Genomic DNA, 56,555 nt, shown 5'->3' with positions numbered 1-56,555 from the left:
CGGGCGCCGCGTGGCGCATGAGCCGCGACACGGCCCGGGTCTGACCGGGGGACAATGAGGCCGTGAGCATCGAGAGAGTCGCGCCGGACCGCTCCGCCTGGGGGCGGGTCCTGGGCGCCGGCATCTGGCTCGTCTTCCTCGGCAACCCTTTGGGCGCGCTGCTGGACCGTTCGGGCGACTGGCAGGAGTGGCTCGGGCTCGCGAGTCTCGGCGCGTTCGTGGTGGTCTACCTCGTGGGCCTCTCGCTCACCCGCTGGGTCCACGTGAACGGCCGTCACGGCACCGCGGTGCTCCTGACGGTCGTCATGCTCGTCCTGTTCACCGGCGTGATCCCGGGCGCCGGCGACCAGGCGCTCACGTGCATCGTCTTCGTCGCCGCCATCGCGGTCTCCACGTTCCGGGCCTGGTCCGGCCTCGTGGTGGCCGCGCTCCTGTTCGCGGGCGTGTTCGTCGCCGGCCGCGTGGTCGACGGCTGGGCCGCCCACGGCAACGACTTCGCCGTGCTGCTGGCCACCGGTGCGGTGTGGTCGTTCCGGATCGGCTTCCAGCGCCAGGCCCAGCTGGCCCGGGCCGAGAAGGAGCTGTCCGACCTGGCCATCGAGGAGGAGCGTTCACGGATCGCTCGCGACCTGCACGACATCCTGGGGCACTCGCTCACGGTCATCGCGGTCAAGTCCGAGCTGGGCGGCAAGCTGGTCGACGCCGATCCGGTGCGAGCACGGTCGGAGCTCGAGGACATCCAACGGCTGGCCCGCGACGCCCTGGCCGACGTCCGCTCCACCACCTCGGGTCTTCGGTCTCTCTCCCTGCCACGCGAGATCGCGGCGGCCCGCTCGGCCCTGGAGTCCGCCGGCATCGAGCCCCATCTGCCCACCGTGGCCGACGCCGTGCCCAGCGCCGTGCGCGAGCTCTACGCCTGGACCCTGCGTGAGGCGGTCACCAACGTCATCCGGCACAGCTCCGCCACCCGGTGCGACGTCAGCATGAGTGAGTCGGTGCTGAGCATCCTGGACGACGGCGTGGGGCCCGGCCGCACCGCGGGCGACGGCAACGGCCTCGAGGGGCTGCGCCAGCGGGTCCGCGCCGCCGGTGGCACCGTGACGAGTGGTCCCGGTCCCGATGGTCGGGGCTTCGAGCTCCGCCTGGCGGTGAGGTCATGACCATCCGTCTGCTCCTGGCGGACGACCAGGCCCTCGTGCGCGGCGCCCTGGCCGCGCTCCTCTCGCTCGAGCCCGACCTCGAGGTGGTGGTCGAGGTCGAGAGTGGTGACCGCGTGGTGGAGGCCGCCCTCGCGCACCGCCCCGATGTCGCCCTGCTCGACGTGGAGATGCCAGGTCTCGACGGTCTCTCGGCCGCCGGCCTCCTGCGCGACGCCATGCCGGACTGCCGCGTCCTCATGGTGACCACGTTCGGCCGTCCGGGGTACCTCAAGCAGGCCATGGCGGCCGGCGCGGCCGGGTTCGTCGTGAAGGACACGCCGGCCGCGCAGCTGGCCGATGCCGTGCGCCGCGTCCATCAGGGGCTCCGGGTCGTGGACCCGTCGCTCGCCGCGGACTCCCTCACCCAGGGCGACTCGCCTCTCACGGAGCGCGAGACCGACGTCCTGCGGGCGGCCGCGCAGGGTGGGACGGTGGCCGACATCGCCAAGGTCCTGTTCCTCTCGGAGGGGACGGTGCGCAACCATCTCTCCTCGGCCATCGGCAAGACCGGCGCCCGGACCCGCGCCGAGGCGGTGCGCGTGGCCGTCGAGAACGGCTGGATCGTCCCGCGCTGATGACGTTCTTGAGACTTTCGCACGAATATGGGTCGACGCCCCTTGGAATCGGGCCGACGATCGGGTTGAGTGGTGGGTGCTCCTCCCCGCGGCACAGCGCAGGAGCTCGACGCCTCTCGCCGGGGCTGCTCCCTCTTCTCCGGCGGGTCTCCCAGCGTCGACCCTGAGACCGACCGGTTACCCGGTGCGGCAGAGCTTCCGCGGGGAGGAGTCTCAGCCCCGGGCCGGGTCTCCTGATCGCGGTCATGCGGGCGTCGTCCGGTACCGGGCGTTCCGTTGCCAGGTGGTGTGGCCTGGTGGTCTCCACTCGACGTGTCCGTCGGCTGCGATGCGGTGTTCCCAGTGGTGGTCGTGGACGTGGTGGTGGTGTCTCGTGCAGAGGAGGGTCCCGTCCTGCAGGTCGGTCTTGCCGCCCAGGGAGTAGGGGGTGAGGTGGTGTGCCTCGGTCCACTCGGGTGGCCTGTCGCAGGTGGGGAACGAACAGCCGCCGTCCCGGTTGGCGAGGGCGATGCGCTGATACTTCGTGAAGTAGCGCTTGGACTGTCCGTACTCCGTGGGCAGGGACGTCCCGTCCAGCACCATCGGGATGATGCCCACCCTGCAGGCGAGCTTGCGGGCTTGTCCGGCTGAGATCCGGGTTCCGTCCGAGAGTGTGGCTGGTGCGATCCCGTCGAGGAGGGTCTGGTGCTCGAGGGTGACGACGACCTGGGCGCCGACGCCGCCGTTGGACGGAAGCTCCTCGACGGGGAGGTGGGAGCACAGGTCCGTGAACGCTCGGCCCATCCGGTGGGCCGGGTCGCCGGCGTCCTCAGGGACGGGTCCCAGGGTCGCGTCAGGATCGCTTAGGTGGGCTCGTGACGGCGCCGCCAACGCTTCGAGTGCGGTGCGGAGCATGACGGCTTCGGCCTCGGGGACCTCGCCGCGGTATCCGCGCATGCCGTTCTTCTTGTCCCACATCACGAACGACGCGTTCCGGCGCGCGGCCTGCTCTCGCGAGACGAGCAGCTCGTTCTCATGGGCGTCGACGTCGGGCTTGGCCGCGTAGACGTCCATCAGCCGGTCGGTGCGCCGCCGTAGGTCTCGGATCGTCAACCGCTCAGCATCCTTGAGCAACGTCCGTTCGGCCAGGTCGCGCTGCGTCTCGGTGACATCACCCGGGAGCTTGTCCAGACCGGTCGCGATGACGGAGGACTGCTCGAACGTCACCTCACCCCGCGCCAGCGCGTCCTGGGTGTGAGTGGTCTTGGCCAGCTTGGCCGCCGTCTTGACCAACCGGTGCCCGGCCGCCTCGTCGCCTCCGAAGTCGCGTGCCAGCAGGTTTCCGGTGGAGGTTGCCCCCGACTGTCGGGCGGTACCGGCAGCCTCCAGGGCACGGGCCGCGGCCATCTTGTGTGCCGCCAACCGGGCCTCGACCCTCGCCATCTCAGCCGACAGCCGCCGCACCTCACCCGGCTCGAGACCCGACCACGCATCCAACGCCATCCGGTCCAATCCCGCGTGCAGCACCGAGACACCAGCCACCAAGGGGTGCGAGTCGATCGGTTGAGCGGTCATGGAACCAATATAGACCAGGTGTTCGAATAGGGTCAAGACCGGCTCGGACGAATGTGGACGAACAGCGGATTCGTCGCTCCGGGCGTCTGTTGGGAGAATGGATCCGTGACCACCTCGACCGTCGCTCCCACGAGCGCCACGCTGCCCGGGCCGCTGCGTCTCGGCGGCCTCGAGGTGCCTGTCCCCGTGGTGCTCGCGCCCATGGCCGGCGTCACCAACGTCGCGTTCCGCCAGCTCTGCGCGGAGCAGGGCCGCGGTCTCTACGTGTGCGAGATGATCACGTCGCGCGGGATCGTCGAGGGCGACGCCACGAGCCTCTCGATGCTCACGTTCGCCGCCGACGAGTCGGTGCGATCCGTACAGCTCTACGGGATCGACCCCGTCTACATCGGTCGGGCGGTCGAGATCCTCTGCGCCGACCACGGCGTCTCGCACGTCGACCTCAACTTCGGCTGCCCGGTCCCCAAGATCACGCGCAAGGGCGGGGGAGCGGCGCTGCCCTGGAAGGCCACCCTCCTCGGCGACATCCTCACCGCCGCGGTCGGCGCTGCCGAGCCGTACGGCGTCCCCGTCACGATGAAGACCCGCAAGGGCATCGACGACGACCACCTCACGTTCCTCGACGCCGGTCGGATCGCGCAGGACACGGGTGCCGCAGCCATCGCGCTGCACGGCCGCACGGCGGCCCAGCACTACTCCGGCCGTGCCGACTGGTCGTCCATCGCCGAGCTCAAGGCGGCCGTCGACATCCCCGTGCTCGGCAACGGCGACATCTGGGAGGCGGCCGACGCCGTCCGGATGGTGGAGGAGACCGGCTGCGACGGCGTGGTCGTGGGCCGCGGCTGCCTCGGCCGACCCTGGCTGTTCCGCGACCTCGACGACGCGTTCCGCGGGGATCCGTCCACTGCCCTCCCCACCCTCGGTGAGGTGGCCGCGATGATGCGCCGCCACGCCCAGCTCCTGGGTGACTGGCTGGGGGAGGAGCGGGGCTGCGTGGAGTTCCGCAAGCACGTCGCCTGGTACCTCAAGGGCTTCAAGGCCGGATCGGCGGTGCGCTCGCAGCTGGGCCTCGTCTCGTCCTATGCGGCCCTCGACTCGCTGCTGGGCGACCTCGACCCCGACGAGACCTATCCCGTCGACCAGCTCGGCACCCCGCGCGGTCGCCAGGGCAGCCCCCGCAAGGTGGCGCTGCCCGACGGCTGGCTGAGGGACCGCGACCTTCACGCGGCGCTCGACGCCGCAGCCGAGGACGACACCAGCGGCGGCTGAGCCCGTCTCCTGCGGCAGGTCTGGACGGCGGTGCGAGCCGGGTCAGGCGCCGCGACGTGCGGTCCGAGCGAGGTCGAGCTCGGCGAGCGCGACCGACCGCGCGGTCTCGGCGTCGAGGTTCTTGCCGTCCGCGTCGACGGGCCCGTCGGGCGTGTGGATCTCCACGGTGGCCAGCCCCAGCCGGCGACCGAGAGGCCCCTGGCGGACCTCCACCGACTGCACCTTGTGGTGCGGCACGACGCTCGTGCGGCGCTCGACCCAGCCCTCGCGGGCGGTGAACCCCTGCTCGTTCGAGCCGACGCGACGGAACCGCCAGGCGACGGGGTCGACGGGCCAGGCGCGCGACGGCGCCTGCACGTCGGGCTCGGCGGAGAACGCGCCGGGCACCAGGGTCTCGAGCACCCGTGCGGTGACCTCGCGGTCGGCGATGGGAAGCAACGTGGAGGACGTGGCGGTGGCGTCGTCGCCGCCGGCCTTCGCGTACCCGGCCACGTCGACGTCGAGACGTGACCAGCCGAGCCGGCGCCACACGAACGGCTCGTGCACGGCGACGCCCTGCACCCGCGCGAAGGGGATGGTCTGCGACGTCCGCGAGAGCAGTCCACGCTCGATGCGGAGACCGTCGGGCGTGCGGTGGAGCGTGAACCCCCACTGGCGGATGACGCGCTGGCCCACGATCTGGATGAGCCACGTGCCCACGGCGACGACGCCGCCGAGGAAGACCACCACCTGTCCCGCCACCAGCGACGCCACGAGAAGACCCACGCCGCCCAGGACCGCGATCACGAAGTCGAGGCTCACGAGCGTGCCCAGCAGCACCTGGGCCGGCGAGGCCTCGGCGACGAGGTCGCCCTGCACGTCGTGCCGGACCGACGCGTCGTGCTCGCGTCCGTGGGCGCGGTCGAGGAGGAGCCGGCGCGTGGCCCGGGCCTCCTCGAGGGTGAGGAAGCGCAGCGTGGTGCCGGCGTCGTCGCCGCCCGCCATGTCGATGCGCAGCTCGGCCAGGCCGAACGCCCGGGCGAGGAGCGGCTCGGCGATGTCGACGGACTGGATCCGTTCGAACGGCATGCGGCGCGACGTCTTGGTGAGGATCCCGCGCTCCACCCGGACCTCGGCGGTGTCGATGACGTAGCGCGTGAAGTACCACTGCAGGAACCCGGCCGCCTCGCCGAGCGCGAGCCCGCCGACGACGGCCACGAGGAGCGCGACCCACGTGGGCACGTTGCCCCAGCCGTCGCCGAGGAGGCTGCCGGTCAGCGAGGCGACGCCGGCGAAGGCCCACAGCACTCCTTGGAGCAGGCCGGTGAGCGGGTGGGTCCGACGCCCGACGGCCGGGGCGGCCGGGCCGGCCGGAGCAGGGGGCGGCGTGTGCTGCGGGGCGGCGTCGGGGTCAGACACCGGAGCCCCTGCTCTCGCCGAGCTCGGTGAGCCGGTTGCGCAGTCGCGTGGCCTCCTCGGCCGGCAGGCCAGGGATCTCGGCCGCCGTCTCCGTGCTCGCGGTGTGGAGCGTGACGGTGGCGATGCCCAGCCAGCGCTCCAGAGGATCGGCGGAGACGTCGACGAACTGCATGCGCCCGTAGGGCACGGCGACCAGGCGACGGAACATGACGCCGCTGCTCACGATGAGGTCGTCCTCCTGCTCGGCGTACCCCACCGCGCGCCGCGAGCGGTCGGCCCACGACCAGGTCCAGGCAGCGCCGAGGACCGTCGCAGCAGCGGCGCCGAGCAGGACCCACGAGACGACGGAGGGCACGGGCAGCAGGACACCGAGCACGGCGAGCACGACCGCGAGCAGCAGCAGCGGCAGCACGCACAGGATGCGGAGGGCCTTGGTCAGGGCGGGGGAGACCCGCTGCCAGGGCGGTCCGACAGGACGGAAGAGATCGTCGCTCACGCCCTCGAACCTAGCCCGGGTCAGTGCACCGGGACACCGCCCGACCCCAGCGGGGACGAGCCCTGGCGAGGTTTGACCTGGCAGGCCCGGCGGTGGGACACTGGCAGACGCAGCCATCGCTGCGATCCGGCCCTATTTTCCTTGCGGAGGACTGCCATGGCCAAGGCTCTCATCGGTTATGTCGGCGGACCCACCCCCGACCAGATCCATGAGACGGCCCGTCTTCGTCGGCGCGTCGCTGATCTCGAGGCCGAGGTGCTGCGCCTCAAGATCGAGAACGACGGACTGCTGAAGACCCTCAGCGAGCGCGTCGACCAGGTCACCGCGAGTGACCTCCTCGAAGCGGCTCACTGAGACCGTCTCGTCCGTCTCACGGACCTGGCCCCCGGTTCCCTGACCGGGGGCTCACTCATGTCCCTGACCCTGCACGGTGATCCGAAGCCCTAGGGTGGGCTGAAGTCGACCGTCCGCTGCCGAGGAGAACCGTGTACCTCAAGAGCCTCACGCTGCGAGGGTTCAAGTCGTTCGCGTCCTCCACCACCCTGCAGCTCGAGCCGGGCATCACGTGCGTCGTCGGACCCAACGGCTCCGGCAAGTCCAACGTCGTCGACGCGCTCGCCTGGGTCATGGGCGAGCAGGGCGCCAAGTCGCTGCGCGGCGGCAAGATGGAGGACGTCATCTTCGCCGGCACGGCGGGACGCCCGCCGCTCGGCCGTGCCGAGGTCGTGCTCACGATCGACAACACCGACGGTGCGCTGCCCATCGAGTACAGCGAGGTCACGATCTCGCGCACGATGTTCCGCAACGGCGGCTCGGAGTACGCCATCAACGGCACGGGCTGCCGGCTCCTCGACGTCCAGGAGCTGCTGAGCGACTCCGGCATCGGCCGCGAGATGCACGTCATCGTCGGCCAGGGTCAGCTGGACTCCGTCCTGCGAGCCACGCCCGAGGAGCGCCGCGGCTTCATCGAGGAGGCGGCCGGCGTCCTCAAGCACCGCAAGCGCAAGGAGAAGGCTCTCCGCAAGCTCGACGCCACGCAGGGCAACCTGACGCGTCTGAACGACGTGCTCACCGAGCTGCGCCGCCAGCTCAAGCCGCTCGGCCGTCAGGCCGAGGTGGCCCGCCGCGCCGCCGTCATCCAGGCCGACGCCCGTGACGCCCGGGCCCGCCTGCTCGCCGACGACATCGTCTCGGCCCGCGAGACCATCGCCACCGACGCAGCCGACGAGGCCGCTCTCAAGCAGCGCAAGGCCACGGTCGACGAGGCCGTCCGGCTCGCCCGCAAGCACGAGATGGAGCTCGAGGACCAGCTGCGGGCCGACTCGCCCGCGCTCTCCACGGCCCAGGAGACCTGGTACGCCCTGTCCGGTCTCCGCGAGCGCCTGCGTGGCACCGTCGGGCTGGCCACCGAACGCATGCGGCTCGCCGCCGTGGAGACCGACGACCGGCCCACCGGCCGCGACCCCGAGGAGCTGGAGGCCGAGGCCGCCCGCGTCCGGGAGCAGCACACGGCGCTGAGCGGTGCCGTGCAGGAGGCGTCCGCCGCGCTGGAGGAGGCTGTCGCCGGCCGAGGGCGGGCCGAGGCCGCCTACACCGAGGAGGAGCGGCGCATCGCCGGCCTCCTGCGGGCCGCCGCCGACCAGCGCGAGGGTCTGGCCCGTCTGCACGGCCAGGTCAACGCCCTCAAGAGCCGCGCCGAGGCCGCCGACGCCGAGCTGGGCCGCCTCACCCGGGCGCGCGACGCCGCCGTCGAGCGCGCCGACGAGGCCGAGAAGGCCTTCCGGACCCGCGAGAACGAGATCGCCGGACTCAACGCCGGCGAGTCCGGCCTGGACGACGCCCTCGAGCAGGCCGAGGCCGAGCTCGCCGAGGCGTCGGGCCGTCTCACCGAGCTCACCGAGCGCGAGCAGGAGGCCGGCAAGCAGCTGGCCGCCATCGCCGCGCGCAAGGAGGCCCTCGAGCTGGGCCTGGCGCGCAAGGACGGCGCGGGTGCCCTGCTGGCCGCCTCCGACGAGCTCAGCGGGCTGCTGGGATCGGTCGCCGCGCTGCTCACCGTGCGCTCCGGCTACGAGGCCGCCATCGCGTCCGCGCTCGGCAACGCCGCCGACGCCGTGGCCGTCGACCACCTCGACACCGCCGTCACGGCCCTCGAGAAGCTCAAGTCCGAGGACCTCGGCCGCGCCGGGCTCCTGCTCGGCGGTGCCACCGGCACCGTCGACGACTCCACGTGGCCCGGGCTGCCCGACTTCGCCACGTACGCGGTCGACGTCGTCGACGCACCCGCCTCCCTCGACGCGGCCCTGCGCCGGCTGCTGTTCAAGATGGCCGTCGTCGACGACCTCGAGGCCGCCCGTCGCCTCCTCGCCCAGGCCCCCGACGTCACCGCCGTCACGCGGGAGGGCGACGTCATCGGCGGTCACTTCGCCGTGGGCGGCTCGTCCTCCGTGCCCAGCCTCATCGAGGTCCAGGCCGCCATCGACCAGGCCGAGACCGACCTCGCCGCCGTCACCAGCACGCTCGAGTCGGTGCGCTTCGAGCGCCAGGCACGCCAGGCGGAGAGCGAGGCGGCCCAGGAGAAGGTCGACGCCGCGCTCGCCGGGCTGCACGAGTCCGACGCCGAGATGGCCGCCGTGGCCGAGGAGCTCGGACACCTCGGCTCCACCGCGCGGGCCTCCCGCGCCGAGGCCGAGCGGCTGTCGGCGTCCATCGTCGAGGCACGCGAGGCCCACGAGCGCGACCAGGAGGGACTGGCCGGTCTCGAGGAGCGGCTCTCCCTGGCCGAGTCCACGCCCGAGGAGGACCCCGACACCACCGTGCTCGAGGAGCTGGCCGAGGCGGCCTCCGCCTCGCGACGCACCGAGACCGAGGCCCGGCTCCTGCTGCGCACCAACGAGGAGCGGGCGCGGGCCCTCGACGGCCAGGCCGTGGCGCTGCTCGAGACCGCGCAGGCCGAGCGCGAGGCGCGCATCAAGGCGCGTGAGCGGCGCGAGCGTCAGCTGCGCGAGGCCGAGGTCGCCCGCGCCGTGTCGGCCGTGAGCGACGTCGTCCTGCTCCACCTCGACGGCTCCATCGCGCGGGCCTCGGCTCAGCGCGCGAGCATCGAGCAGTCCCGCAGCGGCCGCGAGGAGCAGCTGCGCGAGGTGCGCCAGAACCTGCGCGGGCTCGGCGAGGAGCTCGAGGCGCTCACCAGCTCGGTGCACCGCGACGAGATGGCGCGCGCCGAGCAGCGCCTGCGCCTGGAGTCGCTCGAGACGCGTGCGCTCGAGGAGCTCGGCATCGAGGCCGACACGCTCGTCACCGACTACGGTCCCGACCAGCTCGTGCCGCCCTCCCTCACCGCGGAGGGTGACGAGCCGCCGCCCGACGACGCCCCCGCGGCCGAGCCGCGCCCCTTCGACCGCGCGGAGCAGACCAAGCGGCTCCGGACGGCGGAGCGGTCCATGGCCATGCTCGGCAAGGTCAACCCGTTGGCCCTCGAGGAGTTCACGGCACTCGAGGAGCGTCACCAGTTCCTGTCCGAGCAGCTCGACGACCTCCGCAAGACACGTCAGGACCTGCTCGAGATCGTCGAGGAGGTCGACGCCAAGGTCGAGCAGGTCTTCACCGAGGCCTGGTACGACGTCGAGCGCGAGTTCCAGGACGCGTTCACACGGCTGTTCCCCGGAGGTGAGGGCCAGCTGGTCCTCACCGACCCGCAGAACATGCTGACCACGGGCATCGACGTCGAGGCCCGCCCGCCCGGCAAGAAGGTCAAGCGGCTCTCGCTGCTCTCCGGTGGAGAGCGCTCGCTCGTGGCGGTGGCGTTCCTCGTGGCGCTGTTCAAGGCGCGACCCAGCCCGTTCTACATCCTCGACGAGGTCGAGGCGGCGCTCGACGACACCAACCTGGGCCGTCTGCTCGAGCTGTACGAGGAGCTGCGGGCCAACTCCCAGCTCATCGTCATCACGCACCAGAAGCGCACGATGGAGGTCGGCGACGCGCTGTACGGCGTCTCCATGCGGGGCGACGGCGTGTCCACCGTCATCAGCCAGCGACTGCGCGAGGACGAGAGCGTCACCGCATGAGCGACGACGTGCTGGCGCTCGCGGCCTACCCGGCGACCTACTCGATCACCACGCGGTGGGAGGACGAGGACGTCTACGGGCACGTCAACAACGTCGTCTACTACTCGTTCTTCGACACGGCCGTGAACGGCTGGCTCATCGAGGCCACCGGCACCGACATCCGGACCCTTCCCGAGTACGGCGTGGTGGCCGAGACGGGCTGCCGGTTCAAGCGCGAGCTGCGGTTCCCCGGCACCGTCGAGGCGGGCCTGCGAGTCACGCGGCTGGGGACGTCGAGCGTCGTGTACGAGATCGCGCTGTTCCAGGGCGACCTCGAGCAGCCGGCCGCCGTCGGGATGTTCGTCCATGTGTACGTCACCGGCGCCGACCGCTCCGTCACACCCGTCCCCGACGCCATCCGCGCGGTCCTCGAGCCCCTCACCTGACCGCGGGCGGCGCGTGAGGAGCGGGGGTCAGGTCAGCTCGGACCAGGCGTGCAGCATCCACGGGATGGCCAGCAGCACCGTGGGCACCACGAGGACGACGGCGGAGATCAGGTAGCAGGCGAGGGCAGCGAGCCGGTCCCCGCGAGGATCACGACGTCGGATGCGCTCCAGCCGCACGGCGGCCTCGCTCCCCGCACCCAGGGCGCCCGCAGGCGTGCTGCTCCCGGCGAGCGCGACGATCGCGCGGGCCAGCGCCGCGTCGCCCGTGCGACGCCGAGCGGCGTCGTCGGCCAGCAGCTCCACCATCACCTGGCTCTGGCGCAGTGGGGCGTCGGTGCGCAGGACCCGGGGGAAGGCCCGGTGGAGGAAGGTGAACCCCTCGAGCACGAGGTCGTGCCGGGCCCGGACGTGCGCACGTTCGTGCTCCAGGACGGCGTCGAGCGAGGAGTCGCCCAGCGTCTCGATGGTCCCGCGGGAGACGACCAGACGGTTGTCGCCGCGCTTGGGGATGCAGTAGGCGACCGGTGTCTCCTCGGCCAGGATCCGCACGGCCGGGGCGAGGCCGTGGGGCTCGCCCAGGAGGTCGACGAGACGACGGTGCCGGTCGCGCCCGGCCAGGGTGTCGCGCCAGGAGTGCCACGCCGACCACCAGAACCGCGCCCAGACGAGCACGCCGAACCCCAGCACCGCGGCGTGCAGGGCGACCTTCCACTCCGACGGGTGGTCGCCGGACACGAGCCAGAGCGCGGTGGCCAGCCCGGCGCCGCTCATGGCGAGGATGGCGGCGAGCGCGAGCGACTGCCACAGCACGATCGCTGCGCCGGGGGAGCGCAGCGTCCACCGGGCCCGCGCGAGCAGCGCCGGCACGGGGAGTGCGAGCGCCAGCCCGATCAGGCCCAGCAGGAAGGGGGTCATGCGCTGTCGTCAGCCGCCTCGATCTCGGCCAGGACGGCCCGGAGCGCAGCGGCCTCGCTCGGGTCGACCGTCCGGGCGAAGTGCAGGAGGGCCGAGGTCCGGTCGCCCGAGGCGTCGAGCGCGGCGTGCAGCACCTCGCTGGTCGCGGCGTCGCGGGTCATCCGCGCGACGTAGCGGAAGGCCCGCCCGTCCCGCTCACGGTCCACCATGTCCTTGCCGCCGAGGCGGTCGAGCACCGTCATGACGGTGGTGTAGGCGAGGTCGCGGTCGCCCAGTGCGTCCTGGACCTCCCGCACGGACAGCGGATCGGCGGCGTCCCAGAGCACGTTCATGACGGAGCGTTCGAGCTCTCCCAGGTTCGGCATGGGTCCAATCTACTACGTGAGGTAGGACTTGGTTGGCGCCTGACCCCAGATAGTCCTACAGTGCGTAGTAGGACAACTACTACGCGACGTAGGAGAAGGGTCACCATGGAAGCGCTCGACCTCGCACGGTGGCAGTTCGGAGCCACCACGGTCTACCACTACTTCTTCGTCCCGGTCACGATCGGACTGGTCTTCCTCGTCGCGATCCTGCAGACGGCCTGGCACCGGACGGGCGACGAGCGCTACCTCCGGCTCACGCGCTTCTTCGGGAAGCTCTTCCTCATCAACTTCGCGCTCGGCATCGCCACCGGCATCGTGCAGGAGTTCCAGTTCGGCATGAACTGGAGCGACTACTCCCGGTTCGTGGGCGACATCTTCGGCGCACCCCTCGCGATCGAGGGGCTGCTCGCGTTCTTCCTGGAGTCGACCTTCCTGGGGCTCTGGATCTTCGGCTGGGACCGGCTGCGGCCGGCCCTCCACCTGGCCTGCATCTGGATCGCCGCGGTCGGCACGGCCCTGTCGGCCTACTTCATCCTGGCCGCGAACTCCTTCATGCAGAACCCCGTCGGCTACACGTTCGACGCCGAGCGGGGCCGCGCCGAGCTGACCGACTTCATGGCGGTGCTCACGAACAAGGTCGTGCTCGTGACCTTCCCGCACACGATGTTCGGCTGCTTCATGGTGGGCGGTGCCCTCGTCGCCGGTGTCTCCATGTGGCACCTGCTGCGGCTCAGGGACAGCACCGACGACGACGCCCGGCTCGACCGGAGCGCATTCACCACGGCCCTGCGCCTGGGCGCCGTGACCGTCATGCTGTCCGGTCTCGGCACGATCGTCACGGGCGACATGCAGGCCAAGGTGATGACCGAGGTCCAGCCCATGAAGATGGCGGCGGCCGAGGCCCTCTACGAGACCACGGCCCCCGCGCCGTTCTCGCCGTTCACCCTCGGGACGCCCGACGGGTCGGAGCCGACCTTCCAGGTGGAGGTCCCTCACCTGCTGTCCTTCATGGCCACCGGGAGCTGGGACGGCGAGGTGGAGGGGATCAACGACCTCCAGGAGGAGTACCAGCAGACCTACGGTCCCGGTGACTACCGGCCGAACATCCCCGTCACCTACTGGACGTTCCGCTGGATGATCGGCGCAGGTGCCGCAGCGATGGGCGTCGCCCTGATCATGCTGTGGAGCACGCGTCGTTCACGGAGACCCGGCGCGACGCCACGCGGCGCCCGGTGGCTGGGAGCCGGTGCGATCGCCCTCCCTCTCCTGCCGCTCGCCGCCAACTCCTTCGGCTGGATCTTCACCGAGATGGGGCGCCAGCCCTGGGTGGTCTTCGGCCTCATGCCGACGTCGGCCGGCGTCTCGCCCGGCACCACGGTCGCCGAGGTCGCGACGAGCCTCGTGGGCTTCACGCTCCTCTACGGCGTCCTGGCCGTGGTCGAGGTGAAGCTCCTGCTCACCTACATCAGGAAGGGTCTGCCGCCGGCCGACCCGCCCGTCCTCCACGACGGCGAGTCACCGCTCGCCTTCGCCTACTAGGAGATCTGTCATGGAGCTCACGACCGTCTGGTTCCTCCTCATCGCCGGCCTGTGGGTCGGCTACCTCGTCCTCGAGGGCTTCGACTTCGGGGTCGGGATGCTGATGGGCGTCCTCGCCCGTGACGACAAGGAGCGCCGGCTGCTGCTCAACACGATCGGCCCGGTGTGGGACGGCAACGAGGTCTGGCTCGTCGTGGCCGGCGGTGCGACCTTCGCGGCGTTCCCGGAGTGGTACGCGACGTTGTTCAGCGGTTTCTACCTGCCGCTGTTCCTCATCCTGGTGGCACTCATCGTGCGGGCCGTGGGCATCGAGTTCCGGGGCAAGCGGCCCGAGCCGGAGTGGAGGCGTCGCTGGGACGTCGGGATCATCGCGGGCTCCGTCGTCCCGGCGTTCCTGTGGGGCGTCGCCCTCGCCAACATCGTGCGGGGCGTCCCCATCGACGCCGACAAGGAGTTCGTGGGGTCCCTCCTCGACCTGCTGGGTCCGTACGCGGTCCTCGGCGGTCTCACCACGACCTCGGTGTTCCTCGTGCACGGCGCGGTCTTCGTCTCGCTCAAGACCGAGGGCGACGTCCGGGTGCGGGCCCGTGCGCTGGCCATGCGGGCCGGGGTTGTGGCCGCAGCGCTCGCCGTCGCGTTCATCACCTGGACCGCGGCCGACGCGGGCGAGGCCGCGGTGTGGGGGCTCGGCGCGCTGGCTGCGGCAGCGTTCCTCGCAGGGCTGGGCGCCACGTGGCGAGGGCGCGAGGGGTGGGCGTTCGTGGGGACGGCCGTCGCGATCGCCGCCGTCACGGCCATGCTCTTCTGGTCGCTGTTCCCGGCGGTCATGCCGTCCTCGCTCGATCCGGCCTGGGACCTGACGACGACCAACGCCGCCTCCACGCCGTACACGTTGAAGATCATGACGTGGGTCGCGGTCTTCTTCACGCCTCTCGTGGTCGGCTACCAGGCGTGGTCGTACTGGGTGTTCCGCCGACGTCTGGGCGTCCACCACATCCCCGACTCCCCGGCGCCGGCCACCACGGGGCACTGACGTGGGACCCGTCGACCCGAGACTCCTTCAGCGGTCCCCGGCCGCGCGCCGGTTCCTGGCCGTCACGGTGGTGCTCGGGCTGCTGGCCACCGTCGCGACGTTCGGCCAGGCCTGGTTCGTGGCGCACGGGGTGGCGAGCGCCTTCGCCGGTGACGACCTGCGCCCGGCGGCTGCCGGGCTGGCCGCATGCCTCGCGCTGCGGGGCCTGCTCGACTGGTGGCAGTCCGTCGTGAGCGTCCGGGCCGCTGCCGACGTCAAGGCCGGACTCCGCCACGACCTCGTCGCGGCCGTGCTGGACCCTCGCCGCCTGGAGCCGCTGCCGGACAGCGCACGCCTGGCGACGTTGGTCGGCGGCGGTCTCGACCGCCTCGACGGCTACGTCGCCCGATTCCTTCCCCAGCTCGTGCTCGCCGCCCTCACGCCCCCGGCGGTCGTGGCGGCCCTGCTGGTCGTCGACCCGCTGTCGGCCCTCGTCGTGGTCCTGACGGTCCCGCTCGTCCTGGTGTTCCTCGTGCTGGTCGGGCTCGTGACCCGCGACCGGACCGATCGGCGCTGGCACGAGCTGGCGCGGCTCGGTCGACACTTCTCCGAGGTGCTCAACGGACTCACGACCCTCACCGCGCTCGGACGCCACCAGCAGCGCGGCCTGCGCGAGGTGGGGGAGCGCCACCGCCGCATCACGATGGAGACTCTCCGCACGGCCTTCCTCTCGGCCCTGGTCCTGGAGCTCTTCTCGACGTTGTCCGTCGCGCTCGTCGCGGTCTCGATCGGCCTGCGGGTCGTCCATGGAGACCTGGGCCTGGAGACGGGTCTGTTCGCGCTGCTCCTCGCGCCCGAGGCCTACCTTCCGCTGCGCCGGCTCGGTGCGCAGTACCACGACAGCACCGCCGGCGTGGAGGCCGCGCAGGACGCTCTGGCCGTCCTGGAGGGCGGGCCCCGTGGCGGTTCCGCGGAGCCGGGACCCGACCTCGACATCGTGCTGGACGGCGTGGAGGTCCGTCGCGCCGGACGGGTCAGGCCGGCGCTGCGGCTCGACCACGCCCACGTCCGTCCGGGCGAGGTGCTCGCCGTCACCGGCGCCTCGGGCTGCGGCAAGTCGACGCTCCTGGCGGTCCTGCTGGGCTTCGTGCGTCCTGACACGGGACGCGTCGTCGTCGGTGGTCTCGATCTCGCCGACCTCGACGTCGAGCTCTGGCGCCAGGAGATCGCGTGGGTCCCTCAGGTGCCCGGTCTCGTCTCGGGGACCGTGGGGTCCAACGTCCGTCTCGGCGCACCCGCGGCCACGGACGACGACGTGCGTCGGGCCCTGCGGGACGCGAGTGCGGACGACCTGCGTCCCGACCGGCCCGTGGGCGAGTCCGGTCTCGGGCTCTCCTCGGGAGAGCGGCGGCGCGTGGGCCTGGCGAGGGCGTTCCTGCGGGTGCGCGCGGGTGGCGCCCGGATCCTGCTGATGGACGAGCCCACCGCAGGTCTGGACGCCGAGCGCGAGCACGCCGTGCTCGCGACCCTGCGCGACGTGGCCGCGACGGGCGTGGCCGTCGTCGTCGTGGCGCACCGTGCGGAGGCGGTGACGGCGGCCGACCGGCGCCTCCACCTCGAGACGCCGACCGGGGTGCTCGCATGAGCCGCCGTCCGACCGGGCACGCCGTGCTGGGCGGCTTCCTGGCCGCAGCCGCGCAGCTGGCCTCCGCCGGGCTTCTCCTGACCTCGGGCTGGCTCATCGTGAGGGCCGCCGAGCACCCGCCCGTCCTCTACCTCATGGTCGCGATCGTGGGCGTCCGCTTCTTCGGGATCGGGCGGGCCGCGCTGCGGTACGCCGAGCGGCTCGTCGCCCACGACCTCGCGCTGCGCCGCGCCACAGGGCTGCGCGTCGAGGCCTACGGCCATCTGCGTCGTGCCGGGGTCGTGGCCCTCGCCCCGCCGAGGACCACGGCCGACGGGTCCGGCCTTCGCTCGGGCGACGTCGTGCGACGGGTCGTGACCGACGTCGAGTTGGTCCAGGACGGCTACCTGCGCCTCAGGCTGCCGTGGGTCTCGGCGGTCGTGTCGTGCTCGGCGGTCGTGGTCGTCGTCGGTGTGGTGGAGCCGAGGGCCGGCCTGGTGCTCGCGCTGCAGTCCGCTCTCACGCTCGGGGCGCTGCGGGTCCTGGTGCCGAGGACGGCACGACGGCCCGACGGCGACGACGGGGGCACGCTGGCCGCCGACCTCACCGAGCTGGTGCACGCCGCACCCGACCTCGTGGCGCTGGGCGTCCCCGTGGCGCAGCGGACAGCAGCCGACACCTCCGTCGACGCCCTGGCCCGTGCAGACCGCCGGGGATCCCGGCTCGACGGCCTGGGTCATGCCGTGGTCCTGGTGGTCGCTGCCGCAGCCTCCGGCGCGGCCGTGCTGCTGGCCGGCGCGCCGTCCCCGGCGCTCGCCGCGGTGGTCGCGCTGTCACCGCTGGCCCTCCTCGACGTGCTCACCGCCGTGGCGGATGCCGAACGGCTGCGTCCGGAGGTCGCGGCAGCGAAGGAGCGTGTCGCCGCGCTGGCCGCGCGCGCCGCGCCGCTGGAGGAGCCGACGGGTCCGCCCGTCGAGCCGACGGGGTTCGACCTGGAGCTGCGCGACGTCGGCGTGGGGTGGCCCGGCGGCCACCCCGGCGCCCGAGGTCTCAGCCTGGAGGTGCCGGCAGGCTCGGTCGTCGCGGTGACCGGGCCGAGCGGCTCCGGCAAGACCACCCTGGCGCTGACGCTCGCCAGGCTCCTGCCGACCCGCGAGGGGGACGTGACCCTCGGCGGTGTCCCGCTCGACCGGCTGCGCGGGTCGCAGGTGCGCGACGTCGTGGGGCTGCTGGGCCAGGACGCGACGGTGTTCGACACGACGCTGCGCGAGAACCTGCGGCTCGGCCGTCCCGACGCCACCGACGACGCCATGACGACGGCGCTCGCAGAGGCCGGGCTCGACGATCTCGTGTCCGGCAGCGTGGACGGGCTCGACCTCGAGGTGGGGGAGCGCGGCTGCAGGCTGTCCGGCGGCGAGCGGCAGCGTCTCGCCCTCGCCCGGCTGCTCCTGGCCGGGCACCGGGTCCTCGTGCTCGACGAGCCCACCGAGCACCTCGACGAGGCGACGGCCGAGCGGCTCCTGGACGACGTCGTGTCCCTGCGGGGGCGGCACACCGTGGTCCTGCTCACGCATGCGCCGGCGGTCCTCGCCCGGGCGGACCACGTCCTGACGCTGGGCGGCGTGCCGCACGGGTCCGCGGTCGCTACTAGGGTGAGCGTGTGACTCTGACGACCCTCATCATCGTCCTCGTGGCCGCCGTCGTCGTGATCGGCGGTGGCACCGCGCTGCTCGTGCGCCGGGGCGGCCGGGCGCTCCCGCCGCCCGACGTGCTCGACGCCATCACCGAGGAGCAGATCGACCACCCGGAGCACCCGGAGCCGCACCTCCCGGACGAGGACCTCGTCGAGCCTGCGGACGAGGGTCCTGCCGTCGGCACGGCCACGCTGGAGCGTCCCGACGCCCCGCAGGGCCGTCTGGTCCGCCTGCGCGCCAGGCTGGCCCGCTCGCAGTCCTCCCTCGGGCAGGGTCTGCTCGCCGTCCTCGGACGCGACCACCTCGACGACGCCGCGTGGGAGGAGCTCGAGGACACGCTGCTCGCCGCCGACGTCGGCATCGGCCCCACCACCGAGCTCGTCGACGCCCTGCGCACGCGGGTCCGGGTCGAGGGCATCACCACCCCCGAGGCCGCGCGTGCAGCGCTGCGCGAGGAGCTCGTGCGCCTCGTCGACCCCACGCTCGACCGCAGCGTCAAGGCGCAGGGCGCCGACGGCAAGCCGGGTGTCGTCCTCATGGTGGGCGTCAACGGCGTCGGCAAGACCACCACCGTGGGTCGCCTGGCCCGCATCCTCGTGGCCGAGGACAAGACCGTCGTGCTGGGTGCCGCCGACACGTTCCGCGCCGCCGCCGCCGAGCAGCTCGTCACGTGGGGCGAGCGCGTGGGGGTCGAGACGGTGCGCGGCGCGGAGCAGGCCGATCCGGCCAGCGTCGGCTTCGAGGCCGTCAAGAAGGGCGTCGAGGACGGCGTCGACGTCGTCCTGGTCGACACCGCCGGTCGACTGCACACCAAGACCGGGCTCATGGACGAGCTCGGCAAGGTCAAGCGCGTCGTCGAGAAGCAGGCCCCCGTCACCGAGGTCCTGCTCGTCATCGACGCCACCACCGGCCAGAACGGGCTCACGCAGGCGCGGGTGTTCGGCGAGGTCGTCGAGATCACGGGCGTCGTGCTCACCAAGCTCGACGGCACGGCCAAGGGCGGCATCGTCGTCGCGGTCCAGCGCGAGCTGGGCGTCCCGGTCAAGCTCGTGGGCCTGGGCGAGGGCGTCGACGACCTGGCCCCGTTCGACGCGCAGGAGTTCGTCGACGCGCTGCTCACCTGAGCGCCGACGTCGGCACGGTCGCGTAACCGGCTCGTAACATGCGGCCCGTTTTCGTGACCTGTCCGCAACAAGGAGGGTCGTCGGACGAAACCCGACGAAACGAAGGTGTCCTGTGGGGCGAGCGCCGTGCGCAGCCCGACTCACACGACTACCGGAGGTTTCATGGATACCGGCGACACCGCGTGGATCCTGGCCAGCTCGGCCCTGGTCCTGCTCATGACGCCAGGCCTGGCGTTCTTCTACGGCGGCATGGTCCGCTCCAAGACCGTGCTCAACATGATGATGATGAGCTTCGCCGGACTGGCGATCGTCCCGATCCTCTGGGTGCTCTACGGCTACTCCTTCGCCTTCAGCCCGGGCGGCTCCGGCTGGCTGGGCGGCCTCGACCGCCTGGGCTTCGACAACATCGGCGTCGCCACCGCCTACGGGACGATCCCCGAGTTCGTCTTCGCCGGCTTCCAGCTCATGTTCGCCATTATCACGGTGGCGCTCATCAGCGGCGCGATCGCCGACCGGGCCAAGTTCGGCGCCTGGATCGTCTTCGTCGTCATCTGGATGACGGTCGTCTACTTCCCCGTCGCCCACTGGGTCTTCGACTTCGGTGACGACGGCGGCTGGATCGCCACGCAGCTGGAGGCGATCGACTTCGCCGGCGGCACGGCGGTGCACATCAACGCCGGCGCGGCCGGCCTGGCGCTCGCGCTCGTGCTGGGCAAGCGGGTGGGGTGGAAGAAGGACCCCATGCGTCCGCACAACCTGCCCTTCGTCCTGCTGGGTGCCGGCCTCCTCTGGTTCGGCTGGTTCGGGTTCAACGCCGGTTCCGCCGTCGGCGCCAACGGCCTGGCGGGCCTCGCGCTCGTCAACACCGCCGTGGCCACCGGAGCGGCGATCACGGGCTGGCTCGCCTACGACCTCGTCAAGGAGGGCAAGGCGACGAGCCTCGGTGCCGCCTCGGGAGCGGTCGCCGGACTGGTGGCCATCACGCCGGCCGCCAGCGCCGTCTCGCCGCTGGGATCCATCGTGCTGGGCATCGTCGCGGGCGTCCTGTGCGCCGCCGCGGTGAGCCTGAAGTGGAAGCTCGGCTTCGACGACTCGCTCGACGTCGTCGGCGTCCACCTCGTGGGCGGACTGGTGGGCACGCTGCTCATCGGGCTGCTCGCCACGAAGAACCCGGGTGGCGTCTCGGTGGACGGACTCTTCTACGGCGGCAACGCCGATCAGCTCGGCAAGCAGGCCGTCGCGGCGGTCGCCGTCCTGGCCTACTCGTTCGTCCTGACGTACATCATCGGTAAGTTGATCGACGTGACCATCGGATTCCGTCTCGACGAGGAGTCCGAGGTCACCGGCATCGACCAGGTCGAGCACCTCGAGTCCGCGTACGACTACGCCGGTGGAACCGGCGGATCACCCTTCAAGACGGGAGTCTGAGATGAAGCTCGTGACTGCGGTCATCAAGCCGCACAAGTGGGAAGAGGTCCGAGAGGCCCTCGCCTCGGCCGGAGTGGCGGGCATGACCGTCACCGAGGCCTCGGGATACGGCCAGCAGAAGGGCCACACCGAGGTCTACCGGGGCGCCGAGTACGACGTGACGCTCGTGCCCAAGATCCGGCTGGAGGTCGTCGTCGACGACGCCGACGTCGAGAGCGTGGTGTCCACCATCACGGCGGCCGCGCAGACCGGCAAGATCGGCGACGGCAAGGTCTGGGTCGTCCCGGTCGACTCCGTGGTGCGCGTGCGCACCGGCGAGACCGACGAAGCAGCTCTCTGAGGCACGAGGCACCCTGAGGGGGTGACCTCGGCTACCGACGACGTGGAAGAGCCGGCGCAGGACCGTGCCGATCGTGCCCATGAGGCCGATCGGCTCCTGCGCCGGCTCTTCGCGTCCGCAGCACCCACCTCGGGCGACCCGAGGGCCGGCGAGGGCCTGGCCCTCGTGGCGGTCGGTGGCTACGGCCGTTCCGAGCTGAGCCCGTTCAGCGACCTCGACGTCGTGCTCCTGCACGACTCGGGCATCCCGGCCGAGCGGGTCCAGGAGGTGGCCGAGGCCATCTGGTACCCGCTGTGGGACCTCAAGGTCGACCTCGACCACTCCGTCCGCGACGCCGCGCAGATGCGGGAGACCGCGCAGCAGGACCATCGGGCGGCCATGGGGATGCTCGACGCGCGGACGGTGGCCGGCGACAGCGGTCTCGTCCTCGCACTGCGCTCGCACGTCCTGGCTGACTGGCGCCGCGACGCCCGGCGCCGGGTGGCCGAGGTCCGCGACGCCCGCGAGGAGCGGGTCGAGCGCTTCGGCTGGCTCGCCCACACCGCCGTGCCCGACCTCAAGGAGTCCGGCGGAGGTCTGCGCGACGGCGTCGTGCTGCGCGCTCTCGTGGCCACGTGGCTCGTCGACGTGCCCCAGGCCGAGAGCGAGCACCTGCGCTCGGAGCTGCTCGACGTCCGCGACGCCCTGCACGCCGTGGTGGGCCGCCGCAACGACCGGCTCGGCCCCGAGCTCATGGTCGACGTCGCCGAGCGGCTCGGCCAGGACCCCGAGCAGCTCGACCTGCACGTGCGCAACGTCGGACGGCGCATGGCGCACCTCTCCGCCCTCACGTGGCGGCGCATCGAGGACGTCATCGACCCCGCGCTGAAGCGCCGCGCAGGCACGCACAACGCCCGGGTCCAGCAGGTCGACCAGGGCGTGGGGCGTCTCGACGACGAGGTCGTGCTCACCCCGGACGCGAGCCCGGGCAAGGACCCCGTGCTGGGCCTGCGCGCGGCCTCGCACGCCGCCGTCGCAGGCCTCCCGCTGGGCTCCAGCACCGCGGCCCGGCTGGCCCGCGACCTCGCGCCGCTGCCGGAGCCGTGGCCCGAGGAGGCTCGGCGCCGCCTCGTCGACCTGCTCACGGCCGGTCCTGGGCTCGTCCCGGTGTGGGACGAGCTCGACTACGCCGGTGTCGTCGACCGCTGGTTGCCGGAGTGGTCGGCCATCCGCCTGCGGGGCTCCAGCTCGCCCGTGCACCGTTTCACCGTCGACCGGCACAGCGTGGAGACGTGCGTGGCCGCCACGGCGCTGCGCCGCGACGTCGACCGTCCCGACCTGCTCGCCGTGGCCGCGCTCCTGCACGACATCGGCAAGGGTCGACCGGGCGACCACAGCGTCGTCGGTGAGCCCGTGGCGCTCGAGATCGCCCGGCGCTGGGGCTTCTCGGAGAAGGAGTCCCGCACCATCAGCCGGCTCGTGCGCTGGCACCTGCTCCTGCCCACGGTGGCCACCCGCCGCGACATCGAGGACCCCTCCACGGCCGCCAACGTGGCCGAGATCGTCGAGACCACCGGCTTCCTCGACCTGCTCGCCGCCCTCACCGAGGCCGACGCCCGGTCCACGGCGCCGTCGGCCTGGTCCTCCTGGCGCAGCGGCCTCGTGCACGGCCTCATCGAGAAGACGCGCGACGTCCTGGACGACACGGTCGCCGACGCCAACCCCGACACCTACGTGGGCTGGCCCGAGCACGTGCCCCTGCCCCGGGCGGGCGTCCTGGGGCCGGAGGACCTGGAGGTCACCGTCGAGGAGCACCACGGTGGCTCGCTGCTCACCGTGGTCACGGCCGACCGGCCGGGCATCACCGCCCAGATCGCCGGAGGTCTCGCGCTGCAGGGTCTGGCGGTCCGCTCGGTCCGGCTCGTCACGGCCGGCGACGCGGCCGCCTCGCTCTGGGAGGTCTCGCGGCCCGACGTCGACCCGGCCGTGCTGCGCGAGCGCCTCCGACCGGTCATCGCGGGGGAGGTGGACCTTCCCACGCGCATGCGGCTCAAGCCGGTCGAGGGCGCCACGTCGCGCGTGCGGATCGTGCCGCAGAGCCAGCAGACCGCGACGCTGCTGGAGGTGCGCGCCCAGGACCGCCGCGGGCTCGTGTGGACCGTGAGCAACGCCATCGCCGAGCTGGGCTACTCGATCCGTTCGGCGCACCTCTCCACGTACGGCGACGAGGCCCGCGACGTCTTCTACGTCGTCGACGCCGACGGCGACGCCCTCGACGAGGCCTCCGCGGCGCGCGTCCGTGTGGCCGTCGACGCCGCTCTCGTCTAGCCCCGCAGCGTCGGGCCCCCGAGCGTCGAGGCCCTCGGATAGGCTGGGTCAGTCCGTCCGCCGCCTGATCGAGGATCTCTCTCACCGATGTTCGACTCCCTGCAAGACCGCCTGCAGTCCGCGTTCAAGAACCTGCGCGGCAAGGGCCGGCTCTCCGAGGCCGACATCGACGCCACCGCGCGCGAGATCCGCCTCGCGCTGCTCGAGGCCGACGTGGCCGTCCCGGTCGTCCGCGACTTCGTGGCCCGCGTCAAGGAGCGCTCCCTCGGCGCCGAGGTGAGCGGTGCGCTCAACCCGGCCCAGCAGGTCGTCAAGATCGTCAACGAGGAGCTCGTCGGCATCCTCGGCGGGGAGACGCGGCGCATCCGGTTCGCCAAGAACCCGCCCACCGTCATCATGCTCGCGGGCCTGCAGGGCGCCGGAAAGACCACGTTCGCCGGCAAGCTCGCTCACTGGCTCAAGGAGCAGGGCAACAGCCCCCTGCTCGTGGCCTGCGACCTGCAGCGTCCCAACGCGGTCAACCAGCTCCAGGTCGTCGGTGAGCGTGCCGGCGTCAAGGTCTACGCGCCCGAGGCCGGCAACGGCCAGGGCGATCCGGTCGCCGTGGCTCGTCAGGGCATCGAGGAGGCGCGCCGCACGCTGCACGACGTCGTGCTCATCGACACCGCCGGCCGTCTCGCCATCGACGCCGAGCTCATGCAGCAGGCGCGCGACATCCGCGACGCCGTCGACCCCGACGAGGTCCTCTTCGTCATCGACGCCATGATCGGCCAGGACGCCGTCCAGACCGCCGAGGCGTTCGCCGAGGGCGTCGACTTCACCGGCGTGGTGCTCTCCAAGCTCGACGGTGACGCCCGCGGCGGCGCGGCGCTGTCGGTCCGCCAGGTCACCGGCCGGCCCATCATGTTCGCGTCGACGGGCGAGAAGGTCACCGACCTCGAGCTCTTCCACCCCGACCGCATGGCCTCGCGCATCCTCGACATGGGCGACATGCTCACCCTCATCGAGCAGGCCGAGAAGGTCTACGACGCCGACCAGGCGCAGAAGGACATGGAGCGGCTGACCGGTGGTCAGTTCACACTCCACGACTTCCTCAAGCAGATGGAGGCCATCTCCAAGATGGGCTCCATGTCCAAGCTCATGGGGATGCTGCCGGGCATGGGGCAGTTCAAGGAGCAGCTCGCCAACTTCGACGAGCGCGAGGTCGACAAGATCAAGGCGATCATCCTGTCGATGACGCCGCAGGAGCGCGACAACCCCAAGATGATCGACGGCTCGCGCCGCGCCCGCATCTCCAAGGGCTCGGGCACCCAGGTCAGCGACGTCAACCAGCTCGTCGAGCGCTTCTTCGAGGCCCGCAAGATGATGCAGCAGATGGCCAAGGGTGGAGGCATGCCCGGGATGCCGGGGATGCCCGGTGCCCCCGGCATCGGCGGCGGCAAGCGGGCCGGCGCCAAGCAGAAGCCCCAGCAGAAGAAGGGCAAGCGCGGCTCGGGCAACCCGGCCAAGCGTGCGGCCGAGGCCAAGAACGCCGGTCAGAAGCAGGCCGGTGGCGCCGATGCCTTCGGCCTCGGCGGCGGGCAGGACTTCGAGCTGCCCAAGGAGCTCAAGGACCTGCTCTGAACCCGTCTGCGCCGGCCCCGCTCGTCGTGGTGATGGGCGTCTCCGGCGTCGGCAAGACCACGGTGGGCGAGCTCCTGGCGCAGCGCCTCGGCGTCCCTCACCGCGACGGCGACGACCTGCACAGTGCCGAGGCCAAGCAGAAGATGGCGGCCGGTGTCCCGCTCACCGACGACGACCGCTGGCCGTGGCTCGAGCGGGTCGGAGCCTGGCTCGCGGAGCACGCGACCGGGGGAGCCGTCACCGGCTGCTCGGCCTTGCGCCGCCCGTATCGCGACGTCCTGCGCGCTGCGGCGCCCGGGGTCCGGTTCCTCTACCTGAGCGCGCCGCCGGAGCTGCTCCGCGAGCGCATGGAGCACCGGCTCGAGGAGGGCCGGCACTTCATGCCCACCGACCTGCTCGCCTCGCAGCTCGCCACCCTCGAGCCGCCCGCGCCCGACGAGGACGCCGTGGAGGTCGAGGCGACGGGCGGCCCTGAGGCCGCCGTCGACGCCTTCCTCGCCGCCCCCCGTTGACCGCGAGTGGCGCAGATTGGCACTTTTGGGACGGCGTGTCGCGCCAACCTGCGCCACTCGAGTCCCACTTTGCGCCACTCGACGATTCGCGCGGACCGGCGCACTAGGGTCGTCGGCGTGGAGGTCGTGCTGCTGGGCACCGGGTCGGCGGACGGCTGGCCCAACCCGTTCTGCCGTTGCGGCTCGTGCGAGACGCAGCGTGCGTCGGACGTCGACCGTTCGCCCAGCTGCGCCCTCGTCGACGACGTCCTGCTGCTCGACGCCGGACCCGAGCTCGCCGCCGCCTCGCGCCGGCTCGCCGTCCCGCTCGACCGCGTGCGGCACGTGCTCGTCACGCACGCCCACGTCGACCACTGGGCTCCTCAGCTGCTGCTGCAGCGGGGATGGGTGAGCGAGGCGCCGCTCGACCTCGTCGGTCCCGCCGACGTCGTCGCGCAGGCCCGTGACTGGATCGCCCCCGACGCCGACGTCCGGCTCGTCCCGGTCGAGGCCGGCGACGAGGTGGTGGTGGGGCAGCACCGTGTCCGGGTGCTGCCGGCCGCGCACGAGGTCTTCGCCGCGGGCGACGCCGTCCTCTACGACGTCACCGCGCCCGACGGTGCCCGGCTGCTGTGGGGGTGCGACACCGGCCCCTGGGCGCAGCACGTCGTCGAGACCGTCCGCGACGCCGCGTACGACGTCGTCCTCCTGGAGGAGACCTTCGGCCTGCGGCGCGACCTGGGTGCGGGACATCTGCACCTCGAGTCCTTCGCGGACCTCGTCGCCCGGCTCCGGTCCGTCGGGGCCGTGCACGACGGGACGGAGATCAGGGCGGTCCACCTGAGTCACCACAACCCGCCGGAGCCCGAGCTCGTCCGGCTCCTGGCCGCGTCCGGCGCCCGCCCCGGTCGCGACGGGGAGTGGCTCACGACCTCGTGACATTCGTCAGGGGAGGTTGTCACGGGCAACGGGTACGGTGACGAGCGTGCTTCTCCCGCTCCTGAAGCACCACCTGCGCCCGTACCGGGCAGCCATCGCGGTGGTGCTGCTGTTCCAGCTCGTGCAGACCATTGCCAACCTCTACCTCCCCGGTCTCAACGCCGACATCATCGACCGGGGCATCGTCGAGGGGGACGTCTCGTTCATCTGGCGCACGGGCGGACTCATGCTGGCCATCACGGTGGCCCAGGTCGTGGCCACGATCGTCGCCGTCTACGTCGGGGCCAAGGTGTCCATGGCCGTGGGACGCGACCTGCGGGCCGCCGTCTTCGACTCCGTCGAGGGGTTCGCCGCCCGCGAGCTCGCCCAGTTCGGCGCGCCCACCCTCATCACGCGCTGCACCAACGACGTCCAGCAGGTCCAGCTGCTCGTGTTCATGGCGCTCACGCTCATCGTCTCGGCGCCCATCATGGCGGTCGGCGGCGTGGTCATGGCCCTGCGCCAGGACGTCGAGCTCTCCGCGCTGCTCCTGCTCGTGCTCCCGGTCCTCGTGGCCAGCGTGACCCTCATCATCCGCACGATGCGTCCTCTCTTCCGGGTCATGCAGGGCCGCATCGACGACCTCAACGACGTGATGCGCGAGCAGATCCAGGGCATCCGCGTCATCCGGGCGTTCGTCAAGGAGGAGCAGGAGGAGCGCCGGTTCGGCGAGGCCAACCAGGCCAACCTCGACGTCGCGGTGGCAGCAGGCAAGGTGATGGCCTTCATGTTCCCCACGGTCATGCTCATCATGAACGTCTCGGTCGTGCTGGCCACGTGGTTCGGCGGGTACCGCATCGCGAGCGGCGACCTCGAGGTCGGCACGCTCACCGCCTTCCAGAACTACCTCATCCAGATCCTCACGGCGTTCATGATGGCCACGTTCATGCTCATGCTCTGGCCTCGTGCGGAGGTGTCGGCCGAGCGCATCACCGAGGTCGTCGAGACCGAGCCCAGCATCGTGGCCGACTCCGACGTGGCCGACGTGCCGCTGTCGTCCGGCCGGGTCGAGGTTCGCGGTGCCTCCTACGCCTATCCAGGAGCGGAGCACGACGTCCTGCACGCCGTCCACCTCCTGGCCGAGCCCGGCCGCACCACGGCCGTCATCGGCTCCACGGGCAGCGGCAAGTCCACGCTGCTCAACCTCGTCCCGCGGCTCTTCGACGTCACGGCCGGCCAGGTCCTCCTCGACGGCCGCGACGTCCGTTCCCTGCACCCCGAGACGGTGTGGGGTGCCATCGGCCTCGTGCCGCAGAAGGCGTTCCTCTTCTCCGGGACGGTGGCCTCCAACCTGCGGTACGGCCGGGTCGACGCCACCGACGACGAGCTGTGGGACGCGCTGGAGATCGCGCAGGCAGCCGACTTCGTGCGGGCCATGCCGGCGGGCCTGGAGGCGCCGGTCGCCCAGGGCGGGTCCAACCTGTCCGGCGGACAGCGCCAGCGCATCGCCATCGCCCGCGCCGTCGTGAAGCGTCCGCTGGTCTACCTCTTCGACGACTCCTTCTCCGCCCTCGACTACGCGACCGACGCGGCCCTGCGCGCGGCGCTGCGGCCTGTCACGGCCGATGCCGCGGTCATCACGGTCGCGCAGCGGGTGTCCACCATCCGCCACGCCGATCGCATCGTCGTGCTCGACGAGGGCGCCGTGGTCGGCACCGGCACGCACCCCGAGCTCATGGAGTCGTGCGACGTGTACCGCGAGATCGTCCTCTCCCAGCTCACCGAGGAGGAGGCGGCATGAGCGAGCAGAAGCAGGAGCACGAGCACGAGGCTCCCCGCCCGCCCTCGGGACCGCCGCCGCGCGGACCCATGGCCGGCATGATGGCCGGCGGTCAGAAGGCCAAGGACTTCAAGGGCACGTTCCGGCGCATGATGCGCCGCCTGCTCGTCGACCGCATGACGGTGTGGAGCATCGCCCTCCTGGGCGTCGTGGCCACGTCGCTCTCGGTCGTGGGCCCGCGCATCCTGGGCCACGCCACCGACATCGTCTTCGACGGCTACCTCTCCGACCAGTTCCCGCCCGGTGCCAGCAAGGCCGAGGTCGTGGCCCAGCTGCGGGCCGACGGGCAGGGCCGACTGGCCGACGTCGTCAGCAACACCGACCTCGCGCCCGGCAGCGGCATCGACTTCACGTCGCTCGGCTGGGTGCTGGTCGGCGCCATCGCCCTGTACGTGGCCGCCTCGGTGTTCATGTGGTGGCAGGGGCGTCTGACCACCCAGGTCGTCCAGACCATGGTGGCGCGGCTGCGCGGCGACGTGGAGGCCAAGATCAACCGCCTCCCGCTCGCCACGGTCGACGCCCAGGAGCGCGGTGAGCTCATGTCGCGCACCACCAACGACATCGACAACATCGCGCAGTCGCTCCAGCAGACGATCAGCCAGCTCCTTACGTCCGTCCTGACGGTCGTCGGGACCTTGGCGATGATGCTCTGGATCTCGCCGTTGCTCGCCCTCGTGGCCGTCGGCACCATCCCGGTGGCCGTCCTGCTCACGCAGGCCATCATGAAGCGCTCGCAGCCGCAGTTCGTCGCGCAGTGGGGGGCCACCGGTCGGCTCAACGGCCACGTCGAGGAGGTCTTCACCGGACACGAGATCGTCAAGGTCTTCGGCCGCCAACAGGCTGTCCGCGAGGAGTTCCAGCGCCGCAACGACGACCTCTACGGTGCCGCGTTCAAGGCGCAGTTCATCTCCGGCATCGTCCAGCCGGTCATGATGTTCGTGTCCAACGTCAACTACGTGCTCGTCGCCGTCATCGGGGCCGTGCGGGTGGCTTCGGGCACGCTCACGATCGGCGAGGTCCAGGCGTTCATCCAGTACTCGCGCCAGTTCACGCAGCCCCTCACGCAGATCGCGTCCATGGTCAACCTGCTGCAGTCGGGCATGGCCTCCGCCGAGCGGGTGCTCGCGCTCCTCGACGAGGAGGAGGAGTCGCCCGAGCCGGTCGACGGAGTCTTCCCCGACCCCCTCCGGGGGCGCGTCGTGTTCGACGACGTCACCTTCTCGTACGGGCCGGAGCCGCTCATCGAGGGCCTCGACCTCACTGCGGAGCCCGGCCAGACCGTCGCCATCGTCGGTCCCACGGGTGCGGGCAAGACCACGCTCACCAACCTCCTGCTGCGCTTCTACGAGCTCGACGCCGGTCGCATCACGCTCGACGGCCTCGACATCGCCGCCATGCACCGGGGCGACCTGCGTCGCAGCTTCGGCGTGGTGCTCCAGGACGCCTGGCTCTTCAAGGGATCCATCCGCGAGAACATCGCGTACGGCTCGGCCACCTCCGACGACGCATCGGTCCAGCGGGCCGCCGAGGCCGCGTCGGTCGACCACTTCGTCCGCACGCTTCCCGACGGCTACGACACCGTCATCGAGGACGGCGGGACCGGGGTGAGCGCGGGCCAGCGCCAGCTCCTCACGATCGCGCGAGCGTTCCTGGCCGACCCGGCCATCCTCGTGCTCGACGAGGCCACCAGCTCGGTCGACACCCGCACGGAGGCGCTCGTGCAGCAGGCCATGACACGGCTGCGCAGCGGGCGTACGTCGTTCGTCATCGCCCACCGGCTCTCCACCATCCGCGACGCCGACCACATCGTCGTCATGGAGGACGGGCACATCGTCGAGCAGGGCACGCACGACCGGCTCGTCACGGCCGGGGGAGCGTACGAGCGGCTGTATGCCGCCCAGTTCGCAGGCACCCCCACCTGAGCGGCCTATCCTCGTCGCATGGCCGAGACCACCACCGTCCTGCACCACCCCGCCTGTTCCACCTCGCGTCATGCGCTCGAGGCTGCGGCCGAGGCCGGCGTCGACGTCGAGGTGCTGCCGTACCTCAAGCAGCCGCTCGACCGCGCGGCTCTGCTCGAGCTGCTCGACCAGCTCGAGGACGAGCCGGCCGCACTCGTGCGCAAGGACTCGTTCTTCAAGGACCAGGGCCTCGACGCCGCCGACTACACCACGCCTGAGGCGGTGGCCGACCTGCTGGTCCAGCACCCGCGCCTCATGGAGCGCCCGGTCCTCGTCCGTGGCGGCGTCGCCATCATCGGTCGTCCCAAGTCCCGCGCCGACGCCTTCCTCGCCCAGGGCTGATCCATGGTGCGCGCGGCGTCGGAGCCGGTCGTTCCGGCGTCGCTACCGTGGTGCGCATGACCCACGTCCTGTTCGACGTCGACGACGCCGTCTGCACCATCACCCTCGACGCACCGCAGCGGCGCAACGCCGTGGACGGCCCCATGGCCGCCGAGCTTCGGGAGGCCTTCCTGCGCTTCGAGGACGACGACGACCTGGCCGTCGCGGTCCTCCACGGGTCGGGTGGCACCTTCTGCGCCGGTGCCGACCTCAGCGCGGTCGAGGACGCCACGCGCCGTCACGACCTCGACCCCGACGGCACCGGTCCCATGGGCCCGTCGCGCCTGCACCTCAGCAAGCCCGTCATCGCGGCGGTCGCCGGACACGCCGTCGCGGGCGGCCTCGAGCTGGCCCTCCTCGCCGACCTGCGCGTCGTCGAGGAGGACGCCGTGATGGGGGTGTTCTGCCGGCGCTGGGGCGTGCCGCTCATCGACGGCGGCACCGTCCGACTCCCTCGCGTCGTCGGGCAGGGTCGCGCGCTCGACCTCATCCTGACCGGCCGTCCGGTCGGCGCCCACGAGGCGCTGCAGATGGGTCTGGCCAACCGCGTCGTCGGGGTGGGGCAGTCCCTCACGGCAGCCCACGCCCTCGCCGAGCAGCTGGCGGCCTTCCCGCAGGAGTGTCTGCGGGTCGATCGCGCGTCCGCCATCGACCAGTGGGACCTCCCGCTGGGCGAGGCGCTGCGGGCCGAGGGTGCCGCGGGCATCCCGGTCGTGGAGAGGGAGGGAGCGGCGGGAGCCGCGCGGTTCGTCGACGGTGCCGGGCGGCACGGGGCGTTCTGACGCGGGGTCCGCGTGCCGGTTTGGGCCGGGCGACCTGCGTCTGGCAGAATGTCGCCTTGCGTCCGGAACGCCCGGGGACCCTCTCAGCCCCGATCGCCCGGCCCCACGACTCCGCCCGGTCCGAGTCCCCACCCGGATCGGCGCGTCACACACATTCGAGCACCAAGGAGACACCACACTCGTGGCCGTCAAGATTCGCCTCAAGCGGATGGGCAAGATCCGCACCCCGTACTACCGCATCGTCGTCGCCGACTCGCGCACCAAGCGCGACGGTCGTGTGATCGAGGAGATCGGCACGTACAACCCCAAGACCGAGCCCTCGACGATCCACGTGGTCTCCGAGCGCGCCCAGTACTGGCTCGGCGTGGGCGCACAGCCCACCGAGGCCGTCGCTGCGCTGCTCAAGATCACCGGCGACATCGGTGGCACCTCCACGCTGCGCACGCCGGAGCCCAAGGCCGACAAGGCCGAGCTCTTCAACGCCGCGCTCAAGGAGCTGCACGCCGAGCCCGCCGGCGACGCGACCACCAAGAAGGCCGCCAAGAAGGCTCCCGCCAAGAAGGCCGAGAAGGCTGACAAGGACGAGGCCAAGGCCGACGAGAAGCCCGCTGAGGAGACTCCTGCCGAGGCTCCCGCCGAGGAGGCCAAGGCTGAGGAGCCTGCCGCCGAGGCCAAGGCCGACGAGGCCTGAGCATGGCAGCCGTGACGCAGGAGATCATCGAGCACCTCGTGGCGGGCATCGTCGAGCACCCTGACGACGTCGTCGTCAAGGCCAAGCAGACGCGCCGCGGCGACCTGTTCGAGGTCCGCGTCAACCCCGAGGACCTCGGCAAGGTGATCGGCCGTCAGGGTCGTACCGCCAGCGCCATCCGCACGGTCACCGGGGCGCTGGCCGGCGGCGCACGCATCGACTTCGTCGATGTCGACCGCGGCCGCTGAACCAGCGTGAGCACCACAGCATGAGCAACGACACCACGGTCGTCGTGGGCCGCATCTCCAAGGCCCACGGCATCCGCGGTGAGCTGACCGTCCAGGTCCGCACCGACGAGCCCGAGCGCAGGTTTGCGCCGGGCTCGTCGCTCGTCGCAGGGTCGCGCACCCTCACCGTCGAGTCCGTCCGGAAGCACCAGGGACGCCTCCTCCTGAGGTTCACCGAGGTGCCCGACCGCGACGCCGCCGAGGCGCTCCACGGCACGGTCCTCGAGGCGCGCGTCGACGCCCACGAGACGCCCGAGGGCCCGGAGGAGTACTACGACCGCCAGCTCGTCGGGCTCGCGGTCCTCGCCGCCGACGGCCAGCAGGTCGGAAGCGTCACGGCCGTGATCCACCTGCCCGAGCAGGACACGCTCGCCGTCGACTCCGGGGGTCGCGAGATCCTGGTCCCCTTCGTGTCGGCGCTCGTCCCCACCGTCGACCTCGCAGCGGGCACGGTCACGCTCGCCGACGTCCCCGGCCTGATCGACCTCGACGCCGCAGAGACGGCCGACTGACGTGCGCATCGACGTCGTCACCATCTTCCCGGCCTACCTCGACGCGCTCGACCTGTCGCTCGCCGGCAAGGCCCGCGCCGCCGGCCTGCTCGACATCCAGGCGCACGACCTGCGCAGCTGGACCACCGACAAGCACCGCACCGTCGACGACACCCCGTACGGCGGGGGAGCCGGCATGGTCATGAAGCCCGAGCCGTGGGGCGAGGCGCTCGACGCGCTCGGGTCCGAGCAGACCGTCGTCGTCGTGCCCACGCCCTCGGGCGTGCCCTTCTCCCAGCGCGACGCCGAGCGCCTCGCCACCGAGGAGCACCTGCTCTTCGCGTGCGGGCGCTACGAGGGGATCGACCAGCGGGTCATCGACCACGCCTACGACCGCTTCCACGTCGAGGAGATCTCGCTCGGCGACTTCGTGCTCAACGGGGGAGAGGTGGCCGCCCTGGCCATCATCGAGGCCGTCGTGCGGCTCGTGCCCGGGTTCATGGGCAACCCGCAGTCGCTCGCCGAGGAGTCGCACGGCGACGAGGGCCTGCTCGAGTACCCCGTCTTCACCAAGCCCTCCTCGTGGCGCGGGCACGAGGTGCCCGAGGTCCTGCTGTCCGGGAACCACGGCGCCATCGCTGCGTGGCGACGCGAGCAGGCTCGCCTGCGCACCCAGCAGCGCCGTCCCGACCTCTGGGGCGCGCACGACGAAACGTCGTATTAACACCAGGAGCGTTCTCGTAACGCGTCCGTGACGCTGAGGCAAACCTGAGAGAACCTCCCCTCGGGAGACTGAAGATCACCGTCAGGTGTGGCAACGGTGCCGCGCCCACGTCCCCCCGTGAGGGGCCGCGAGGCCCCCGAATGAGGAGAAAATCTCGATGGATCTTCCTATTTTCTGGCTGCTGATCACGGCGGCCCTGGTGCTCTTCATGACACCGGGCCTCGCGTTCTTCTACGGCGGCCTGGTGCGCGCCAAGAGCGTCGTGTCCATGATGATGCTGAGCTTCGGCGCGATCGGCCTGGTCGGTGTCCTGTGGATGCTCTTCGGCGCCAACATGGCGTTCGTCGACGGCACGGACTCCGACTGGATCCCTGAGGTCCTCGGCAACCCGTTCTCCGACTTCGGTCTCAACGACGCCGCCAAGGCCGCGTTCGCCAACGAGGGTGGCGGTGCACTCGCCGGCATCATCTTCGGCTCGACGTTCGCCATCATCACGGTCGCCCTCATCTCGGGCGCCATCGCCGACCGCGCGCGCTTCTTCCCCTGGATGCTGTTCGCGGGCCTCTTCGCGACGCTCGTCTACTTCCCCGTGGCCTCGTGGGTCTTCTCCTTCGTCGTCGACGACGACGGTGCGGCCACCTTCACCGGCTGGGTCGGCCAGCTCGGCTCCCACCTCGGCCTGGACGCCAGCACGATCGACTTCGCCGGTGGTACTGCCGTCCACATCAACGCCGGTGCCGCGGCCCTCGCCCTCGCGCTGGTCCTCGGCAAGCGGGTCGGCTTCTCCAAGGAGCTCAGCAAGCCGCACAACGTGCCGCTCGTCCTCATCGGTGCGGCCATCCTGTGGTTCGGCTGGTTCGGCTTCAACGGCGGCGCCGCCACGACGAACGACCAGGCTGCGCTGATCTTCGTGAACACGCTCGTGTGCCCCGCGGCCGGCATCCTCGGCTGGATCATCACCGAGCACTTCAAGAACGGCAAGGCCACCTCGATCGGAGCCGCGTCCGGTGCCGTCACGGGCCTCGTGGCCATCACGCCGGCGTGCGCCAACCTGACGCCGGTCTGGGCCATCGTGCTCGGTCTCGTCGCCGGTGCCGTCTGCGCCCTGGCCGTCGAGCTGAAGTTCAAGCTCGGCTTCGACGACTCGCTCGACGTCGTGGGCATCCACCTCGTCGCCGGCTTCATCGGCACGCTGTACCTGGGCTTCTTCGCGATCGACACCGGCCTCTTCACCGGTGGCGGCAACCTCGACCAGCTCATCGTCCAGGTCATCCCGGCGTTCGCCATTGCGGCGTACTCCTTCGTGATGGCCTTCGTCATCGGCACGGTCATCAACAAGACCATCGGCTTCCGCGTCCACGAGGACGAGGAGGCGGCTGGTATCGACACCGCGCTGCACGGCGAGTCGGGCTACGCGCTCGACTGAGTCGTCCCACGAACCGGAGGGGCATCCGCTCGGGCGGGTGCCCCTTCGTCATGCCTGCATCCCCCACGGGAGCGCAGGAGCGCAGGCCGATCGCGCCAAGCCCGATTTCTCCGGCATGTGGCTGCTGTGGCAAGATAGATCTTCGGCGCAGGACGGTTCTGCCACAGGGGAACCGCCGATCCGCCGGAGCAAGACTTCCGAACTTCATCACCATCATCCGTGGGTGACCTGTGGCACTGGCGAGGAGCAGAACCATGACCAACGTCGTCGATCAGATCGCAGCGGAGTCCCGCCGCGACGACATCCCCGAGTTCCGCGCAGGCGACACGCTCGAGGTCCACGTGAAGGTCGTCGAGGGCAACCGCTCGCGCGTCCAGGTCTTCAAGGGCGTCTGCCTCAAGGTCCAGGGCTCCGGCATCGGGCGCACCTTCACGGTCCGCAAGGTCAGCTTCGGCGTCGGCGTCGAGCGCACCTTCCCGATCCACACCCCCGTGATCGAGAAGATCGAGGTCGCCGTCCGCGGTGACGTCCGTCGCGGCAAGCTCTACTACCTCCGCAACCTGCGCGGCAAGGCCGCCAAGATCAAGGAGAAGCGCGAGGACTGAGTCCTCCCACTCCTGCTGGTCCTCACGGGCTAGGCTCACCGCGTGACGAGCTTCGCCCCAGGCACCACGGTCCGCCGTGATGCCGGCCTCTACGGCTACGAGCGAGCGCTCGCCCGCCGTGGGCTCACCCCGGTGGCCGGAGTCGACGAGGCAGGGCGCGGCGCGTGCGCCGGCCCCCTCGTCGCCGCCGCCGCGGTGCTCGACCGTCCCATCCCTGGGCTGGCCGACTCCAAGCTCCTCACCGAGAAGCGCCGCGAGGCCTGCTACGACCTCATCGTCGAGCGGGCGGTCAGCTACTCCGTCGTCGTCATCTCGCCGGCCGAGTGCGACCGCATGGGTCTGCACCGCGCCAATGTCGCGGCCCTGCGTCGTGCCCTGGCCCGCCTCGACACCCGTCCGGGCTACGTGCTCACCGACGGGTTCCCGGTCGACGGCCTCGGCACGCCGGGACTCGCCATGTGGAAGGGTGACCGCGTGGCGGCGTCCATCGCGGCGGCCTCGGTCGTGGCCAAGGTGACGCGCGACCGCATGATGGTCCGGCTGCACGAGCAGTACCCGCAGTACGACTTCGCCACGCACAAGGGCTACAACACGCCCGCCCACGAGCACGCTCTCCGCGAGCACGGTCCGTGCCCGGAGCACCGATTCAGCTATGTCAACGTCAAGGCCGCCATGGAGGGCCAGAGGGGGAGCGCACCGTGAGCTCAGAAGACCTCGAGCGCTACGAGTCCGAGCAGGAGCTCGCGCTCTACCGCGAGTACCGCGACGTCGTGAAGATCTTCAAGTACGTCGTGGAGACCGACCGCCGGTTCTACCTCTGCAACGCGGTCGACGTGAAAGTCCGCTCCGAGACCGGCGACGCGTACTTCGAGGTCACCATGACCGACGCGTGGGTGTGGGACATCTACCGTCCGGCCCGGTTCGCCAAGAACGTCAAGGTGCTCACCTTCAAGGACGTCAACGTCGAGGAGCTCCAGGACTCCGACGTCAAGCTCCCACCCACCGCCTGAGTCGGCGTCAGCGCGCCGCGGCCAGCTCGGCGGCGATCGTCGCCACCAGCTCGGCCGCCGGCATCGACCTGGTCCGAGCCACGCCCGATCCGGCCCAGAACGCCCCGAAGCCGTCGTCGCCCGCCGCTGCTGCGGCCGCGACGAGCCGCTTGCCCGCGTCGTAGGTGATGCCGAAGTCCGGCAGTGGCGGGTGGCCGGGCTCCACCTCGCCGACGAAGCGGTTGGGCACGCCGCGCGCGGGACGTCCGGAGATCACGGACGTCACCCGGCTCGTGGTGGCTGCGTCGAGCACCCGCCGGTAGCGCTCGTCGGCCGCGGACTCCGGGCACAGGACGAACGCGGTGCCCAGCTGCGCGGCGGCTGCCCCGGCGTCCAGCACCCGGGCCACGTCGGTCCCGTCCATGAGACCGCCGGCGGCCACGACCGGCAGGTCGGTGCGCCCGAGCACGAGGCGCAGCAGGTCGTCGGTGCCGAGCCCGCTGTCGTGGTCGCGGTGGAACACGCCGCGGTGACCGCCGGCGTCATGTCCCTGGGCCACGAGCACGTCGACCCCGGCCGCCACGGCGGCATCCGTCTCGTCGGCGTCGGTGACCGAGGCCAGCACGACGACGCCGGCCTCCTGCAGGGCCTCGACGCGCTCGTGCGGCGGTAGTCCCAGGTGCAGGCTCACCACGGCGGGCCGGTGGCGCAGCAGGATCTCCAGCTGGTCGTCGTCGTCCTGGAACGTCGAGTAGATGTCGTGGATCGCCTCCGGGACCGTGGCCCCCAGCTCCTCGAACCAGGGGCGGAGATGGGCCAGCCATGCGTGCTCCAGGGCGGGGTCGGCTCGAGGAGGCTCGTGGCAGAAGACGTTGACGTTGACCGGCCGGTCCGTCAGCGCGGTGGTCTCCGTGATCATCCGGTCTGCGGCCTCGGGGCCGACGTTCGCGATGGAGATCGAGCCCAGGGCCCCCGCCCGGCTCACGGCGGCGGCCAGGGCCGGCGTGGAGGTCCCTGCCATGGGCGCCTGGACGAGCGGGAGCTCCAGCCCGAGGCGACGGACGAGGTCGGTCGTGGTCATGGGGCCATGCAACCACCGACGTGGATCCGCGGCCTCCACAGGCCCGGGGCGCCGGATCCGCGTGTCCACAGCCGGCGGACCGGGGGCTGCCGATCACTCCCGCCGGCCGCCACCGTGGAGGGATGACCACCACACGCAACCAGGCCGTCGGCGCGTACGGCGAGGACGTCGCAGCCCGGCACCTGCAGGAGATCGGCATGGTCGTGCTCGACCGGAACTGGACTTGCAGGTACGGGGAGATCGACATCGTCGCCCGCGACGGCACCACGCTCGTCGTGTGCGAGGTGAAGACCAGGACCTCGGACCGCTACGGCTCGCCGCTCGACGCGATCACCCCCAGCAAGGCCACGCGGCTGCGTCGCCTCGTGGCGCACTGGCTCGAGGTGCACGACGTCCAGCCCCCAGCGGTCCGCATCGACGTCGTCTCGGTCCTGGTGCCGCCCAGGGGCGGACCTCGGGTCGAGCGCATCGCCGGGGTGGCCTGATGGCCGCCACGCACTCCGTCACGCTCGACGGACTGGCGGGTCGCGCCGTCGAGGTGGAGGTCGACGTCAGCTCGGGACTGCCGGCCACCGTCCTCGTGGGGCTCGCCGACACGATGGTGAACGAGGCGCGGGACAGAGTCCGGGCGGCGGTGGTCAACTCCGGGACCACGTGGCCAGATCAGCGCGTCACCATCAACCTGGCTCCCAGCACCCTGCCCAAGTCGGGCTCGCACTACGACCTGGCCATCGCGCTCAGCGTGTTCGCCGCCAAGCAGCTCCTCCCGGCCAAGGCCCTGCAGGGCGTCGCCTTCATCGGCGAGCTCGCGCTCGACGGGCGCCTCCGCGCGGTCCGGGGTGTCCTGCCCGCCACGCTGGCCGCCGCAGAGGCCGGCTTCGACCGGGTGTTCGTCCCCGAGGTCAACGTGGGCGAGGCCGAGCTGGTCCCGGGCATCGGGGTCGTCGGCGTGCGGTCGTTGCGCCAGACCGTCGCCCTGCTCACGGGACAGGAGGAGCCCGACGACCCGCCCGTCCCGCCGCTCGACGAGTCGTCCGACGTCGCGGCGTGGGGCGCCCTGGGACGCGGTGCCGAGCTCGACATCGCCGACGTGGCCGGCCAGGAGGACGCGTGCACCGCCGTGCTGGTCGCGGCCGCCGGTGGTCACCACGTGCTCATGACGGGGCCGCCGGGCGTCGGCAAGACCATGCTCGCGCAGCGGCTGCCGGGCCTCCTCCCACCGCTCGACCACCGCGAGGCACTCGAGGTGAGCGCCGTCCACTCGTTGGCCGGGGTGCTCCCGTCCGACTCGCCCCTCGTCACGCGGCCGCCGTTCGTGGACCCGCACCACACGGCGAGCGCGGTGTCGATCGTCGGGGGAGGCAGCCGCGGGATACGTCCCGGGGCGCTGTCGGTGGCCCATCGTGGCGTCCTCTTCCTCGACGAGGCTCCTGAGTTCGCCTACAACGTCCTCAACGCGCTGCGCCAGCCGCTCGAGAGCGGCCACGTCGTGGTGGCCCGCGCCGCGCAGACCGCTCTGTTCCCGGCCCGGTTCCAGCTGGTCCTCGCAGCCAACCCCTGCCCCTGCGGACGCGGCGGGACGGTGTCCGAGGCCTGCGAGTGCACGCCGATGATGGCCCGGCGCTACCGCGACCGGATCTCCGGTCCGGTGCGCGACCGCATCGACATCCACCGCACGCTCGTCGCGCCGCGACGCCCCGAGCTGTCCCAGGCCACGGGGTCGGTCCGATCCACGACGGAGCTCGCGCTCGTCGTCGCCGAGGCCAGGCGCCGACAGGCCGAACGGCTCGAAGGGACCCCGTGGCGCCTCAACGCCGACGTGCCGGGGGTGGAGCTGCGCAAGCGATGGCCGGTGAGCGACGACGGGCGTCGCGTCGTCGACCGTCAGCTCCGGGCGCAGCGGCTGTCCCCACGGGCGGCCGACCGGGTGCTGCGCGTGGCCTGGAGCGTGGCCGACCTGCTCGGGCACGACCGACCCTCGGCCGACGACGTCGAGCTCGCGGTCCTGCTGCGGGGCGACGCCCCCTTGTCCGGAGGGCTGAGACAGCTGGTCCAGGCGCCCTGGCAGGCCCACGCATGAGACGCGAGAGCCGGGCGCGGCTGGAGCTCAGCCTGCTGGTCGAGCCGGGCGACGTCCGCGTGCGCAGCCTGCTCCTCGCGGCCGGGTCCGCCCAGACGCTCGTCGGCGCGCTACGGGCGGGGACGCCCGTCGGCGACAGCCTGCCGCTGCCCGAGGCATGGAGGCATGCGGCGCAGCACCTCGACGCACGGCTGGGCCGGGCCACGGAGCGGGCCGCCGAGGCCCGTCTGCGCTGGGTCGCCCCGGGGGACTCCGCCTGGCCGGTCCAGCTCGACGACCTGGACCAGGTGGAGCCGCTGCAGGGCTCCACCGGGACGCCCCTGGGCCTGTGGGTGCGGGGCGACGCGTCCCCCTCGGTCCTGGCGCAACGGGCCCTCGCAGTCGTGGGTGCCCGCACGGCCACCGCGTACGGCTCGGCACAGGCCTCGGAGCATGCGGCCGACCTCGGTGATGCTGGCTTCACGATCGTCAGCGGCGCGGCCTACGGGATCGACGCCTCCGCCCACCGCGGGGCGCTGGCCGTCGGAGCGCCCACCGTGGCCGTGCTGGCGTGCGGCGCCGACGCCGACTATCCACGAGGGCACGCGAGCCTGCTGGACCGCATCGTCGGGACCGGCGGTCTCGTGGTCAGTGAGCAGGCTCCGGGGGCCGAGCCCCTCCGCTCGCGCTTCCTGTCCCGCAACCGCGTGATCGCGGCCCTGGCCGAGGGCACCCTCGTCGTGGAAGCAGCGCGACGCAGCGGCTCCCTCAACACCCTCCACTGGGCCGACCGGCTCGGGCGCATCACCATGGGACTGCCCGGCCCGGTCACCTCCGCGCAGTCCGACGGCGTCCACCAGGCGGTCCGTGACGGCAAGGCGGTCCTGGTGGGCTCCAGCCGACACGTCATGGTGGAGCTGGGCGTGCGACTCACCGACGACCCCGACGCACCCGACCCGGACTCGGCGTATGACCGGCTGCCCCTCATGGTGCGTCGGGCCCTGGACGCGCTCTCGTGGGGCGCCACCGCCTCGGTGGAGGACGTCGCAGGACGGGCCGGGCTCACGACCGACGAGGCCCTGGCTGCCGTCACGGTGCTGCACGGACGCGGCCTCGTCTCCTGCCTCGATGGAAGGTGGCTCCTGACGGGGCGCGCCGACTCGGCCTGAGGGCGAGTACGGTCGGCGCATGGCGCGGATGTCGGACCTCGAGTCGGTCTTCTGCCGCACTGCGCCGTGGCGACGGTTCGCCCGAAGTCACGTCCTGCCCCGGGTCCTGAGCGACGATCCCATCGGACCCGACGTGCTCGAGATCGGCTGCGGCAGCGGAGCCATGGCGGCCGCCGTCCTGACCTCGCGGCCCGAGGTCTCCACACTCGTCGCCACCGACGTGGACCCCGCGATGGTCCACCTGGCCTCGCGCACGCTCACGCCGCACGGCGACCGGGCGCGGGCGCAGCAGGTCGATGCGAGCACCCTGCCGTTCGCCGACGCCACGTTCGACACGGCCGCCAGCTGGCTCATGCTCCACCACACGATCGCCTGGGAGGCGGTGCTGGCCGAGACCTTCCGCGTCATCCGTCCCGGCGGACGGCTCGTGGGCTACGACCTGCCCGACTCCACCCGGACCCGCTTCATCCATGCGGTCACCCGGTCCACGGTCCGGATGATCCCGGCCGACGACCTCGCTCGCGAGCTGCACCGCATCGGGTTCTCGGTGGTGGAGGTGGAGCCGCTGGGCCTCCTCGGCGCCTACCGCTTCGCCGCCGTCCGCTGAGACAGGTCGGCGTGGCAGCGGCCGTGCCGACCCACGCTCGGTCACAGTGGAGCCATGAGCGAGCTGAGCGAGGCGTGGGCCGAGGCCCTGGGCGCCTTCGAGCGGCACCTCGCCCACGAGCGCGACCTCTCCGAGCACTCGGTCCGCGCCTACGTCACCGACCTGACCCGGCTCGCCGAGCACGTGAGCCGGCTGGGTGTGGACGACCCGGGGCGCATCACGCTCCGCGACCTGCGCAGCCATCTCGCCAACCAGCAGACCCGGGGCAAGGCGCGCACCACGCTGGCGCGTCGGGCCACGTCGGCCCGGTCCTTCACGGCGTGGCTGGCGCGCACCGGACGCGCCGAGCAGGACGCAGGCGCGCTGCTGGCGAGCCCCAAGGCGCGGCGAGAGCTGCCCGTGGCGCTCAACCGCACCGACGTGGAGTCGCTGCTCTCCACGGCACTCGCGGCCATCGACACCGACGGCGCGCTGGGGGTGCGCGACCTCGCCGTCCTGGAGCTCCTCTACGCCACCGGCATCCGGGTGGGGGAGCTGTGCGGCCTCGACGTCGACGACGTCGATGCTTCACGCCGCGTGGTCCGGGTGATGGGCAAGGGGCGCAAGGAACGGGTGGTCCCGTTCGGCGTCCCGGCCGCCGAGGCGCTCGAGGTCTGGCGCACGCGGTCGCGACCCGAGCTGGCCACACCGACGAGCGGCCCAGCGCTCTTCCTGGGTGCACGAGGAGGACGCCTCGACCAGAGGACGGCCCGCAAGGTCGTCCACGACCGGGTGAGCGCGGTGGAAGGTGCGCCCGACATCGGCCCGCACGGCCTGCGCCACACGGCGGCCACGCACCTGCTCGAAGGCGGCGCCGACCTCCGCAGCGTCCAGGAGCTGCTCGGGCACGCCTCGCTCGGCACGACGCAGATCTACACGCACGTGAGCACCGAACGGCTGCGCGCCGCCTACCGCCAGGCCCATCCCCGGGCCTGACCCCCTCAGACGTGGGGGAGCGGGTCGACGGGGCGGCCTCCCTCGACGAGCATGAGGTGCAGGTGGCACCCGGTGGCGTAGCCGGTCCGTCCCACCCGGCCGACGACCTCGCCCGCGGCCACCCGCTCACCGGTCGCGACGTCGAAGCGTGAGAGGTGTGCGTAGGCGGTGCTGAACCGGCCGTGGTCGATGACGACGCGGTTCCCGTAGCCGCCCGCGGCGCCGCGTGACGTGACCACACCGCCGGCGGCAGCGCGCACCGGCGTCCCGCAGGGCGCACCGATGTCGGTCCCGTCGTGGAGCTTGCGCACGCCGGTGATGGGGTGCACCCGCATGCCGAAGGCCGACGTGACCGGGCCGCCGACGGGCCGCAGCAGCTCACCGGTCCCCAGGGACGGGGGCACCGGCGGCGGCCCGTCCGGGTCCACCAGGTGCACCCGGCCACCCTTCGCGAGGACGTCCTGTGGGTCGAGGTAGGTCGTGTCCCGGAGCCGACCCAGGTGCAGGCAGGCCGTGACGCAGTGCGACGGCCGACCCAGCAGTCGTCCCAGCGGCTGGCCCGCGCCGACCGCGTCGCCCACCTCGACCGAGGCGCGGACCGGTTGGTAGGTGGAGCGCTCGGCGCCGTGGGTCACGGTGACGACGGGCACGCCACCGACCCGGCCCGCGAAGGTGACCCGCCCCGGGGCCACCGAGCGCACCGTGTCGCCGACGGCACCGGGCAGGTCGATCCCGCGGTGCCCGGCCCCGTACGGGGTCTCGGGGGCGTCGAACGTCCCGGAGACCCGTCGATCGCCCAGGGGCCACTCCCACGACGACGAGGCACGGGCCGGCACGGCGAGGGCGCACAGCAGCAGAAGGGCGAGGAGGACGGTCGGGCGACGGCTCATCGGACCAGCCAACGCGCCGACGTCGAGCGGGGCCAGGTCGTGCGGCGCGGCTGTGGACGGGCTCACGGTGAGGCGTCGCCTGTGGATTTCTCGATCACCCACTCCCTGCCCTAGACTGGGAGGACCACGTCTCCGGACGTGGAATTCGCACGCCCGTCTCCGTGTGACGCGAGAGCCGAACACGGGCACGATCCTGGTCCACTCCTCGAGTGGTGGGTCGTGGCCGGGCGTCAGGGCGCTGACAACCGTCGGCGCGCTCAACCAGGAACCAGGGCGCTGCATCGCTGCGCGCCCACGAAAGGACCGGCCATGGCCGTCGTCACCATGCGTCAGCTGCTCGAGAGCGGCGTCCACTTCGGGCACCAGACCCGTCGTTGGAACCCCAAGATGAAGCGCTTCATCTTCACCGAGCGCAACGGCATCTACATCATCGACCTGCAGCAGTCGCTCGCCTACATCGATGCCGGCTACGACTTCGTCAAGAACACGGTCGCCCGCGGCGGCACCGTCCTGTTCATCGGCACGAAGCGTCAGGCCCAGGAGCCCATCGAGGAGCAGGCCAAGCGCGTCGGCATGCCCTACATCAACCAGCGCTGGCTGGGCGGCATGCTCACCAACTTCCAGACCATGGCTCAGCGCCTGCAGCGCATGAAGGAGCTCGAGGAGATCGACTTCGACGACGTGGCCGGCTCCGGTCGCACGAAGAAGGAGCTCCTCCAGATGCGTCGCGAGTACGACAAGCTCTCGCGCACGCTCGGCGGCATCCGTGACATGACCCGCACGCCCTCGGCCGTGTGGATCGTCGACACGAAGAAGGAGCACCTGGCGGTCGACGAGGCCAAGAAGCTCGGCATCCCGATCGTCGCGATCCTCGACACCAACTGCGACCCCGACGACGTCGACTTCCCGATCCCGGGCAACGACGACGCCATCCGCTCGGTCAGCCTGCTGACCCGCGTCGTCGCCGACGCCGTGGCCGAGGGACTCATCGCCCGCGGTGGCGCCAAGACCGGCGAGGAGGCCGCTGGTGCCGAGCTCGGCACCGACGAGCCCCTGCCCGAGTGGGAGCGCGAGCTGCTCGAGAAGCCGGCCGAGACGCCCGCTGCCGAGGCCACCGAGACGCCCGCTGCCGAGGCCACCGAGGCTCCGGCCGCCGAGGCCACCGAGGCTCCGGCCACCGAGGCGCCTGCCGCCGAGAGCACCGAGGCCCCCGCGGCCGAGTGACCCCGCTGTCCGGCCGGCCCCACGAGGGCCGGCCGGACGGCTCACCACCTTTTCTCAGAACGGGAGACACCCATGGCGATCACCGCCGCAGACGTGAAGAAGCTCCGCGACGCCACCGGCGCGGGGATGATGGACGCCAAGAAGGCCCTCACCGAGGCCGACGGCGACTTCGAGAAGGCCATCGAGGGGCTCCGCATCTCGGGAGCCGCCAAGGCCGCCAAGCGTGGCGCCGAGCGTGAGGCCTCCTCCGGCCTCGTCGCCAGCTCCGGCAACGCCATCGTCGAGCTCAACTCCGAGACCGACTTCGTGGCCAAGAACGACCAGTTCATCGAGCTGGCCGAGCGTCTGGCCGCCGCGGCCGACGCCTCCAAGCCCGAGAGCGCCGAGGCGTTCGCCCAGAGCACGCTCGAGGACGGCAAGACGGTCGAGCAGACCATCGCCGACCTCGCCGTGGTCATCGGTGAGAAGCTGCAGCTCGGTCGCGTCGCCGCGTTCGACGGCCAGGTCGCCACGTACCTGCACCGTCGCGCCAGCGACCTGCCGCCGGCCGTGGGTGTCCTCGTCGAGTTCACCGGCGACGCCGTCGACGCCGCTCGCGGTGCGGCCATGCAGGTCGCCGCCATGCGCCCGCGCTTCCTGACGCGCGAGGAGGTGCCCGCCGAGCTCGTCGCCAAGGAGCGCGAGATCGCCGAGGCCACCGCCCGCGAGGAGGGCAAGCCCGAGCAGGCCATCGCCAAGATCACCGAGGGACGCCTCAACGGCTTCTTCAAGGACGTCGTGCTGCTCGAGCAGTCGTCGGTCCAGGACAGCAAGAAGACGGTCAAGGCCGTCCTCGACGCTGCCGGTGTGGAGATCAAGCGCTTCGCGCACATCGAGATCGGCGCCTGAGCCGTCCCTCGTCCTGAGTCAGCCGGGTCGGACCACCGGTCCTGGCCCGGCTGACTCGCGCCGGGAGGAAAGCACCATCTCCCGGACCGTCCGTCCCGCCCTCGTCCGATAGGCTCCCTTTCATGGCTCGTCGTGTGCTGCTGAAGCTGTCCGGTGAAGTGTTCGGCGGCGGTTCCATCGGCATCGACCCCGACGTCGTGAACGGCATCGCAGGCCAGATCGCCGAGGCCGTCGCCGAGGGCGTCGAGGTCGCGATCGTGGTGGGCGGCGGCAACTTCTTCCGAGGGGCCGAGCTCAGCCAGCGCGGGATGGACCGCTCCCGGGCCGACTACATCGGCATGCTGGGCACCGTCATGAACTGCCTCGCGCTGCAGGACTTCCTGGAGAAGCACGGCATCGACACCCGCGTGCAGTCGGCCATCACGATGGGGCAGGTCGCCGAGCCCTACATCCCGCGCCGCGCCATCCGCCACCTCGAGAAGGGTCGCGTCGTCATCTTCGGCGCCGGTGCCGGCATGCCGTACTTCAGCACCGACACCGTCTCGGCACAGCGCGCGCTCGAGATCAAGGCCGACGCCGTGCTCATGAGCAAGAGCGGCGTCGACGGCGTGTACACGTCCGACCCGCGCACCGACCCCGAGGCCCGTCGCTACGACGACCTGACGTTCGGCGACGCGCTGCAGAGGAACCTCAAGGTCGTCGATGCCGCAGCGTTCGCGCTGTGCATGGAGAACGACCTGCCCATGATCGTGTTCGGCATGGAGGGAGCGGGGAACATCTCCCGTGTCCTTCGTGGTGAGAAGATCGGGACGCTCGTGCACGCCGGCCCCATCCAGCAAACAGGAGAATGACGTGATCGACCAGAACCTGCGCGACGCCGACCAGAAGATGGAGAAGGCCGTCGAGCACACCCGTGAGGAGTTCGCCGCGATCCGCACGGGCCGTGCGCACCCCGCCATGTTCGCCCAGATCACGGCCGACTACTACGGCACGCCCACGCCGCTCCAGCAGCTGGCCGGCTTCCAGGTGCCCGAGCCCCGCACCGTGATCATCCAGCCCTACGACATCGGCGCCAAGGCGGCCATCGAGAAGGCCATCCGCGACTCCGACCTCGGCGTCAACCCCTCCGACGACGGCAAGGTGCTGCGCGTGTCGCTGCCCGAGCTCACCGAGGAGCGGCGCAAGGAGTACATCAAGCTCGCCCGGTCCAAGGCCGAGGAGGGCCGCGTGGCCGTGCGCGGCGTGCGCCGCAACACCAAGCAGGCGCTCGACAAGGCCGAGAAGGACTCCGAGATCAGCCAGGACGACAACACGGGCGCCGAGAAGCGCCTCGACGGTCTCACCAAGAAGCACGTCGACCAGATCGACGAGCTGCTGAAGAACAAGGAAGCAGAGCTCCTTGAGGTCTGAGGACGTCTCGGCGGCTGCCGACGCCCCAGAGCCCAAGGAGGCGGAGAAGCAGAGCCGCGCCGGGCGAAACCTCCCCGCCGCCGTCGGCGTCGGGGCGGGACTGGGCGCGCTCGTCATCGCCTCCCTCTTCCTCTTCAAGGACGCGTTCGTCGCCGTCGTCGTCGTGGCACTCGGCGTGGGGCTGTGGGAGCTGGCTCGGGCGTTCGCCAAGGCCGGCATCGTCATCCCGTTCCTGCCGGTCCTCACGGGCGGCAGCATCATGCTCGTCGCCGGGTACTACGGGGAGATGGAGACGGCCGCCGTCGCCATGGCCCTCACGGTGCTCGGCACCATGGTCTGGCGCCTCTCCGACGGGGCCGACGGCTTCGTCCGCGACGCCAGCGCCGGCATCTTCTGCCTCTCCTACCTGCACCTCATGGGCGTGTTCGTCGTGCTCATGCTGGCCGAGGACGACGGACCGTGGCGCATCGTCGCGTTCATCGTGGCCACCGTCGCCTCCGACATCGGCGGCTACGCGGCCGGTGTCCTGTTCGGCAAGCACCCCATGGCGCCCACGATCAGCCCCAAGAAGTCGTGGGAGGGCTTCACCGGCTCCCTGCTCGTCGGGATCGCTGCCGGCATCCTCACGGTGCGCTACGCGCTCGACGGCGAGTGGTGGGTGGGCATCGTGCTCGGTATCTCGGCGGTGGTCATGGCCACGCTCGGCGACCTGTCGGAGTCGCTCATCAAGCGTGACCTCGGCATCAAGGACATGGGCGACCTCCTGCCCGGCCACGGCGGTCTGATGGACCGGCTCGACTCGCTCATCGCGGTCGCGCCGGTGGCCTGGCTCATCCTGCACTTCCTCGTCGACGTGTCGTAGCACCGCACCTGCCCCGCGCTCGCCCCGCACCCCCAGTGCCCCCAGCGTCCTCCGAGCCCGTCGAGGGCCAGGTGATGCCCCCGTAACGTCGATGAGTGAGGCTAGGACCATGTCGATCAAGGTCGCGCTCGAGCACCGCACCACCTACCGCTTCGCGCGCCGCGTCGAGGTGGGTCCTCACGTCGTCCGGCTGCGGCCCGCTCCGCACACCCGCACCCCCATCGACGCCTACTCGCTCACGATCCAGCCCGACAACCACTTCCTGAACTGGCAGCAGGACCCGTTCGGCAACTGGATGGCCCGCATCGTGTTCCCCGAGCCCATCGACGAGCTCGACGTCACCGTGGGCGTCGTGGCCGACCTCGTCAGCATCAATCCGTTCGACTTCTTCGTCGAGGAGTACGCCGAGACCTTCCCGTTCACGTACGAGCGCTCCCTGGCCGCCGACCTCGCGCCGTACCTGCGTCCCGTCGACGAGGCCGACGGGACCGGACCGGGCCCGCTGGTGCGCGCCTTCAAGGACGCGCTGCCGCAGCTGCCCGAGGGCGGCCTGCCGATCGTCGACTTCCTCGTGCAGGTGAACGCCGCCGTCCAGGCCGACGTGGCCTACTCGGTCCGCATGGAGCCCGGTGTGCAGACGCCCGACACCACGCTGCAGCGCGCCATCGGCTCGTGCCGCGACTCGGCGTGGCTGCTGGTCTCGCTGCTGCGGCAGTACGGCCTCGCCGCCCGGTTCGTCTCGGGCTACCTCGTCCAGCTGGCGCCCGACGAGGCCGTCAAGGAGGCCGCCCTCGACGGGCCCACCGGCCCCACGGAGGACTTCACCGACCTGCACGCCTGGACGGAGGTCTACGTCCCGGGCGCCGGCTGGGTCGGCCTCGACCCCACGAGCGCGCTGTTCGCCGGTGAGGGGCACATCCCGCTGTCGGCCACGCCCCACCCGAGCAGCGCCGCGCCCATCTCCGGAGCCACCGAGGCCGTCGAGGTCGACTTCAGCTTCCACAACACGGTCACCCGCATCCACGAGGACCCGCGCGTCACGCAGCCCTACGACGGCCAGACCTGGCCGCGTCTCGACGCCCTCGGGCACCACGTCGACGCGCTGCTCGAGAAGCACGACGTGCGCCTGACCCAGGGCGGGGAGCCCACCTTCGTCTCGGTCGACGACATGGAGGCCGACGAGTGGAACACCGACGCCGACGGTCCGCACAAGCGGGAGCGCGCTGCCGTCCTGGCCGCCGCCCTGCGCGAGCAGTACGCGCCCGGCGGCCTCGTGCATCGCGGACAGGGCAAGTGGTACCCCGGCGAGCCGTTGCCGCGCTGGCAGGTCGCGCTCCAGTGGCTCGCCGACGGCGGCCAGGTGTGGCACCGCCCCGACCTCCTCGCGGACCCCTGGTCCGACGAGCCCGCGGAGGGCGCACACGAGAGCGCGCAGGCCCTCGCGCGCTCGTTCACCCGCCTGCTCGGCCTGCCGGAGCAGACGCTGCTCGCGGCCCACGAGGACGCGCTCGCCCAGTACGTGGCCGACCTCCGCAAGCCCGAGGGTCCGGCGCCCGAAGCCCGCGACGTCGTCGACGAGATCACCTTCCTGCAGGACGAGGACGACGTCGTGTCGGGCTGGGTCCTTCCGCTCGTGACGGGGGAGGAGTGGCGCAGCCCGGCCTGGAGCTTCCGCCGCGGCCGCCTCGTGCTCACGCCCGGCACCTCGGCCGTCGGCCTGCGGCTGCCGCTCGACTCCATCACGTGGACCGACCCCGAGGCGTCGGGCGACCCCTCGTACCTGACCGCCGGCCCGCCGCTCGCTCCCGAGGTCCCGGCGGTGGAGATCGTCGACCCCGACGAGCAGCCCACCACGGCCATCGCCTTCGAGGCCCGCGACGGGTTCGTGCACGTCTTCCTGCCGCCCACGGAGCGGCTCGAGGACTACGTGGCGCTGGCCCACGTCATCGAGCTCGCGGCCACGGAGGTGGACACTCCCGTCGTGATCGAGGGCTACGGCCCGCCGCCGGACCCGCGCCTCACGCAGCTCGTCGTCACGCCCGACCCCGGCGTCATCGAGGTCAACGTGCAGCCGGCGGGCTCCTGGGAGGAGCTGCGCGACCTCACGGTGGGCCTCTACCGCACCGCCGTCGCGTCGCGCCTGGGCACCGAGAAGTTCGAGCTCGACGGCTCGCACACCGGAACCGGTGGCGGCAACCACATCACGCTGGGCGGACGGGTCCCGGAGGACTCGCCGATGCTGCGCCGCCCCGACCTGCTGGCCAGCATGATCCGCTACTGGCAGCGCCACCCGAGCCTGTCGTACCTGTTCAGCGGCCGCTTCATCGGGCCCACGAGCCAGGCGCCCCGGTTCGACGAGGGACGCCCCGAGGCCGTGTACGAGATGCGGATCGCGCTCGACGAGCTGAGCCGCCTCGCCGCGGAGACGGCCGAGCTGGGGGACGAGCCCCGGCCCTGGCTCACCGACCGTGCCCTGCGTCACCTGCTCACCGACCTCACCGGCAACACGCACCGCGCCGAGTTCTGCATCGACAAGCTCTACAGCCCTGACTCCTCGCGCGGTCGGCTCGGACTGCTCGAGCTGCGTGGCTTCGAGATGCCCCCGCACCCGCACATGGCGCTCGTGCAGTCCTTGCTCGTGCGCTCCATCGTCGCGATGTTCGCCGCCGAGCCCTGCACGGACGACCTCATCGACTGGGGCACGGCGCTGCACGACGACATGCTCAGCCCGTACGGCGTGCGTCGGGACATCAACCAGGTCGTCGACGACCTCGTGGCTGCGGGCATCCCCTTCGAGCGGTCGTGGCTCGACCCGTTCGTGGAGTTCCGGTTCCCGCACCTGGGCACCACGTCCATCACGACGTCCGGTGGCGAGGCCGTCACCCTGGAGCTGCGCCAGGCCATCGAGCCCTGGAACGTCCTGGGCGAGGAGGCGGCCAGCGGCGGCACCGCCCGCTACGTCGACTCCTCGATCGAGCGGCTGCAGGTGCTGGTGACCGGTCTGGAGCCAGGACGGCATGCGGTCACGGTGGCAGGGGTGGCCGTTCCGCTCACTCCCACCGGGACTCCTCGCCAGCATGTTGCAGGAGTGCGTTACCGAGCCTGGCAGCCGTGGTCGGCGCTGCACCCCTCCATCGAGATGCACTCCCCGCTCACCGTCGAGCTGGTCGACCTGGAGCAGGGCACGTCGCTCGGCGGCTGCACGTACCACGTCGTGCACCCCGGAGGTCGCTCGTACGACACGTTCCCCGTCAACGCCAACGAGGCGGAGTCCCGCCGGTCCAACCGCTTCGAGCCGTTCGGCCACCGGACGGGTCGTCTCGACGTCGACACGCTCCGACGCCAGCTCGGCGACCGCAGCGTCGAGTACCCCTTCACCCTCGACCTGCGCCGACACGTCCCCACGCGCGCGGCAGGACGTGGGGCCCGGTGACGGTGCTGCGCGACTACGCGGCAGCCGTCACCCAGCCCACGCTGTCCGAGGAGCCCGGTCGCTACGACGAGCTGACGGCTCCCGACGGCACGCTCCGCCCGGCCTGGAAGAGCCTCGGAGCGGAGGTCGCGGAGCTCACGTCGGACCGGCTGCGGCGGGTCCGGCGCGAGATCGGACGCTTCCTGAGCGACGACGGCGTCACGTACACCCGTCCCGGCGAGGAGGCCGCCCCGTGGCGGCTCGACCCGCTTCCCCTGGTCATCGGGGCCGAGGAGTGGGCCGGCCTCGAGGTGGGCCTCGCGCAGCGTTCAGAGCTGCTCAACGCGGTCCTGCAGGACCTGTACGGGCCGCAGAGGCTGCTCGCGAGCGGCGTCCTGCCGCCCGCCGTGGTCTACGGGCACCGCGGCTTCGTGCGCGCCATGGCCCGGCCCTCCGCCGACCCCCAGCTGCTGCTGCTCTCCGCCACCGACCTGGGCCGCAACGCCGCAGGGGAGTGGCGGGCCCTCGCCGACCGCACCCAGGCGCCGTCGGGCATCGGCTACGCCATGGAGAACCGACGGGTCATCTCGCGCGTCCTGCCCGAGCTGTACCGCGAGGCCGGGCTGCACCGCATGGCGCCGTACTTCCAGGCGATGCGTAGCGCCATCCTCGCCTCGGCCCCTGAGCACGTGCCCAACCCCCGGGTGGTCGTCCTCACGCCGGGCACCCACTCCGAGACGGCGTACGACCAGTCCTTCATCGCCTCGAGCCTCGGCTTCCCCCTCGTGCAGGGCTCCGACCTCGTGGTGCGCGACGGTGCGGTGTGGATGCGTGTCTTCGGCCGCCTGGAGCGGGTCGACGTCGTGCTCCGCCGGGTGGACGCGGCCTGGAGCGACCCCCTCGAGCTGCGGGGCGAGTCGCAGCTGGGCGTGGCCGGCCTCGCAGAGGCGTCCCGTCGGGGCAGCGTCCGGATCGTCAACGGGATCGGGTCCGGGGTCCTGGAGAACCCGGGCCTCCTGCCGTACATGTCGGCCATGTGCGAGCTGCTGCTGGACGAGCCGCTGCGTCTGCCGTCGCTCCCCACCTCGTGGCTGGGGGACCCGGGGGCACTCGAAGCGGCCCTTGGCCAGCTCGGATCCGTCGTCGTCAGGGCCATCGACCGGCCCGGCTGGCGCCCCTCGGAGAACCATGACGAGCTCCGCGCCACCTTGGTCGCGGAGCCGCACCGCTTCGTCGTCCAGGAGCAGGTCACGGTCTCGCAGACCGCCGCCGTGCACGGGCTCGGCGTGGCCCCGGTCCCGGTCGCCCTGCGCACCTTCACGATGCGGTACGGCTCCACCTACCGCCCGCTCATGGGCGGTCTGGCCAGCGTGCTCGACGCCGGACGCTCGGTCTCCAGCAAGGACGTGTGGGTGCTGAAGGGCCGGCCGGAGGACCCCGACCAGGGCCTCGCCGACGTCCTGGCCATGACCAACGTGCGGGCTCCGGCCGCCATGGTGCCGCGTGTGCTCGAGGACATGTTCTGGTTCGGCCGGTACGCCGAGCGCACCGAGGACATGCTGCGGCTCGTCCTGCAGACGCACGCCCTGAGCGAGGACTTCCGGTCCCGGCCGTACTCCTCGGGCGGAGCCACGCTGCGCGTCCTGATGACCACGGTCTCGGCGCTGAGCCCCACCCCTGACCCGTCGCCCGACGCCGACTTCCGCAGCAACCTGCTCGACCCGCACCGACCCGGCTCGGTGGCGCAGTCGCTCGCGGCGCTGCGCGACGCAGCGCAGGGCTCGCGCGACCAGCTCTCCTCCGACGTGTGGCGCGCCTTCGGCTCCACCGACCGAGCGGCCCAGGCGCTCGTCGAGTACCCGTACAGCCACCAGGTGGCCGAGAGCGCGGGACGCATGCTGTCCGGGGTGCTCTCGCTCTACGGGGTCACGTCGCAGATGATGCGCGACCCCGGCTGGTACCTGCTGGAGACCGGCCGGGCCATCGAGCGCGGCCTGCAGCTCGTGCGTCTCCTGCGCGCCACCACCACCGTCCGCCGCGGCATCGACGTCGACCGCGACGTGCACCACGCCGTGCTGGCCGTGTCGGAGTCGGCCGTCACCCATCGTCGGCGGTACCGCGACTACGTGCGGCTCACGAACGTCCTCGACCTCCTGCTGCTCGACCCCGAGAACCCCCGGTCGCTGCGCTTCGTGCTCGCCACGGTGCAGACCAGCCTGGCGGCGCTGCCCACCTCCACGGGCAGCACGCGACCCGAGCGACTCGTCCTCGACCTGCTCGAGGAGCTCGACCGCGCCGACCTCGCCATGCTGGGGACGGTCGACGGCGAGGCCCGTCCGCACCTGCAGCACCTGCTCGACGTCCTGCTCGGCCAGCTCACGCGACTGGCCGACGCGGTCGTCGAGCTGCACCTCGCCGGCGCACCGACACCGCGCTCCTTCGGGCTCGGACGGTCCGGCCACACCCGGCTCGAGGTGCGAGGTCCGTGAGGTACGTCGTCTCCCACCGCACCACGTACTCCTACGACGCCGACGTCAGTGACAGCCTCGGCGTCGGCTACCTGACGCCGCGGTCGCTCCCGTGGCAGGACGTCGCCTCGAGCGTCGTGACGATCGACCCGGAGCCCGGCGACCTGCGCACCGATCTCGACCACTACGGCAACACCGTCACCTACTTCCAGGTCACGGAGCCGCACCAGGCCCTCTCGGTGACGGCTCGCAGCGAGGTCGAGGTGCTCGAGCCGCGGTACGACGACGCGCTGCTGGTCCAGCCGTGGGAGACGTGCCGTCCCGGGACGAGCACCGACCCGGACGCTTGGCGCACTGTCGACTTCGCACTCGGATCGGCGCTCGTCGACCACACGCCCGAGGCACACGCCTACGCCGCCGTCTCGCTCCTGCCCGGACGTCCCCTCGGGGAGGCGGCCACCGAGCTGATGCAGCGCATCCACGCCGACTTCACCTACGAGCCCGGGGCCACCACGGTCACGAGCACGATCGCCGACGTCCTCGAGACGCGGGCCGGCGTGTGCCAGGACTTCGCCCACCTCACGCTCGCCTGCCTGCGCAGCCACGGGCTCGCGGTGCGGTACGTGAGCGGCTACCTCGCCACCGACCCGCCACCGGGCAAGGAACGGATCGTGGGTGCCGACGCCTCCCACGCCTGGGCCGCGGTGTGGCTCGGCCAGGACACCTGGCTCGCCCTCGACCCCACCAACGACCAGCGGGCGGGGGAGCGCTACGTCACGGTGGCCTGGGGCCGGGACTACGGCGACGTGCCGCCCCTCAAGGGCGTCATCTTCACCGACGCCAAGGAGTCGACGATGGGCGTGGAGGTCGACGTCGCGCCCGTCGTGGCCGGCTCCGGCCACTGAGACGCGGGGCACCCTCTCCCGACGAGCGCCTCGCCCCTCGGTGCGTAACACTGGCCCGTGCGTTCTTTCTCCTGCCGCGTCTGCGGAAATGCCCTGTACTTCGAGAACTCCGTGTGCATGTCCTGCGGGACGTCGCTCGGCTTCAGCCGCCCCGAGGGCGACATCGTCCCGCTCCAGGAGGACAGGACCTACGTCGACGCCGAGGGCTACATCTGGCACGTCTGCGAGAACACGGCGCTGTCCGGCTGCACGTGGCTCACGGAGCAGCCGGCGTCGCCGTGCTTCAGCTGTCGCCTGACCCGGACCCGCCCGGCCGACGACGACCTCGAGGGGCTCTCGCAGTTCCCCGTCGCCGAGCGCGCCAAGCGGCACCTCATCGTCGAGCTCGACGTGCTCGGACTGAAGGTCACGAGCCTCGAGGACGGCGACGAGGGCGGTCTGGCCTTCGACCTCCTGTCCAGCGTCGACGAGAACGTCGTCATCGGGCACGACGACGGCATCATCACCATCGACCTCGCCGAGGCCGACGACGCTCGGCGCGAGAAGGTCCGCGTGCAGCTCGACGAGCCCTACCGCACGATGCTCGGCCACATGCGCCACGAGATCGGCCACTACTACGAGTCGGTCCTCGCGGTCGGCGACGACCTCGACCGCGTCCGGGCGATGTTCGGCGACGACACGAAGGACTACCAGGCCGAGATCGATCGGCACTACTCCGAGGGGCCGCCGGTGGGCTGGGAGAACGACTACATCTCCACGTACGCCACGATGCACCCGTTCGAGGACTTCGCCGAGACGTTCGCGCACGTCCTGCACATCCGCGACACCATCGGCTCGGCGTCGGCCCACGGCCTCATCACGGTGGACCCTGACGTCTTCTCCTCGTTCCGCGACCTCGTGCAGGGCGTCTGGATCCCGCTCAGCATCGCGCTCAACCAGATCAACCGCTCCATGGGCGCGAACGACCTCTACCCGTTCGTCCTGCCCGAGAAGGTGCTGCAGAAGCTCGACCTCGTCGCCGACCTCGTCCGCTCCTGACCCTCGTTCCGCGAGTGGCGCAGATTGGCATTTTTGGGACGGCGTGTCGCGCCGATCTGCGCCACTCGAACCCCACTTTGCGCCACTCGTGGGACTGACTTTCTCGACGATTTCGGGGGAGTGGCGTCGTCTGGGAGAATGGGTGGGTGAGTGACGCCATCAAGACCTTGCCGCTCGTCCTCGAGCAGCCGCGCGGCCGCGCCAAGCCCCCGCGTCACCTCGCCGACCTCTCGCCCGAGGAGCGCAAGGAGCAGGCCGAGAAGCTGGGCCTCCCGGCCTTCCGCCTGAAGCAGGTCTCGCACCACTACTTCGCCCGCCTGCAGCGCGACCCGTCGGCCATGACCGACCTGCCCGCCGCCCAGCGCGACGCCATCGCCGAGGCCCTCCTGCCCACGCTCCTCACGTCGGTCCGCACGCAGGAGGCCGACAAGGGCACCACGCGCAAGACGCTCTGGCGCCTCTTCGACGGTGCCCTCGTGGAGTCGGTCCTGATGCGCTACACCGACCGCGCCACGTTGTGCGTCTCCAGCCAGGCAGGGTGTGGCATGGCCTGCCCGTTCTGCGCGACGGGACAGGGCGGGCTGCAGCGCAACATGAGCACGGCCGAGATCATCGACCAGGTCGTCGACGGTGCCGCGGCCATGGCCAACGGCCTCGTGGCCGGCGGTCCTGGCCGGCTCTCCAACATCGTCTTCATGGGCATGGGCGAGCCGATGGCCAACTACAAGGCCGTCATCGGGTCCATCCGCCGCATGGTCGCAACCGACCCCGACGGGCTGGGTCTCTCGGCCCGCAACATCACGGTCAGCACGGTGGGGCTCGTCCCACGCATGAAGCAGCTCGCCACCGAGGGGATCCCTGTCACGCTGGCGCTGTCGCTCCACGCGCCCGACGACGAGCTGCGCAACGAGCTCGTGCCCATCAACACGCGCTACAGCGTCCACGAGACCGTCGAGGCCGCGTGGGAGTACGCCCGCACCACCAAGCGTCGCGTCTCCATCGAGTACGCCATGATGCGCGACATCAACGA

51 protein-coding genes (1 of these 51 only partly in view) are annotated in these 56,555 nt (G+C 71.8%); 44 read left to right on the top strand and 7 right to left on the bottom strand.

The window, feature by feature from the left end:
* Window positions 1–62 precede the first annotated feature (62 nt).
* Both ASD11_RS08645 and ASD11_RS08640 read left to right on the top strand, forming a co-directional pair.
* Window positions 63–1,160 carry a sensor histidine kinase gene (locus tag ASD11_RS08645; protein WP_056285906.1) on the top strand — a complete coding sequence of 366 codons (1,098 nt, stop codon included), beginning with the start codon at window positions 63–65 and terminating at the stop codon, window positions 1,158–1,160.
* The gene (locus tag ASD11_RS08640) at window positions 1,157–1,774 is read left to right on the top strand and encodes a response regulator transcription factor (protein ID WP_056285903.1); all 618 of its coding nucleotides are present in this window, start codon (window positions 1,157–1,159) and stop codon (window positions 1,772–1,774) included. The genes ASD11_RS08645 and ASD11_RS08640 overlap by 4 nt, the downstream gene beginning before the upstream one ends.
* A 243-nt stretch (window positions 1,775–2,017) precedes the next feature.
* Here the strand turns inward: ASD11_RS08640 and ASD11_RS08635 are convergent, their stop codons facing one another.
* Complete coding sequence (locus tag ASD11_RS08635; protein ID WP_082554245.1) at window positions 2,018–3,328, bottom strand: HNH endonuclease signature motif containing protein; 1,311 nt, start codon at window positions 3,326–3,328, stop codon at window positions 2,018–2,020.
* 105 nt (window positions 3,329–3,433) lie between these two features.
* On the opposite strand from ASD11_RS08635, the gene dusB reads away from it, so the two are divergent.
* Window positions 3,434–4,597 carry a tRNA dihydrouridine synthase DusB gene (gene dusB / locus ASD11_RS08630; RefSeq protein ID WP_056285896.1) on the top strand — a complete coding sequence of 388 codons (1,164 nt, stop codon included), beginning with the start codon at window positions 3,434–3,436 and terminating at the stop codon, window positions 4,595–4,597.
* A 42-nt stretch (window positions 4,598–4,639) separates the two neighbouring features.
* On the opposite strand, the gene ASD11_RS08625 is transcribed toward dusB, so the two are convergent.
* Together ASD11_RS08625 and ASD11_RS08620 are read right to left on the bottom strand one after the other, a co-directional pair.
* Window positions 4,640–5,995 (bottom strand): PH domain-containing protein, encoded by a 1,356-nt coding sequence (locus tag ASD11_RS08625; protein WP_082554243.1) that lies wholly within the window; start codon window positions 5,993–5,995, stop codon window positions 4,640–4,642.
* Window positions 5,988–6,491 (bottom strand): PH domain-containing protein, encoded by a 504-nt coding sequence (locus ASD11_RS08620; RefSeq protein WP_056285890.1) that lies wholly within the window; start codon window positions 6,489–6,491, stop codon window positions 5,988–5,990. The genes ASD11_RS08625 and ASD11_RS08620 overlap by 8 nt, the downstream gene beginning before the upstream one ends.
* A gap of 156 nt (window positions 6,492–6,647) precedes the next feature.
* Between ASD11_RS08620 and ASD11_RS08615 the strand changes: the two genes are divergently transcribed.
* The 3 genes from ASD11_RS08615 to ASD11_RS08605 all read left to right on the top strand — a co-directional run bounded on the left by ASD11_RS08615 (window position 6,648) and on the right by ASD11_RS08605 (window position 10,980).
* Window positions 6,648–6,845: a hypothetical protein gene (locus ASD11_RS08615; protein ID WP_056285887.1), complete on the top strand. Its 198-nt coding sequence runs from the start codon at window positions 6,648–6,650 to the stop codon at window positions 6,843–6,845.
* A 131-nt stretch (window positions 6,846–6,976) separates the two neighbouring features.
* The gene (gene smc / locus ASD11_RS08610; protein ID WP_056285883.1) at window positions 6,977–10,555 is read left to right on the top strand and encodes a chromosome segregation protein SMC; all 3,579 of its coding nucleotides are present in this window, start codon (window positions 6,977–6,979) and stop codon (window positions 10,553–10,555) included.
* Window positions 10,552–10,980 carry an acyl-CoA thioesterase gene (locus ASD11_RS08605; RefSeq protein WP_056285880.1) on the top strand — a complete coding sequence of 143 codons (429 nt, stop codon included), beginning with the start codon at window positions 10,552–10,554 and terminating at the stop codon, window positions 10,978–10,980. Before smc ends, ASD11_RS08605 begins: the two co-directional genes overlap by 4 nt.
* 27 nt (window positions 10,981–11,007) lie before the next feature.
* Here the strand turns inward: ASD11_RS08605 and ASD11_RS08600 are convergent, their stop codons facing one another.
* Together ASD11_RS08600 and ASD11_RS08595 are read right to left on the bottom strand one after the other, a co-directional pair.
* A complete protein-coding gene (locus ASD11_RS08600) occupies window positions 11,008–11,895 on the bottom strand; it encodes a M56 family metallopeptidase (protein ID WP_056285876.1) in 888 nt (295 codons plus the stop codon).
* A complete protein-coding gene (locus tag ASD11_RS08595) occupies window positions 11,892–12,260 on the bottom strand; it encodes a BlaI/MecI/CopY family transcriptional regulator (protein ID WP_056285874.1) in 369 nt (122 codons plus the stop codon). Before ASD11_RS08595 ends, ASD11_RS08600 begins: the two co-directional genes overlap by 4 nt.
* 105 nt (window positions 12,261–12,365) lie before the next feature.
* Between ASD11_RS08595 and ASD11_RS08590 the strand changes: the two genes are divergently transcribed.
* The 23 genes from ASD11_RS08590 to ASD11_RS08480 all read left to right on the top strand — a co-directional run bounded on the left by ASD11_RS08590 (window position 12,366) and on the right by ASD11_RS08480 (window position 36,558).
* A complete protein-coding gene (locus ASD11_RS08590) occupies window positions 12,366–13,799 on the top strand; it encodes a cytochrome ubiquinol oxidase subunit I (protein WP_056285871.1) in 1,434 nt (477 codons plus the stop codon).
* 10 nt (window positions 13,800–13,809) lie between these two features.
* Window positions 13,810–14,832 carry a cytochrome d ubiquinol oxidase subunit II gene (cydB, locus tag ASD11_RS08585; protein WP_056285870.1) on the top strand — a complete coding sequence of 341 codons (1,023 nt, stop codon included), beginning with the start codon at window positions 13,810–13,812 and terminating at the stop codon, window positions 14,830–14,832.
* A 1-nt stretch (window position 14,833) separates the two neighbouring features.
* Window positions 14,834–16,456, top strand: coding sequence for a thiol reductant ABC exporter subunit CydD (gene cydD, locus ASD11_RS08580; RefSeq protein ID WP_056285866.1), 1,623 nt, complete (start codon window positions 14,834–14,836; stop codon window positions 16,454–16,456).
* A complete protein-coding gene (cydC, locus tag ASD11_RS08575) occupies window positions 16,453–18,099 on the top strand; it encodes a thiol reductant ABC exporter subunit CydC (protein WP_056285865.1) in 1,647 nt (548 codons plus the stop codon). The genes cydD and cydC overlap by 4 nt, the downstream gene beginning before the upstream one ends.
* Window positions 18,096–19,253 (top strand): signal recognition particle-docking protein FtsY, encoded by a 1,158-nt coding sequence (gene ftsY / locus ASD11_RS08570; protein ID WP_235503278.1) that lies wholly within the window; start codon window positions 18,096–18,098, stop codon window positions 19,251–19,253. The genes cydC and ftsY overlap by 4 nt, the downstream gene beginning before the upstream one ends.
* A gap of 162 nt (window positions 19,254–19,415) precedes the next feature.
* On the top strand, window positions 19,416–20,681 hold the full coding sequence (locus tag ASD11_RS08565) for an ammonium transporter (protein WP_056285860.1): 1,266 nt from the start codon (window positions 19,416–19,418) through the stop codon (window positions 20,679–20,681).
* A gap of 1 nt (window position 20,682) precedes the next feature.
* Complete coding sequence (locus tag ASD11_RS08560; RefSeq protein WP_056285856.1) at window positions 20,683–21,021, top strand: P-II family nitrogen regulator; 339 nt, start codon at window positions 20,683–20,685, stop codon at window positions 21,019–21,021.
* A gap of 21 nt (window positions 21,022–21,042) precedes the next feature.
* Window positions 21,043–23,328, top strand: a complete 2,286-nt coding sequence (locus ASD11_RS08555; RefSeq protein WP_056285854.1) for a [protein-PII] uridylyltransferase — start codon at window positions 21,043–21,045, stop codon at window positions 23,326–23,328.
* A gap of 87 nt (window positions 23,329–23,415) precedes the next feature.
* On the top strand, window positions 23,416–24,951 hold the full coding sequence (ffh, locus tag ASD11_RS08550) for a signal recognition particle protein (RefSeq protein ID WP_056285852.1): 1,536 nt from the start codon (window positions 23,416–23,418) through the stop codon (window positions 24,949–24,951).
* 32 nt (window positions 24,952–24,983) lie between these two features.
* The gene (locus ASD11_RS08545) at window positions 24,984–25,463 is read left to right on the top strand and encodes a gluconokinase (protein WP_056288618.1); all 480 of its coding nucleotides are present in this window, start codon (window positions 24,984–24,986) and stop codon (window positions 25,461–25,463) included.
* A gap of 117 nt (window positions 25,464–25,580) precedes the next feature.
* Window positions 25,581–26,381 carry an MBL fold metallo-hydrolase gene (locus ASD11_RS08540; RefSeq protein ID WP_056285849.1) on the top strand — a complete coding sequence of 267 codons (801 nt, stop codon included), beginning with the start codon at window positions 25,581–25,583 and terminating at the stop codon, window positions 26,379–26,381.
* Between the two features lie 46 nt (window positions 26,382–26,427).
* A complete protein-coding gene (locus tag ASD11_RS08535) occupies window positions 26,428–28,161 on the top strand; it encodes an ABC transporter ATP-binding protein (RefSeq protein ID WP_156464645.1) in 1,734 nt (577 codons plus the stop codon).
* Window positions 28,158–30,122 (top strand): ABC transporter ATP-binding protein, encoded by a 1,965-nt coding sequence (locus tag ASD11_RS08530; RefSeq protein WP_056285848.1) that lies wholly within the window; start codon window positions 28,158–28,160, stop codon window positions 30,120–30,122. The genes ASD11_RS08535 and ASD11_RS08530 overlap by 4 nt, the downstream gene beginning before the upstream one ends.
* Window positions 30,123–30,140: 18 nt before the next feature.
* On the top strand, window positions 30,141–30,503 hold the full coding sequence (locus ASD11_RS08525) for an ArsC/Spx/MgsR family protein (RefSeq protein ID WP_056285845.1): 363 nt from the start codon (window positions 30,141–30,143) through the stop codon (window positions 30,501–30,503).
* A gap of 56 nt (window positions 30,504–30,559) precedes the next feature.
* Complete coding sequence (locus ASD11_RS08520; RefSeq protein WP_056285842.1) at window positions 30,560–31,324, top strand: crotonase/enoyl-CoA hydratase family protein; 765 nt, start codon at window positions 30,560–30,562, stop codon at window positions 31,322–31,324.
* A gap of 181 nt (window positions 31,325–31,505) precedes the next feature.
* Window positions 31,506–32,015, top strand: coding sequence for a 30S ribosomal protein S16 (gene rpsP, locus ASD11_RS08515; protein ID WP_056285839.1), 510 nt, complete (start codon window positions 31,506–31,508; stop codon window positions 32,013–32,015).
* A gap of 2 nt (window positions 32,016–32,017) precedes the next feature.
* Window positions 32,018–32,263 carry an RNA-binding protein gene (locus tag ASD11_RS08510; protein ID WP_056285836.1) on the top strand — a complete coding sequence of 82 codons (246 nt, stop codon included), beginning with the start codon at window positions 32,018–32,020 and terminating at the stop codon, window positions 32,261–32,263.
* 20 nt (window positions 32,264–32,283) lie between these two features.
* Window positions 32,284–32,814, top strand: coding sequence for a ribosome maturation factor RimM (rimM, locus tag ASD11_RS08505; protein ID WP_056285833.1), 531 nt, complete (start codon window positions 32,284–32,286; stop codon window positions 32,812–32,814).
* 1 nt (window position 32,815) lies between these two features.
* Window positions 32,816–33,517, top strand: a complete 702-nt coding sequence (gene trmD / locus ASD11_RS08500) for a tRNA (guanosine(37)-N1)-methyltransferase TrmD (protein WP_056285830.1) — start codon at window positions 32,816–32,818, stop codon at window positions 33,515–33,517.
* Between the two features lie 157 nt (window positions 33,518–33,674).
* Window positions 33,675–34,943, top strand: a complete 1,269-nt coding sequence (locus tag ASD11_RS08495; protein ID WP_056285827.1) for an ammonium transporter — start codon at window positions 33,675–33,677, stop codon at window positions 34,941–34,943.
* Between the two features lie 254 nt (window positions 34,944–35,197).
* Entirely contained in the window at window positions 35,198–35,548 is a 351-nt protein-coding gene (gene rplS, locus ASD11_RS08490) for a 50S ribosomal protein L19 (RefSeq protein ID WP_056285826.1), read from the top strand.
* 42 nt (window positions 35,549–35,590) lie between these two features.
* Window positions 35,591–36,250: a ribonuclease HII gene (locus tag ASD11_RS08485; protein WP_056285823.1), complete on the top strand. Its 660-nt coding sequence runs from the start codon at window positions 35,591–35,593 to the stop codon at window positions 36,248–36,250.
* Entirely contained in the window at window positions 36,247–36,558 is a 312-nt protein-coding gene (locus ASD11_RS08480; protein WP_056285820.1) for a DUF2469 domain-containing protein, read from the top strand. Before ASD11_RS08485 ends, ASD11_RS08480 begins: the two co-directional genes overlap by 4 nt.
* 7 nt (window positions 36,559–36,565) lie before the next feature.
* On the opposite strand, the gene ASD11_RS08475 is transcribed toward ASD11_RS08480, so the two are convergent.
* Window positions 36,566–37,618 (bottom strand): NAD(P)H-dependent flavin oxidoreductase, encoded by a 1,053-nt coding sequence (locus ASD11_RS08475; RefSeq protein WP_056285816.1) that lies wholly within the window; start codon window positions 37,616–37,618, stop codon window positions 36,566–36,568.
* Window positions 37,619–37,740: 122 nt separating this feature from the next.
* Between ASD11_RS08475 and ASD11_RS08470 the strand changes: the two genes are divergently transcribed.
* From ASD11_RS08470 to ASD11_RS08450, 5 genes are read left to right on the top strand one after another with little or no spacing between them, the layout of a single operon-like run.
* Window positions 37,741–38,103: a YraN family protein gene (locus ASD11_RS08470; protein WP_056285814.1), complete on the top strand. Its 363-nt coding sequence runs from the start codon at window positions 37,741–37,743 to the stop codon at window positions 38,101–38,103.
* Complete coding sequence (locus tag ASD11_RS08465; RefSeq protein WP_056285809.1) at window positions 38,103–39,698, top strand: YifB family Mg chelatase-like AAA ATPase; 1,596 nt, start codon at window positions 38,103–38,105, stop codon at window positions 39,696–39,698. Before ASD11_RS08470 ends, ASD11_RS08465 begins: the two co-directional genes overlap by 1 nt.
* A complete protein-coding gene (locus ASD11_RS08460) occupies window positions 39,695–40,846 on the top strand; it encodes a DNA-processing protein DprA (RefSeq protein ID WP_056285807.1) in 1,152 nt (383 codons plus the stop codon). The genes ASD11_RS08465 and ASD11_RS08460 overlap by 4 nt, the downstream gene beginning before the upstream one ends.
* Window positions 40,847–40,865: 19 nt before the next feature.
* Complete coding sequence (locus ASD11_RS08455; protein ID WP_082554240.1) at window positions 40,866–41,453, top strand: class I SAM-dependent methyltransferase; 588 nt, start codon at window positions 40,866–40,868, stop codon at window positions 41,451–41,453.
* A gap of 54 nt (window positions 41,454–41,507) precedes the next feature.
* Window positions 41,508–42,428, top strand: a complete 921-nt coding sequence (locus tag ASD11_RS08450; protein WP_056285803.1) for a tyrosine recombinase XerC — start codon at window positions 41,508–41,510, stop codon at window positions 42,426–42,428.
* Window positions 42,429–42,433: 5 nt separating this feature from the next.
* Here ASD11_RS08450 and ASD11_RS17755 read toward each other — a convergent pair whose 3' ends face one another.
* Window positions 42,434–43,318, bottom strand: coding sequence for a M23 family metallopeptidase (locus tag ASD11_RS17755; protein ID WP_162246469.1), 885 nt, complete (start codon window positions 43,316–43,318; stop codon window positions 42,434–42,436).
* Window positions 43,319–43,627: 309 nt separating this feature from the next.
* On the opposite strand from ASD11_RS17755, the gene rpsB reads away from it, so the two are divergent.
* From rpsB to rlmN, 10 genes are all read left to right on the top strand, one after another.
* Entirely contained in the window at window positions 43,628–44,542 is a 915-nt protein-coding gene (gene rpsB / locus ASD11_RS08440; protein ID WP_056285800.1) for a 30S ribosomal protein S2, read from the top strand.
* A gap of 72 nt (window positions 44,543–44,614) precedes the next feature.
* The gene (tsf, locus tag ASD11_RS08435) at window positions 44,615–45,430 is read left to right on the top strand and encodes a translation elongation factor Ts (protein ID WP_056285798.1); all 816 of its coding nucleotides are present in this window, start codon (window positions 44,615–44,617) and stop codon (window positions 45,428–45,430) included.
* Window positions 45,431–45,552: 122 nt separating this feature from the next.
* Window positions 45,553–46,281, top strand: a complete 729-nt coding sequence (pyrH, locus tag ASD11_RS08430) for a UMP kinase (RefSeq protein WP_056285795.1) — start codon at window positions 45,553–45,555, stop codon at window positions 46,279–46,281.
* 37 nt (window positions 46,282–46,318) lie between these two features.
* The gene (frr, locus tag ASD11_RS08425; protein ID WP_442854195.1) at window positions 46,319–46,840 is read left to right on the top strand and encodes a ribosome recycling factor; all 522 of its coding nucleotides are present in this window, start codon (window positions 46,319–46,321) and stop codon (window positions 46,838–46,840) included.
* Window positions 46,830–47,702: a phosphatidate cytidylyltransferase gene (locus tag ASD11_RS08420; protein ID WP_056285790.1), complete on the top strand. Its 873-nt coding sequence runs from the start codon at window positions 46,830–46,832 to the stop codon at window positions 47,700–47,702. Before frr ends, ASD11_RS08420 begins: the two co-directional genes overlap by 11 nt.
* 109 nt (window positions 47,703–47,811) lie before the next feature.
* Window positions 47,812–51,135: a transglutaminase family protein gene (locus ASD11_RS08415; RefSeq protein WP_056285787.1), complete on the top strand. Its 3,324-nt coding sequence runs from the start codon at window positions 47,812–47,814 to the stop codon at window positions 51,133–51,135.
* Window positions 51,132–53,603, top strand: coding sequence for a circularly permuted type 2 ATP-grasp protein (locus ASD11_RS08410; RefSeq protein ID WP_056285784.1), 2,472 nt, complete (start codon window positions 51,132–51,134; stop codon window positions 53,601–53,603). Before ASD11_RS08415 ends, ASD11_RS08410 begins: the two co-directional genes overlap by 4 nt.
* The gene (locus ASD11_RS08405; RefSeq protein ID WP_056285782.1) at window positions 53,600–54,487 is read left to right on the top strand and encodes a transglutaminase family protein; all 888 of its coding nucleotides are present in this window, start codon (window positions 53,600–53,602) and stop codon (window positions 54,485–54,487) included. The genes ASD11_RS08410 and ASD11_RS08405 overlap by 4 nt, the downstream gene beginning before the upstream one ends.
* Window positions 54,488–54,544: 57 nt before the next feature.
* Window positions 54,545–55,525, top strand: a complete 981-nt coding sequence (locus ASD11_RS08400; RefSeq protein WP_056285779.1) for a zinc-binding metallopeptidase family protein — start codon at window positions 54,545–54,547, stop codon at window positions 55,523–55,525.
* Window positions 55,526–55,671: 146 nt separating this feature from the next.
* Window positions 55,672–56,555, top strand: partial view of a 23S rRNA (adenine(2503)-C(2))-methyltransferase RlmN gene (rlmN, locus tag ASD11_RS08395; RefSeq protein ID WP_056285776.1) — the 5' portion only. 241 nt of this gene lie beyond the right edge of the window; the window shows 884 of its 1,125 coding nt (coding positions 1–884); it begins with the start codon at window positions 55,672–55,674; its stop codon lies beyond the right edge, outside the window.

Origin of the sequence: Aeromicrobium sp. Root495, from assembly GCF_001426755.1 — a bacterium.
Taxonomy (GTDB): Bacteria; Actinomycetota; Actinomycetes; order Propionibacteriales; family Nocardioidaceae; genus Aeromicrobium.
This window is presented reverse-complemented; position numbering and strand designations above follow the sequence as displayed.

Excerpts from the sequence above, each read along its gene's own strand:
- rplS (WP_056285826.1), top strand. The coding sequence starts at position 35,198 with ATGACCAACGTCGTCGATCAGATCGCAGCGGAGTCCCGCCGCGACGAC.
- cydC (WP_056285865.1), top strand. The coding sequence starts at position 16,453 with ATGAGCCGCCGTCCGACCGGGCACGCCGTGCTGGGCGGCTTCCTGGCC.
- frr (WP_442854195.1), top strand. The coding sequence starts at position 46,319 with ATGGAGAAGGCCGTCGAGCACACCCGTGAGGAGTTCGCCGCGATCCGC.
- ASD11_RS08455 (WP_082554240.1), top strand. The coding sequence starts at position 40,866 with ATGGCGCGGATGTCGGACCTCGAGTCGGTCTTCTGCCGCACTGCGCCG.
- rimM (WP_056285833.1), top strand. The coding sequence starts at position 32,284 with ATGAGCAACGACACCACGGTCGTCGTGGGCCGCATCTCCAAGGCCCAC.
- ASD11_RS08615 (WP_056285887.1), top strand. The coding sequence starts at position 6,648 with ATGGCCAAGGCTCTCATCGGTTATGTCGGCGGACCCACCCCCGACCAG.
- ffh (WP_056285852.1), top strand. The coding sequence starts at position 23,416 with ATGTTCGACTCCCTGCAAGACCGCCTGCAGTCCGCGTTCAAGAACCTG.
- ASD11_RS08465 (WP_056285809.1), top strand. The coding sequence starts at position 38,103 with ATGGCCGCCACGCACTCCGTCACGCTCGACGGACTGGCGGGTCGCGCC.
- ASD11_RS08635 (WP_082554245.1), bottom strand. The coding sequence starts at position 3,328 with ATGACCGCTCAACCGATCGACTCGCACCCCTTGGTGGCTGGTGTCTCG.
- cydB (WP_056285870.1), top strand. The coding sequence starts at position 13,810 with ATGGAGCTCACGACCGTCTGGTTCCTCCTCATCGCCGGCCTGTGGGTC.
- ASD11_RS08530 (WP_056285848.1), top strand. The coding sequence starts at position 28,158 with ATGAGCGAGCAGAAGCAGGAGCACGAGCACGAGGCTCCCCGCCCGCCC.
- ASD11_RS08560 (WP_056285856.1), top strand. The coding sequence starts at position 20,683 with ATGAAGCTCGTGACTGCGGTCATCAAGCCGCACAAGTGGGAAGAGGTC.
- ASD11_RS08475 (WP_056285816.1), bottom strand. The coding sequence starts at position 37,618 with ATGACCACGACCGACCTCGTCCGTCGCCTCGGGCTGGAGCTCCCGCTC.
- ASD11_RS08460 (WP_056285807.1), top strand. The coding sequence starts at position 39,695 with ATGAGACGCGAGAGCCGGGCGCGGCTGGAGCTCAGCCTGCTGGTCGAG.
- ASD11_RS08470 (WP_056285814.1), top strand. The coding sequence starts at position 37,741 with ATGACCACCACACGCAACCAGGCCGTCGGCGCGTACGGCGAGGACGTC.
- ASD11_RS08595 (WP_056285874.1), bottom strand. The coding sequence starts at position 12,260 with ATGCCGAACCTGGGAGAGCTCGAACGCTCCGTCATGAACGTGCTCTGG.
- ASD11_RS08415 (WP_056285787.1), top strand. The coding sequence starts at position 47,812 with ATGTCGATCAAGGTCGCGCTCGAGCACCGCACCACCTACCGCTTCGCG.
- ASD11_RS08640 (WP_056285903.1), top strand. The coding sequence starts at position 1,157 with ATGACCATCCGTCTGCTCCTGGCGGACGACCAGGCCCTCGTGCGCGGC.
- ASD11_RS08520 (WP_056285842.1), top strand. The coding sequence starts at position 30,560 with ATGACCCACGTCCTGTTCGACGTCGACGACGCCGTCTGCACCATCACC.
- ASD11_RS08510 (WP_056285836.1), top strand. The coding sequence starts at position 32,018 with ATGGCAGCCGTGACGCAGGAGATCATCGAGCACCTCGTGGCGGGCATC.
- tsf (WP_056285798.1), top strand. The coding sequence starts at position 44,615 with ATGGCGATCACCGCCGCAGACGTGAAGAAGCTCCGCGACGCCACCGGC.
- rpsB (WP_056285800.1), top strand. The coding sequence starts at position 43,628 with ATGGCCGTCGTCACCATGCGTCAGCTGCTCGAGAGCGGCGTCCACTTC.
- ASD11_RS08495 (WP_056285827.1), top strand. The coding sequence starts at position 33,675 with ATGGATCTTCCTATTTTCTGGCTGCTGATCACGGCGGCCCTGGTGCTC.
- ASD11_RS17755 (WP_162246469.1), bottom strand. The coding sequence starts at position 43,318 with ATGAGCCGTCGCCCGACCGTCCTCCTCGCCCTTCTGCTGCTGTGCGCC.
- ASD11_RS08590 (WP_056285871.1), top strand. The coding sequence starts at position 12,366 with ATGGAAGCGCTCGACCTCGCACGGTGGCAGTTCGGAGCCACCACGGTC.
- ASD11_RS08525 (WP_056285845.1), top strand. The coding sequence starts at position 30,141 with ATGGCCGAGACCACCACCGTCCTGCACCACCCCGCCTGTTCCACCTCG.
- pyrH (WP_056285795.1), top strand. The coding sequence starts at position 45,553 with ATGGCTCGTCGTGTGCTGCTGAAGCTGTCCGGTGAAGTGTTCGGCGGC.
- ASD11_RS08605 (WP_056285880.1), top strand. The coding sequence starts at position 10,552 with ATGAGCGACGACGTGCTGGCGCTCGCGGCCTACCCGGCGACCTACTCG.
- ASD11_RS08565 (WP_056285860.1), top strand. The coding sequence starts at position 19,416 with ATGGATACCGGCGACACCGCGTGGATCCTGGCCAGCTCGGCCCTGGTC.
- ASD11_RS08450 (WP_056285803.1), top strand. The coding sequence starts at position 41,508 with ATGAGCGAGCTGAGCGAGGCGTGGGCCGAGGCCCTGGGCGCCTTCGAG.
- ASD11_RS08545 (WP_056288618.1), top strand. The coding sequence starts at position 24,984 with ATGGGCGTCTCCGGCGTCGGCAAGACCACGGTGGGCGAGCTCCTGGCG.
- ASD11_RS08600 (WP_056285876.1), bottom strand. The coding sequence starts at position 11,895 with ATGACCCCCTTCCTGCTGGGCCTGATCGGGCTGGCGCTCGCACTCCCC.